The organism is Pseudomonas sp. (assembly GCF_035554175.1).
Classification (GTDB): domain Bacteria; phylum Pseudomonadota; class Gammaproteobacteria; order Pseudomonadales; family Pseudomonadaceae; genus Aquipseudomonas.
In genome coordinates this window covers 1-52,306 of the sequence record NZ_DATMIV010000040.1, presented here as the reverse complement: position 1 = coordinate 52,306, position 52,306 = coordinate 1, and the positions used below count along the sequence as shown (strand labels likewise).

The window sequence follows — 52,306 nt, the reverse complement described above, 5'->3', positions numbered from 1 at the left end:
CGCCTAAAAAAAGTAAGCAAAAAAACGCTTGCTCCTGCGTTCGGCCCTCGCAGGCTCGGGTTCCTTCGCTGCGCCCGGATCGGTTCCGTAACGAAGGAACCCCGAGCTTTAGCGAGCGGGCCGTACGCCGGAGCAAAGCCTTTTGGGTTACCTTTTCGGCGTTTGGAAAAGGTGACTCGCTGTAAGAGCGAAACCATAAGAAGCCGTTACCGCAGCAACGGATATGCTCAGAATTCTGGAGGGCAAACCAAACAAAAACGGCCTCTATATAAGAGGCCGTTCCTGACACACCACTAACCCATCACAAAAAGAAAAAACCTTATTTGCGATCTTCCAGCTTGGTAATGTCACGCGACTCGTAACCCGTGTACAGCTGGCGCGGACGGCCGATCTTGTATGGGCTCGAAAGCATTTCCTTCCAGTGCGAGATCCAGCCCACAGTACGTGCCAGGGCAAAAATCACAGTGAACATGCTGGTCGGAATGCCGATCGCCTTGAGGATGATCCCCGAGTAGAAGTCGACGTTCGGGTACAGCGAGCGCTCGATGAAGTACGGGTCGGTCAGGGCGATCTCTTCCAGGCGCATGGCCAGTTCGAGTTGCGGATCGTTGTTGATCCCCAGTTCCTTCAGCACTTCGTCGCAGGTCTGCTTCATGACAGTCGCGCGAGGGTCGCGGTTCTTGTAGACGCGGTGACCGAAGCCCATCAGTTTGAACGGATCGTTCTTGTCCTTGGCCTTGGCGATGAACTTGTCGATGTTCGACACATCGCCAATCTCGTCGAGCATGGTCAGCACGGCTTCGTTCGCACCGCCGTGGGCAGGGCCCCACAGTGCGGCGATACCGGCGGCGATACAGGCGAACGGGTTGGCACCCGAAGAGCCGGCCAGACGCACGGTGGAGGTCGAAGCGTTCTGCTCGTGGTCGGCATGGAGGATGAAGATCCGGTCCATGGCCTTGGCGAGTACCGGGCTGATCGGTTTGATCTCGCACGGGGTGTTGAACATCATGTGCAGGAAGTTTTCCGCGTACGTCAGGTCGTTGCGCGGGTACATCATGGGCTGGCCCATGGAGTACTTGTAAACCATCGCTGCCAGGGTCGGCATCTTGGCAACCAGACGGATCGCGGAGATTTCGCGATGCTGCGGGTTATTGATGTCCAGGGAGTCGTGGTAGAAGGCCGAGAGGGCGCCGACTACACCGCACATGACGGCCATCGGGTGGGCGTCACGACGGAAGCCGTTGAAGAAGGTTTTCAGCTGCTCGTGAACCATGGTGTGGTTTTTCACGGTGCTGACGAACTGGGCCTTCTGTTCTGCAGTCGGCAATTCGCCGTTGAGCAGCAGGTAGCAGGTTTCCAGGTAGTCCGACTTTTCAGCCAGCTGTTCGATCGGGTAGCCGCGGTGCAACAGAATGCCGTTGTCGCCGTCGATATAGGTAATTTTCGATTCGCACGAAGCGGTCGACATGAAACCCGGGTCGAAAGTGAAGCGGCCCGTGGCCGTCAGGCCCCTGACATCGATTACATCGGGACCAACGGTGCCGGTTAAAATGGGCAGCTCGACGGGGGCTGCGCCCTCGATGATCAACTGCGCTTTTTTGTCAGCCATGTGGCCTCCTATTTATGCTTGAACCATCAGACAGACCCCCCACGCAGGGCCCGCACCACTATAGTGAGATAAATTCGAATGTCAATTTGCCTAAAGTCTTGCTCCAGAAGGCTTTAAGCCGACTTTTTCCTCGAAATTGCCTGCCATTTACGCCTTTTATGCAACTTGTGCAATCCGCTATTGGGGGTAGGTGAACGCGTTGTCATTAGTAGCCTAACTGTCTATACTCGGCCACCGACCGCCAAGGGCTTTTGGGCTTGCTTTCATTGGGGGTCGCATCCCTGGGTGGTGGTTACCTGACCAGTGCACTCCCCAACAACTTTGCCCTGATTGTTAGGGGCTCTTCAGTGTGAAAAAAAAGCCGTGAAAAGCCAACGACCTGTAAACCTAGACCTAAGGACCATCAAACTCCCAGTCACTGCTTACACGTCCATTCTTCACCGTATCTCCGGTGTCATCCTCTTTGTGTGCCTTGCCGTGATGCTCTATGCATTGGACAAGTCGCTGAGCTCCGAGGAAGGCTTCGGTCAGGTGAAAGCGTGTCTGACCAGTCCGCTAGCCAAGCTAGTGATTTGGGGCATCCTGTCCGCTCTGCTGTATCACCTGGTAGCCGGTGTGCGCCACTTGATCATGGACATGGGCATCGGTGAGACGCTGGAAGGCGGCAAGCTGGGCTCGAAAATCGTTATCGCCGTTTCCGTGGTGGTAATCGTTCTGGCAGGAGTCTGGATATGGTAACTAACGTCACTAACCTGTCGCGTTCGGGCCTCTATGACTGGATGGCACAGCGTGTGTCTGCGGTCGTTCTCGCGGCTTACTTCATCTTTCTGATCGGATACATCGTCGCCAACCCTGGCCTCGAGTATGCCCAGTGGCATGAACTGTTCGCTCATAACGGAATGCGTATTTTCAGCCTGCTGGCCCTTGTTGCTCTGGGCGCTCACGCCTGGGTCGGCATGTGGACCATCGCGACCGACTACCTGACGCCGATGGCGTTCGGCAAGTCCGCAACGGCGATACGTTTCCTTTTCCAGGCAGTATGCGGCGTTGCAATGTTCGCTTACTTCGTCTGGGGTGTGCAGATTCTCTGGGGTATCTGATTCATGGCTAACATTCCAACGATTTCTTTCGACGCCATCATCATTGGTGGTGGCGGTGCCGGCATGCGCGCTGCGCTGCAGCTGGCACAGGGCGGCCACAAGACTGCGGTGATCACCAAGGTTTTCCCGACCCGTTCGCACACTGTATCCGCACAGGGTGGCATCACCTGCGCAATCGCCTCTGCCGACCCGAACGATGACTGGCGCTGGCACATGTACGATACCGTCAAGGGCTCCGACTACATCGGTGACCAGGACGCTATCGAATACATGTGTCAGGAAGGCCCGGCTGCCGTGTTCGAGCTGGACCACATGGGTCTGCCATTCTCGCGTACCGAGCAAGGCCGTATCTATCAGCGTCCGTTCGGTGGCCAGTCCAAGGACTACGGCAAGGGCGGTCAGGCTGCACGTACCTGCGCCGCTTCCGACCGTACCGGTCACGCGCTTCTGCACACTCTTTACCAGGGCAACCTGAAAGCCGGCACCACGTTCCTCAACGAGTACTATGCTGTCGATCTGGTAAAAAACCAGGAAGGCGAATTCGTTGGTGTGATCGCGATCTGCATCGAAACCGGCGAAACCTCCTACATCCGCGCCAAGGCGACTGTTCTGGCAACTGGCGGTGCAGGCCGTATCTACGCGTCCACCACCAATGCCCTGATCAACACCGGTGACGGCGTGGGCATGGCGCTGCGTGCCGGTGTACCGGTGCAGGATATCGAGATGTGGCAGTTCCACCCGACCGGCATCGCCGGCGCCGGTGTACTGGTCACAGAAGGTTGCCGTGGTGAAGGTGGTTACCTGATCAACAAGCACGGCGAGCGTTTCATGGAGCGTTATGCTCCGAACGCGAAAGACCTTGCCGGTCGTGACGTAGTTGCCCGTTCGATGGTCAAGGAAATCATCGCCGGCAACGGTTGCGGTCCGAACGGCGACCACGTAATGCTCAAACTCGACCACCTGGGCGAGGAAGTGCTGCACAGCCGTCTGCCAGGCATCTGCGAACTGTCCAAGACTTTCGCCCACGTTGACCCGGTAGTTGCTCCGGTTCCGGTTGTGCCGACCTGCCACTACATGATGGGCGGCGTTGCCACCAACATTCATGGTCAGGCGATCACCCAGAACGCTGAAGGTCAGGACCAGATCATTCCTGGTCTGTTCGCCGTAGGCGAAGTGGCTTGCGTATCGGTGCACGGTGCCAACCGTCTGGGCGGCAACTCGCTGCTCGACCTGGTGGTATTCGGTCGCGCTGCCGGCCTGCACCTGGAAAAGGCGTTGACCGACGGCATCGAATACGACGACGCTACCGAGTCCGACATCGAAGCTGCACTGTCGCGTCTGAACGCGCTGAACAACCGTACCGACGGTGAAGACGTTGCCACCCTGCGTCGCGAGCTGCAAAGCTGCATGCAGAACTACTTCGGTGTATTCCGTACCGGCGAATACATGCAGAAGGGCATCGCTCAGCTGGCCGATCTGCGCAAGCGTATCGCCAACGTGAAGATCAACGATAAGTCGCAGGCGTTCAACACTGCACGTATCGAAGCGCTGGAACTGCAAAACCTGCTGGAAGTGGCTGAAGCTACCGCCATCGCGGCCGAAGTACGTAAAGAGTCCCGCGGCGCTCACGCCCGTGAAGACTTCGAAGACCGTGATGACGAAAACTGGCTGTGCCACACCCTGTACTTCCCGGGTGACAAGCGCGTCACCAAGCGTGCCGTGAACTTCTCGCCGAAGACTGTTCCGACTTTCGAACCTAAAGTCCGGACTTATTAAGGGTGACCGCCATGTTGCAAGTCAGTGTTTATCGCTACAACCCTGATCAGGACGCTGCGCCGTTCATGCAGGATTTCCAGGTCGATACCGGTGGTAAGGACCTGATGGTGCTGGACGTGCTGGCCCTGATCAAAGAGCAGGACGAAGGGTTCTCCTATCGTCGCTCCTGCCGTGAAGGCGTCTGCGGTTCCGACGGCATGAACATCAACGGCAAGAACGGTCTGGCATGCATTACGCCGCTGTCTGCCGTTGTAAAAGGTAACAAGTTGATCGTTCGTCCACTGCCAGGTTTGCCGGTTATCCGTGACCTGGTCGTCGACATGAGCATCTTCTACAAGCAATACGAGAAGGTGAAGCCTTACCTGCAGAACGATACGCCGGCTCCGGCCATCGAGCGTCTGCAGTCGCCAGAAGAGCGCGAAAAGCTCGACGGTCTGTACGAGTGCATCCTGTGCGCCTGCTGCTCGACCTCCTGCCCGTCCTTCTGGTGGAACCCGGACAAGTTCCTGGGTCCAGCTGCGCTGCTGCAAGCCTACCGCTTCCTGGCAGACAGCCGCGATACCAAGACCAGCGAGCGTCTGGCTTCACTCGACGACCCGTTCAGCGTTTTCCGCTGCCGGGGCATCATGAACTGCGTCAACGTATGTCCGAAAGGCCTGAACCCGACTAAGGCCATCGGTCACATCCGTAACATGCTGCTTTCGAGCGGCGTGTGATTCAGCTGCTGTAACCGTTGCACCGTAGAGGCTGTGGCGCGGGCTTCAACCCGCGTCATGGCTATAACCAGAGCCGTAGCCAAAAGCTGCAGCTCTTCTTTTGAAGAAATGAGACAAGCAGGGGCATCCGGGCTGGTACCCGGACTATCAGTGTGATCCTAGGTGGCTTGTTTTAGTCGCTGCATTCGGACTTCTGCAAGTTTGCTCGGTGTCGACACCGATGGTGTTCCCCTAACCGAGGGTGACCAAGCATGCAAGAAAGCGTGATGCAGCGCATGTGGAACAGCGCCTACCTTTCAGGTGGAAACGCTGCCTATGTGGAAGAGCTTTATGAGCTCTACCTGCACGACCCTAACGCTGTGCCAGAAGAGTGGCGCACCTACTTTCAGAAGTTGCCGGCCGACGGCAACTCTGCCACTGATGTTTCGCACTCGACGATTCGCGATCATTTCGTGCTGCTGGCAAAGAACCAGCGCCGCGCCCAACCGGTTTCCGCCGGCAGCGTGAGCAGTGAGCACGAGAAGAAGCAAGTTGAAGTGCTGCGATTGATCCAGGCCTACCGTATGCGTGGCCACCAGGCAGCCCAGCTTGACCCGCTGGGGCTGTGGCAGCGTCCTGCACCTGCAGACCTGTCGATCAATCATTACGGCTTGACCAATGCCGATCTTGATACGACCTTCCGTGCCGGCGACCTGTTCATCGGCAAAGAGGAAGCGAGCCTACGCGAAATTCACGAAGCGTTGCAGCAGACATATTGCCGCACCATCGGCGCTGAATTCACGCACATTACCGATTCCGAGCAGCGCCAGTGGTTCCAGCAGCGTCTGGAAAGCGTGCGTGGTCGTCCAACGTACTCCGCCGACATCAAGAGCCACCTGCTCGAGCGCGTGACTGCCGGTGAAGGTCTGGAAAAATACCTGGGCACCAAATACCCGGGCACCAAGCGTTTCGGCCTGGAAGGCGGCGAAAGCCTGATCCCGATGCTCGACGAACTGATCCAGCGTTCCGGCTCGTACGGCACCAAGGAAGTCGTCATCGGCATGGCTCACCGTGGCCGTCTGAACGTACTGGTCAACACCTTCGGCAAGAACCCGCGCGAGCTGTTCGACGAGTTCGAAGGCAAGAAGAAGGTCGAGCTCGGTTCCGGTGACGTCAAATATCACCAGGGCTTCTCGTCCAACGTGATGACCACCGGCGGTGAAGTTCACCTGGCCATGGCGTTCAACCCGTCCCACCTGGAGATCGTTTCCCCGGTGGTCGAAGGTTCGGTGCGCGCCCGTCAGGACCGTCGCAACGACCTGACCGGTGAGAAAGTCCTGCCGATCTCCATCCACGGTGACGCGGCATTCGCCGGTCAGGGCGTGGTCATGGAAACCTTCCAGATGTCGCAGACCCGCGGTTTCAAGACCGGCGGTACCGTGCACATCGTGATCAACAACCAGGTCGGTTTCACCATCAGCAACCCGCTGGACTCGCGTTCCACCGAGTACGCCACCGACGTTGCCAAGATGATCCAGGCGCCGATCCTCCATGTGAATGGTGACGATCCGGAAGCCGTGCTGTTCGTGACCCAACTGGCCATCGACTACCGCATGCAGTTCAAGCGTGACGTGGTGATCGATCTGGTCTGCTACCGTCGTCGCGGCCACAACGAGGCCGACGAGCCAAGCGGCACCCAGCCACTGATGTATCAGCAGATCACCAAACAGCGCACCACCCGTGAGCTGTACGCTGATCGCCTGACCCAGGCCGGCGTGCTCGACGCTGAACGTGTTCAGGCCAAGGTCGACGAATATCGCAACGCGCTGGACAACGGCCTGCACGTAGTGAAATCGCTGGTCAAAGAGCCGAACAAAGAGCTGTTCGTCGACTGGCGTCCGTACCTGGGCCACGCCTGGACTGCGCGTCACGACACTCGTTTCGACCTGAAGACCCTGCAAGAGCTGTCCGCCAAGCTGCTGGAAATTCCGGAAGGCTTCGTGGTTCAGCGTCAGGTCGCGAAGATCTACGAAGACCGTCAGAAGATGCAAGCCGGCGGCCTGCCGATCAACTGGGGTTACGCCGAAACCATGGCGTACGCGACCCTGGCGTTTGAAGGTCACCCGATCCGCATGACCGGTCAGGACATCGGCCGTGGTACGTTCTCGCACCGTCACGCTGTGCTGCACAACCAGAAAGACGCGGGCACCTACATTCCGCTGCAGAACCTGTACGACGGTCAGCCACGTTTCGACCTGTACGACTCGTTCCTCTCGGAAGAAGCGGTACTGGCGTTCGAATACGGGTACTCGACCACCACGCCAAACGCACTGGTGATCTGGGAAGCCCAGTTCGGCGACTTCGCCAACGGTGCACAGGTCGTGATCGACCAGTTCATCACCAGCGGCGAGCACAAGTGGGGCCGTCTCTGCGGTCTGACGATGTTGCTGCCACACGGTTACGAAGGTCAGGGCCCTGAGCACAGCTCAGCACGTCTTGAGCGTTACCTGCAACTGTGCGCCGAGCACAACATTCAGGTGTGCATGCCGACCACTCCGGCACAGATCTACCACTTGCTGCGTCGCCAGGTGATTCGTCCGCTGCGCAAGCCACTGGTCGTGCTGACGCCGAAGTCGCTGCTGCGCCACAAGCTGGCCGTGTCGACCCTGGAAGATCTGGCCGAAGGTTCGTTCCAGACCGTGATCCCGGAAATCGACGCACTGGACCCGAAAAAGGTCGAGCGCGTGGTTCTGTGCAGCGGCAAGGTCTACTACGACCTGCTGGAAAAACGCCGTGCCGAAGGCCGCGAAGATATCGCCATCGTGCGTATCGAGCAGCTGTATCCGTTCCCTGAGGACGACTTGAAGGAAGTCCTGGCTCCGTACACCAACGCCAGACATGCCGTCTGGTGTCAGGAAGAGCCGATGAACCAGGGTGCCTGGTACTGCAGCCAGCATCACTTGCGTCGCAGCATCGCCAACCTCGACAAGACTCTCGTACTTGAGTACGCGGGCCGTGAGGCTTCGGCTGCGCCAGCTTGTGGTTACGCATCGATGCACGCCGAGCAGCAGGAAAAACTGCTGCAAGATGCTTTCACTGTTTAACGCCTTCGCGCTGACTGAAACCGAATTTTAAGGACCCACAGATAATGGCTATCGAAATCAAAGCCCCGTCATTCCCGGAATCGGTTGCCGATGGCACCGTTGCCACCTGGCACAAGAAACCAGGTGAGGCCGTCAAGCGTGACGACCTGATCGTCGACATCGAAACCGACAAGGTCGTGCTCGAAGTGTTGGCTGAAGCGGACGGCGTGCTGGGCGCAATCGTTGCCGAAGAGGGCGCTACCGTTCTGTCGAACCAGGTCTTGGGCTCGATCGAAGAGGGCGGTGCTGCTGCCGCTGCTCCAGCCGCTGCTGCTCCGGCTGCTACTGCCGCCGCCGCACCGGCTGCTGCCGATGGCGAAGATGACCCGATCGCAGCTCCGGCTGCGCGCAAGCTGGCTGAAGAAAACGGCATCAACATCGCTTCCGTTGCCGGCACCGGCAAGGGCGGTCGTGTGACCAAGGAAGACGTAGTTGCCGCTGTGGCTGCGAAGAAAGCTGCTCCGGCTGCCGCACCTGCCAAGGCTGCCGCTCCTTCGGCTGCTGCGCCTGTGTTCGCCGCTGGCGACCGCATCGAGAAGCGCGTACCGATGACCCGCGTCCGGGCCACCGTGGCCAAGCGTCTGGTCGAAGCCCAGTCGAACATGGCGATGCTGACCACCTTCAACGAAGTCGACATGACCGAAGTCATGGCCCTGCGCTCGAAGTACAAGGACCTGTTCGAGAAGTCCCACAACGGCGTACGTCTGGGCTTCATGTCGTTCTTCGTGAAAGCGGCCACCGAGGCGCTGAAGCGCTTCCCGGCTGTCAACGCGTCGATCGACGGCGGCGACATCGTTTATCACGGCTATGCGGACATCGGCGTTGCCGTTTCCAGCGACCGTGGCCTGGTTGTACCGGTTCTGCGTAACGCCGAGCTGATGAGCCTGGCTGAAATCGAAGGCGGCATCGCCACATTCGGCAAAAAAGCCCGTGACGGCAAACTGTCGATGGACGAGATGACCGGTGGTACCTTCACCATCACTAACGGTGGTACCTTCGGTTCGATGATGTCGACGCCGATCGTCAACCCGCCGCAGGCAGCGATTCTGGGCATGCACAACATCATTCAGCGTCCGATGGCCATCAACGGTCAGGTCGTGATCCGTCCGATGATGTACCTGGCACTGTCCTACGATCACCGTCTGATCGATGGCAAAGAAGCTGTGACCTTCCTGGTGACCATCAAGAACCTGCTGGAAGATCCGGCTCGTCTGTTGCTGGATATCTAAAAAGCAGCTGCAAGCTTTCAGCTACAAGCCTCAAGCTCAAGGCGAGCGGGTGGGCTTGCAGCTTGAAGCTTGCGGCTTGTAGCTTTATTGCTAAAGAGGATTTTTTGAATGTCGCAGAAATTTGACGTAGTAGTGATCGGTGCCGGCCCTGGCGGCTATGTAGCGGCCATCAAGGCTGCTCAGTTGGGCCTGACCACTGCCTGCATCGAGAAGTACACCGACGCAGAGGGCAAGCAAGCCCTGGGCGGTACCTGCCTGAACGTAGGTTGCATTCCTTCCAAGGCGCTGCTGGACAGCTCGTGGAAATACAAGGAAGCCAAAGAGAGCTTCAACGTTCACGGGATCTCGACCGGCGAAGTCAAAATGGACGTCGCTGCGATGGTTGGCCGCAAGGCTGGCATCGTCAAGAACCTGACCGGCGGCGTTGCCACCCTGTTCAAGGCCAACGGCGTTACTTCGATCCAGGGCCACGGCAAGCTGCTGGCCGGCAAGAAAGTCGAAGTCACCAAGCCGGACGGCTCGGTTGAAGTCATCGAAGCGGAAAACGTCATCCTCGCGCCAGGTTCGCGTCCGATCGACATTCCACCGGCTCCGGTTGACCAGAAAGTCATCGTCGATTCGACTGGCGCTCTGGAATTCCAGACCGTTCCTAAACGTCTGGGCGTGATCGGCGCTGGCGTGATCGGTCTTGAACTGGGTTCGGTGTGGTCGCGTCTGGGTTCCGAAGTGGTTGTTCTGGAAGCGCTGGACACGTTCCTGATGGCAGCCGACACCGCTGTTTCCAAGGAAGCGCTGAAGACCCTGACCAAGCAGGGTCTGGACATCAAGCTGGGCGCTCGCGTTACCGGTTCGAAAGTCAACGGTGAAGAAGTTGTCGTCAACTACACCGATGCCAACGGCGAACAGACCATCACTTTCGACAAGCTGATCGTAGCCGTTGGTCGCCGCCCGGTGACCACTGATCTGCTGGCTGCCGACAGCGGTGTGACCCTCGACGAGCGCGGTTTCGTGCACGTTGACGATCACTGCGCGACCACCGTACCGGGCGTTTACGCAATCGGTGACGTGGTTCGCGGCATGATGCTGGCGCACAAGGCTTCGGAAGAAGGCATCATGGTCGTCGAGCGCATCAAGGGCCACAAGGCTCAGATGAACTATGATTTGATCCCTTCGGTTATTTATACTCACCCGGAAATCGCGTGGGTTGGTAAAACCGAACAGGCTCTGAAGGCCGAAGGCGTTGAAGTCAACGTTGGCACCTTCCCGTTCGCCGCTTCCGGCCGTGCCATGGCAGCCAACGATACCGGTGGTTTCGTCAAGGTCATCGCCGATGCCAAGACCGACCGCGTATTGGGCGTGCACGTGATTGGCCCGAGCGCTGCAGAACTGGTTCAGCAGGGCGCGATCGGTATGGAATTCGGCACCAGCGCTGAAGACCTGGGCATGATGGTTTTCTCCCATCCGACCCTGTCCGAAGCCTTGCACGAAGCTGCTCTGGCAGTGAATGGCGGCGCCATCCACATTGCCAACCGCAAGAAGCGTTAAGACACACAATAAGAAACCACGGCGGTAGCGGCCCGTCGTGAGCCTTGCGAGCAAGACTCACCGCGGAATGTCCGCCGGACGCAGTCTTGCGTAGCTCAGCTACGCAAGCAGCAGTCACAGGTGGCGCGGCACTCAAACGAGCGCAGCGCCGAATGCGCAGTACCTAACGAAGACGGTAAAAAGCATGAATCTTCACGAGTATCAGGGTAAGCAGCTGTTCGCTGAATACGGCCTGCCAGTTTCCACTGGTTACGCAGTAGACACCCCGGAAGCAGCAGCAGAAGCTTGCGACAAGATCGGCGGCAACGAGTGGGTCGTCAAAGCCCAGGTTCACGCCGGTGGTCGCGGTAAAGCGGGCGGTGTAAAACTGGTTCGCAACAAAGAAGACGCCAAGGCCTTCGCACAGCAGTGGCTGGGCAAGCGTCTGGTGACTTACCAGACTGACGCCAATGGCCAGCCAGTCACCAAGATCCTGGTTGAATCGTGCACTGATATCGCTAAAGAGCTGTACCTGGGCGCTGTCGTTGACCGTTCGAGCCGTCGCATCGTGTTCATGGCTTCCACCGAAGGTGGCGTGGACATCGAGAAAATCGCTCACGACACTCCAGAAAAAATTCTCAAGGCCACTATCGATCCACTGGTTGGCGCTCAGCCATCCCAGGGTCGCGAGCTGGCATTCCAGCTGGGTCTGGAAGGCAAGCAGGTCACTCAGTTCGCCAAGATCTTCGTCGGTCTGGCCAAGCTGTTCAAAGACCACGACCTGGCTCTGCTGGAAGTGAACCCGCTGGTGATCAAGGCTGACGGCGATCTGCACTGCCTCGATGCGAAGATCAACATCGACGCCAACGCCATGTACCGTCAGCCCAAGCTGAAGGCTTTCCACGATCCGTCGCAGGACGATCCGCGCGAAGCGCACGCTGCCAAGTTCGAACTGAACTACGTGGCCCTGGAGGGCAACATCGGCTGCATGGTCAACGGCGCCGGTCTGGCCATGGGTACCATGGACATCGTCAACCTGCACGGCGGCAAGCCTGCCAACTTCCTCGACGTAGGCGGTGGTGCTACCAAAGAGCGCGTGACCGAAGCTTTCAAAATCATTCTGTCCGACAGCAATGTCGCTGCAGTACTGGTTAACATCTTCGGCGGCATCGTTCGTTGCGACATGATTGCCGAAGGCATCATCGGTGCAGTGAAAGAAGTCGGCGTGAAAATCCCGGTTGTTGTTCGTCTTGAAGGCAACAACGCTGAACTGGGCGCTAAAGTACTGGCAGAAAGCGGTTTGAACATCATCGCTGCTACCAGCCTGACCGACGCTGCTCAACAAGTCGTTAAAGCTGCGGAGGGCAAGTAATGAGCGTCCTGATCAATAAAGACACCAAAGTCATCTGCCAGGGCTTCACCGGCGCGCAGGGTACTTTCCACTCCGAACAAGCCATTGCCTACGGCACCAAAATGGTCGGCGGCGTGACTCCAGGCAAGGGTGGTACCACTCACCTGAACCTGCCAGTGTTCAACACTGTGAAAGAAGCCGTAGCAGCCACCGGCGCCACCGCCAGCGTGATCTACGTTCCGGCTCCTTTCTGCAAGGACTCGATCCTGGAAGCGGCCTTCGGCGGCATCAAGCTGATCGTCTGCATCACCGAAGGCATTCCTACCCTGGACATGCTGGACGCCAAGGTCAAATGCGACGAGCTGGGCGTGGTCCTGATCGGCCCTAACTGCCCAGGCGTGATCACCCCAGGCGAATGCAAGATCGGCATCATGCCAGGTCACATTCACTTGCCAGGCAAGGTCGGTATCGTTTCGCGTTCCGGCACCCTGACCTACGAAGCTGTGAAGCAGACCACTGACGCCGGTTTCGGTCAGTCCACTTGCGTGGGCATCGGCGGTGACCCGATCCCGGGTTCGAACTTCATCGACATCCTGAAGCTGTTCCAGGAAGACCCGCAGACCGAAGCGATCGTGATGATCGGCGAGATCGGCGGTTCGGCTGAAGAAGAAGCGGCTGCCTACATCAAGGCCAATGTGACCAAGCCGGTTGTTTCCTACATCGCTGGTGTGACTGCTCCTCCGGGCAAGCGCATGGGCCATGCTGGCGCAATCATCTCTGGCGGCAAAGGCACTGCAGACGAGAAATTCGCTGCGCTGCAGGACGCAGGCGTAAAAACCGTGCGTTCGCTGGCAGACATCGGCAAGGCCCTGGCCGAGCTGACTGGCTGGGAAGTGAAGAAGTAAGCTTCGGCTGACTTTCAGCTCCAGCAACAAAGGCTACCTTCGGGTAGCCTTTGTCGTTTCAGAGCAGCGGCAAGCTTCAAGCAGCTAGCTGCAAGATAGAAGCTTGCAGCTTGAAACTTGTAGCTTGCGGCTGCTTTTCTTATGTAAACGCGACACCGAAACGTCGCGTATCGGATAGTTCGCCCTCTAACAGTGCGTTTGTCAGCCAAATTCGTTAGGCTGGCAGCCATTTTTGCGTCCGCCGCCCACAAGGTAGCCACGCGCTTTAAAGGTCAGTCCCATACGGATCGACAGCATTTCCCTAATCCCACAGGGCAATCCCCCTCTAAATTCCGATTTCAGTAGTGTGGTATTACCTTAATGAAAGTTTTGAAAGGTCAGGACATCCTGGCACTTGGTTTTATGACGTTTGCCCTGTTTGTCGGGGCCGGTAACATCATTTTCCCGCCGATCGTTGGCCTGCAGGCCGGACCTCATGTCTGGATGGCCGCGCTGGGCTTTTTGATCACCGCCGTAGGCTTGCCGGTGGTCACTGTGGTGGCGCTGGCCAAGGTCGGCGGCGCCATGGACGCGTTGAGCAGCCCCATCGGCAAGATCGCTGGCGGTATTCTCGCAGCCGCTTGCTATCTGGCGGTGGGCCCGCTGTTCGCCACCCCGCGTACGGCAACCGTATCGTTTGAAGTGGGCCTGGCGCCATTGACCGGCGAAAGCCCGTTGGCGCTGTTGCTTTACAGCTCGGTGTATTTCCTGCTGGTGTTCTTCATTTCGCTCTACCCCGGGCGTCTGCTGGATACGGTCGGCCGCTTCCTCGCACCGCTGAAGATCATCGCGCTGGCAGTGCTGGGTATCGCTGCATTCGCCTTGCCGGCGGGTGATATCGGTAACGGCACGCCGGAATACGTCGCCGCACCGTTCTCCCAGGGCTTCATCAATGGTTACTTGACCATGGATACCCTCGGTGCGCTGGTATTCGGCATTGTGATCGTCAACGCGATCCGCTCCCGTGGTGTCGAGTCGCCGAAGTTGATCACCCGTTACGCAATCATCGCCGGACTGATTGCCGGCGTCGGACTTGCGCTGGTGTACGTCAGCCTGTTCCGTCTCGGCTCCGGCAGCCATGAAGTCGCGGTCGGCGCCACCAACGGCGCAGCGGTCTTGCATGCCTATGTGCAACATACCTTCGGCTTGTTGGGCAGCGGTTTCCTCGCGGTGCTGATCTCGCTGGCGTGTCTGGTTACGGCGGTGGGCCTGACCTGTGCCTGTGCTGAATACTTCAGCCGTGTGCTGCCGTTGTCCTACAAGACGTTGGTCATTATTCTCGCGGCGTTTTCGCTGCTGGTATCCAACCTCGGTCTGACCAAGTTGATTGCCTTCTCGATTCCGGTGCTGACGGCGATCTACCCGCCGTGCATCGTTCTGGTCGCGCTGAGCTTCTGCAAGGATTTCTGGCATGAACATGCGCGGATCCTCGGACCGGTGATGCTGGTGTCGTTTGTGTTCGGCACCATCGATGCGTTGAAAGGCGCCGGTCTGGCCGACTGGATGCCAACCCGGCTCACCCACCTCCCGCTGAGCGAGCAGGGGCTGGCGTGGCTGGTGCCTTGCGTGATGACCCTGGTGGTCGCAGTGGTGTGTGATCGCCTGCTGGGCAAGCGCAGCGAAGCGGTTGCCTGACGTGTTCTGATCCGCCACAAGCGGGTTCAGCACGGTTAAACAGAAATGCCCCGTATCAATCGATACGGGGCATTTTTTATTCGCGGGAGGCAGTGTCTTTTTGACTGAACTAACGTCGAAAGAGTTGCCTGGTCTCCATGTGGGAGCGAGCTTGCTCGCGAAAGCGTATTGGCAGTCACCCTCAATGCCAACAGATACACCGCTTTCGCGAGCAAGCTCGCTCCCACAGGTTTCTGATGTACCGCGTCTCATCACAAGGAATTGCATGTCGTTCATCCAAGCCAATCTGATCCACCTGCTCGCCGCCGTCTGGTTCGTCGTCTGCTGGGGCGGTTACACCCGTTATGCCACCTGGAAGGCCCGCGATACCGCGTGTCTGGCCAGCGTGTTGCACCTGTACCGCGAAGACTGGATGCGCCGCATGTTGTTGCGTGACAACCGTATCGCCGATGCCAGCGTGATCGGTAATCTGGAGCGCAACGCCTCGTTCTTCGCCTCCAGCACATTGATCATTCTCGCCGGTATTCTCACCGTGCTCGGTGCGTCCGAGCGCGCGGTGTCGTTGTTGGCGGATATTCCGATGGTGCAGCAGGCGTCGCAGGGCATGTCGGAGATCAAGTTGCTGTGTCTGGCGCTGGTGTTCGTCTATGCGTTCTTTACGTTCAGCTGGTGCATGCGCCAATACAACTTCGCGGCGATTCTGGTCGGTTCGGCACCGATGATCGGCGAGCGCCAGGTCACCGAGCAGGAGCGTAAGGCCTTCGCCTCACGAGCGGCTCGGGTGATTTCGATGGCAGCCAACCAGTTCAACTTCGGTCTGCGCTCTTACTACTTCGGCATGAGCATGCTGGCCTGGTTTGTCAGCCCGTGGCTGTTCATGATCATGAGCGCCGGTGTGGTGGTGGTGTTGTATCGCCGTGAGTTTCATTCCGACGTTCTCGATGTCATGGTCTATACCCCTACAGAAGCGCCCGTCCCTGAGGCGAACAAAGAGGCTGTGCAATGAGTATTCCGTTCTGGTGTGTGTTTATCAGTGCTTTATTGATCTATGTGGCGCGCATGCCGGTGGCCAAGGCCATGAAAGAGCAGGGCGGATACGACAATCATCTGCCGCGCCAGCAACAGGCGCAGTTGACCGGGTTTGGTGCCAGGGCGCTGGCGGCCCATCAAAACAGTATCGAGGCGTTTGTATTGTTTGCGGTTGCTGTGCTGATGGCGCACACCACGCAGACGACGGGCTGGCTGATCGATACGCTGGCGATCCTCTTCGTGATCTCGCGGATTTTCTATCTGTGGTTCTACCTGGCCGATTTGCCCAAGTTGCGCAGCCTGATCTGGTTAGTTGGCCTCATATGTTCGTTGTTGCTGATGATTAGTCCGACTTTTAGAACGGTGTTGCTCTAGGCTGGTAAATTGCGGGCAAAAGAAAACCCGCACTTGGCGGGTTTTCCTTTCACACCGAAAAGCTTATTGCTTTTTGGCGGCTTCTTCTTGAGCAGCGGCGTTCGATTCAGCCTGAGCTTTGGCAGCTTCGGCGTTTTCTTTTGCTGCGTCGTTCACTTTATCCTGAGCTTTGTTCATGTCTTGCTGAGCTTGCTCAGCATGTTGGTTGGCATCTTGAGCTTTGTCCTCGGATTTTTTATCGCAGGCAGCGAGACCGAGGGAAGCGGTCAACATCAAGGCAATAGCTAAAGTCTTACGCATGGGGTGTTTCTCCTTATGGAAAATAACTACTGGCCTTAAGAGCTTGCCGCTACAGGTTAAGTTCCTCATTTGTTTCAGATATATAAGTTTGTTTTATCACGGAACTTTTGCCGCATTTCTCAATACTGGCACAAGGCCCAAACGCGAGTAATTATCAGATGGCCGAAAACCCCGTTTTTGAGCGTGCGACGCGCTTTTTGTCGGCGCTTCGTCACTGCCAGGTGCTGGGTCTGCGAGTGCACAGTGCCTCCTGTGACGGGCTGACAGTAATCCTGCCTTATAGCGAAATAATTGTCGGCAATCCCGAAACCGGAGTGATCCATGGCGGCGCCATCACCTCGTTGATGGACACGGCGTGCGGCATGTCGACCTTATGTGTGCTGCCGCAGTTCGAGGTCTGCCCGACCCTCGATCTGCGCATCGACTACATGCACGCCGCTGAACCAAACAAAGATGTGTATGGCTTTGCCCAGTGCTATCGCGTCACTACGGATGTGATCTTCGCGCGTGGCTTTGCCTACCAGGACGATCCTGACCAGCCAATCGCCCATGTCGTCGGCACATTCATGCGCATGGGCATCGGCTTGAAGGGCAGCAAAGGTTTCGCGGGCGCTAGCAAGGAAGCCGGTCAATGAGCAACGATCTCAGGGAACAGCTGCAGCAGGCCCACGCACAGGGCGATTATGCATCGCTGCTGGCGCTGATCCCTTATGCCGGGCTGATCGGCATCGAATGCTCACGGATGGGCGATGAGTTGCTGTTCAAGCTGCCGGCGAACAAAGACAACATTGGTAACCCTTTATTGCCGGCGATCCACGGCGGGGTAATTGCCGGGTTCATGGAGCTGGCGGCGGCCCTGCATCTGCTGATTTTTACCGGCACCCCCGGTGTGCCGAAGATCATCGACTTTTCCCTCGATTTCCTGCGGGCCGGGCAGTTTCGCGACACCTGGGCCAGGTGTCAGGTCTGCCGCCAGGGCCGTCGCGTGGCCAACGTCGCGATCACTGCGTGGCAGAGTACCGAGGGCGAGCCAATCGCCACGGCCCGCGCGCACTTCAAAATTGATGAGCCCTTGAAATCCTGAACAGCGCCCCCAACTCAGATGACAACCCGCCGCAGACCATTCGGGTCGCGGCCAATGCCATCTGATTGGAGTTTGATGACCATGAGTGTGGAAACTCAAAAGGAAACCCTGGGCTTCCAGACCGAGGTAAAGCAGCTGCTGCACCTCATGATCCATTCGCTGTATTCGAATAAGGAAATTTTCCTTCGCGAATTGATCTCGAACGCCTCTGACGCTGTCGACAAGCTGCGCTTCGAAGCCCTGGCCAAGCCTGAGTTGCTCGAAGGTGGCGCTGACCTGAAAATCCGTGTGAGCTTCGACAAGGACGCCAAGACCGTCACCCTCGAAGACAACGGTATCGGCATGAACCGTGACGATGTGATCACCCATCTGGGAACCATCGCCAAATCCGGCACTGCCGACTTCATGAAAAATCTTTCCGGCGATCAGAAGAAAGATTCGCACCTGATCGGCCAGTTCGGCGTGGGCTTCTACTCGGCCTTCATCGTTGCCGACAAAGTCGATGTCTACAGCCGTCGCGCCGGCACTGCCGCCAGCGAAGGCGTGCACTGGTCGTCGAAGGGCGAGGGCGAGTTTGAAGTCGCCACCATCGACAAGCCAGAACGCGGTACCCGCATCGTCCTGCACCTGAAATCCGGTGAAGACGAGTTCGCCGATGGCTGGCGTCTGCGCAACATTATCAAGAAGTATTCCGACCACATCGCTTTGCCGATCGAACTGCCGAAGGAAGTCACTCCGGCCGAAGGCGAAGAGGCACCGGCCGTTGAATGGGAAACCGTCAACCGCGCCAGCGCCCTGTGGACCCGTCCGCGCACTGAAGTCAAAGACGAGGAATACCAGGAGTTCTACAAACACATCGCTCACGACTTCGAGAATCCGCTGTCGTGGAGCCACAACAAGGTTGAAGGCAAGCTCGAGTACAGCTCGCTGCTGTACGTGCCGGCCCGCGCGCCGTTCGACCTGTACCAGCGTGAAGCGCCGAAGGGCCTGAAGCTGTACGTGCAGCGTGTGTTTGTAATGGATCAGGCCGAGTCGTTCCTGCCGCTGTACCTGCGCTTCATCAAAGGCGTAGTCGATTCCAACGACCTGTCGCTGAACGTGTCGCGTGAAATCCTGCAGAAAGACCCGATCATCGATTCGATGAAAACCGCGCTGACCAAGCGTGTGCTCGACATGCTGGAAAAACTGGCGAAGAACGAACCTGAGCAATACAAGGGCTTCTGGAAAAACTTCGGTCAGGTCATGAAAGAAGGCCCGGCAGAAGATTTCGCCAACAAAGAGAAAATTGCCGGTCTGCTGCGTTTCGCATCGACCCAAGGCGACGACGGCGAGCAGGTTGTCGGTCTGGCCGACTACCTGGCCCGCGCCAAGGAAGGTCAGGACAAGATCTACTACCTTACCGGCGAAACCTACGCGCAGGTCAAGAACAGCCCGCACCTTGAAGTCTTCCGCAAGAAAGGCATCGAAGTGCTGCTGCTGACCGATCGCATCGACGAGTGGCTGATGAGCTACCTCAGTGAATTCGACGGCAAGACCTTTGTCGACGTCGCACGCGGTGACCTCGATCTGGGCAACCTGGACTCGGAAGAGGACAAGAAAGCTGCAGAAGAAGTCGCCAAGTCCAAAGAAGGTCTGGTCGAGCGTCTGAAAACCGCGCTGGGCGATTCTGTAGCTGAGGTGCGTGTGTCGCATCGCCTGACCGATTCGCCGGCCATTCTGGCCATCGGCGAGCAGGACCTGGGCCTGCAAATGCGCCAGATCCTCGAAGCCAGCGGGCAGAAAGTCCCGGATTCGAAGCCGATCTTCGAATTCAACCCAAGCCACCCGCTGATCGAGAAACTCGATGGCGAGCAGAGCGAAGAGCGTTTTGGCGACCTGTCGCACATCCTCTTCGATCAGGCCGCCCTCGCGGCGGGCGACAGCTTGAAGGATCCGGCCGCTTATGTACGCCGTCTGAACAAGCTGCTGGTTGAACTGTCGGTTTGACCACGTTGTAGGAAAAACCCGCTTCGGCGGGTTTTTTCGTTCTGGTGTTTAAACAATCAGGAGTCAGAAATGAGCCAAGTCACTGTACATTCCGTGGTCTATCAGATTGACGGCCAGCCTTACGAGGGGCGTCTGGCGTTTGACGCCGAGCACAAGGGCGCGCGCCCGGGGTTGCTGATGGCGCCGAACTGGATGGGTGTCAGCGCCGGCGCTGAAGACATCGCCAAAGCGGTGGCCGCCAAGGGTTACGTGGTGTTGATTGCTGACGTCTATGGTCAGGCCGTGCGCCCGCAGAATGCTGATCAGGCGCTGGCGGCGATGACGCCACTCAAGGACGACCGCGCGCTGCTGCGCAAACGTCTGCAAGCAGCGTTCGAGCAATTGCAAAGCCAGGGTGAGGCGGCGGTCGATACCTCGAAACTGGCGGTGTTTGGCTTCTGCTTCGGCGGCTGCTGCGCCCTGGACCTGGCCCGCACTGGCGCGCCGGTGAAAGCAGCGGTGTCGTTCCACGGCACCCTGGATTCGCCGAACCCGGCGGATGCGCAGAACATCAAGGGCTCGGTGCTGGTGCTGCATGGCGCGTCCGATCCGTTGGTGCCGAAGGAGCAACTGCCAGCGTTCGAGGATGAGATGAACGCTGCGAAGGTTGACTGGCAGCTGCTGAGCTATGGCGGCGCGGTGCACTCGTTTACCGATCCGCATGCCAACGTCCCGGGCAAAATGATGTACGACGAAAAGACCGCAAAGCGCGCGTTCAAGTCGATGCATGATTTGCTCGATGAAGTGTTCAAGGGCTGATTGCCCTCAGATCAAAAGATCGCAGCCTTCGGCAGCTCCTACATGAATCCGGTGTAGGAGCTGCCGAAGGCTGCGATCTTTTGCTTTTAACGGCTTGCCGGTAGTTCGATCCGCTCGACTTCCCCTGGCACCGTTGGCCAATCACCTGCCGCCCACTTGCGCCGCGCCTCATCAATCGCCGCCGGATCACTGGCGACGAAGTTCCAGTTGATCCGTCTCGGCCCGTCCAGCGCCGCGCCGCCGAACACCACTGCATGCACACCGCTTTCGGCAAACAGGCTCATTTCTTCGCCCGTCGGCAGCACTACCAGCGCATGCGGTTCGATCGCCTCGCCATTCAACTGCGCATCGCCGCTCAATACATACACCGCGCGTTCTGCATGCTCGGTCGGAATCAGCAGAGTGGTCGCAGTCTGCATCTTCACTTCGGCGTACAGCGTAGGAGAAAGCACCGGCACCGGCGATTCCAGGCAAAAGCCTGACCCGGCAATCATGCGAATCTGCACGCCCAGGTTATCGCTGACCGGCAAGGTCGCCGCCGGATGGTGGCTGTAATGCCCGGGACCTTGCTCGTGCTCTTTGGGCGAGGCCAGCCAGACTTGCAAGCCGTGCAATGCAAAGGTCTCGGCGAGTAGCGGTGCAGGCGTGCGCTCGACGTGGGCAATCGCGCTGCCGGCGGTCATCCAGCTGACATCGCCAGCATTGACCAACTGATCGGAGCCCAGACTGTCCTTGTGCTGCAGTTGCCCTTCGAACAAATAGGTGAGCGTTGACAGACCGATGTGCGGATGCTGTCGGATATCCATGCCTTTGCCTGTCGGATAAACCGTCTCGAGCATGTGGTCGAAAAACACGAAAGGCCCGACATTGCGGCATTTGGCTGACGGCAGCGAGCGCAGAATCGGCTGGCCTTCGACGTCTTCAGCGCGCGGGCGGATGATCAGGGGTGGCGTGTCCATGGTGCATTCCAGGCTGGGCGGGTGATGCCAGAAGCATAACCCGCCGCTGGCATCGGGAGGATTATTGGCTGTCGAAGCCTTGAGGTGCGTGGGTCTCGATGGTCACCTCGCTGGTGGTCATCAACTTGTGAATCGGGCAGCGATCAGCGACGCGCAGCAGTTCTTCACGCTGGGCGTCGGTCAGTACGCCTTTGAGGGTGAGGGTGACATGCAGGGCGTATTTGCCTTTCTGCTCCTCGCTGTTGTCACGTTTGACTTCAACACCGACGCCGGTCAGCGGGATGTCTTTTTTCTTCGCGTACATCTTCAGGGTCAACGCTTTGCAGGCGCCCAGCGCAGCGTCGAAATAATCGTGTGGTTCAGGGGCGGTGCCTTCACCACCGGCAGTCTTTGGCACGTCGGCAAACAATTCGTGATCATCGATCTGGACGGTGTGACGAAAACCTTCGGCGGAGACGGTATTGACGGTGACAGTCATGGAAACCTCACAGGCGGCAGGAAAAATCGTTCGATCAAAACAGACCTTGCAGTTATAGAGCATTCCCGCAGGTTCGCGTTCCACCTTCCGGCGGATGAACCCTTGTCGTCCGGGCGCGGTCTAGGCTATGCCCATCTGCCGGAGATTACTTGTGCCCTTGTCTCGTTTGAGTCTCGCCTGCCTGCTGCTGTTTGCCGGTAGCGTCAGCGCCCGTGAATACACCTACAGCGATGCGCACCTGCATTACGTGGATTTTTTCCAGGAAACCGCGGGCATGCAGAAATTGCTTACGGCCATGCGAGAAAACTCCATCGAGCACGTGATGATATCCGGCATTCCTGTGGCGAAGAAATGGCACGAAGACGAGCCCAAGCGTCCGCGCTATTACGCTGGTGATGATGCCGATGCCTACTGGTACAGCGCCACCGATGTGATCATTGCCGATGCGGTGCAGAAACTCTCCCCGCAGCAGCGTCAGCACTTTCATCCGTTCCTGTCCGGTTTCAATCCCAACGACAAGAATTCCGCCGCACACATCCAGCGCATGCTCGATCTGTATCCCGGGCTCTGGCAGGGCATCGGCGAGGTATTTACCCGGCACGATGATCTGACGGCGCTCACTTCAGGTGACACGCCTCGGGCCAACAACGAGGCCATGACCAGGATCTATCACCTCGCAGCGGAAAACGATCTGCCGGTGATGCTGCACTCCAACATCACCTCCAAGCGTGAGAAAAATCCGCTGTACCTGAAGGAAGTCGAAGAACCGCTGCGCAATCATCCGCACACGAGATTCATCTGGGCGCATGCGGGCACCAGCGCCGAGATTCATCGGCATCAGACCCAGTTGCCATTTCTGCTGCCAACCTTGACGCGCATGCTTGAAGCCTATCCGAACCTGTTCATTGATTTGTCGTGGAGCATGCTCACCCCGTATCTGCTGGACGAGCAGGGCAAGCCGCGGGCGGAGTGGCTGGCATTGGTGGAGAAATACCCCGATCGGTTCATGCTCGGCTCCGACGTGGTAGGGCGGTTCAACAAGCTCGGTCAGGAACTGCACAGCTATCAGCCGTTTCTGGATGGGTTGCCGGAAGCAGTGGCGCGCAAGGTCGCACGGGATAATTTTCTGGCGATATTGCCGCGTGGCGCAGCCAAATCCGCGGCTCAGCGCTGAGGCTCAAAAGGGTTCGAAGTAGAACCGTCCCGTTGATATCGCTTTTTGGTCTTACGCAAATTCCGCGCAAGGCCGATACCTTCTAAAGCAACCTGCTGCAGGCTGATGCAGCGTTTTTGGAAGGAGCCAGAGTGATGAATATCCGTAGTCTCAATATTGCCCCCCGCGCCGGTATGGGGTTCGGCCTGCTGGCCTTGATGGTGTTTGCCCTCGGCGCATTCGCCTTGTTGCAGATGTCGAACATGCGCGCGCAATCCGATGAGGTCGACAACAACTGGCTGCCGAGTGTGATGGCGGTCGGTGAGTTGAGTCAGGACATGCTGCGCCTGCGCGCGTTGACCATGCGCCTGTTGCTCAACCGTGATCCCAAGGCACTGGAGCAGAACGTCGCCAAGCTCAACGAACTGCGCAGTGGCTTGACTGAAGCGCAGCAGCGTTATGACCGACTCATCGCGTTACCTGAGGAACGTGTGCTGTTCGAGCGCTTCAAGGGCGCCGAGCACAGATACCTTGAGCTGCAGGCACAGGTCCTGCAGCTGTCGGCGCAAAATCGGGTCGCCGACGCGTCAGCGATTCTCAATGATCAGATGAGTCCGCTGGCCGACGAGATCGCTGCCACTCTGCGCGATCTGGTGGAGATGAATAAACACAATGCCAATCTGGCCACCGAGACGGCGCGACTGGTGTTCAATCAATCGCGGTTGTGGGTCGGGGTAATGATTGCAATGGCCGCGCTGATTACCATCGGCCTGGCGTTGCTGCTGACTCGCAGCATTGTTGTGCCATTGACGCAGTCGCTCAGCGTGGCCGAAGTTGTGGCGGGCGGGGATTTGACGGGTGACATTCACATCGCCGGCAGAGACGAACCGGCGCGCCTGCTGCAAGCGCTGAAGCGCATGCAACACAACCTGCGCGATACGATCCGGCGTATCTCCGAGTCATCCACTCAATTGGCCTCGGCCGCTGAAGAGCTGAGCAGCGTCACCGAAGACGCCACGCGCGGCCTGCACCAGCAGAGCCAGGAAATCGAACAGGCGGCCACGGCGGTCAATCAGATGACAGCGGCAGTGGAAGAGGTGGCGAACAACGCCGTGGCCACGTCCGAAGCTTCCCGCGAGTCCGACCGTATCGCCCGGCAAGGGCGTGAGCAGGTGCAGCAGACGGTGACGTCGATCGAGTTTCTGGCTGGCGACGTCACCAATAATGCGGCGCAGGTCGAGGCGCTGGCGCAAAAGGTTCATGGCATCAGCAAAGTGCTGGATGTGATTCGCTCGATTGCCGAACAGACCAATCTGCTCGCACTCAACGCCGCGATTGAAGCCGCGCGCGCCGGAGATGCAGGGCGTGGTTTTGCGGTAGTGGCAGATGAAGTACGGGCGCTGGCCCATCGTACCCAGCAGTCGACTCAGGAAATCGAGCAAATGATCGGCGGGATTCAGCAGGGTACCGATTCGGCGGTCAGTTCGATGCAGCAGAGCAACGCAAGGGCGCGCTCGACTCTGGAACTGGCCAAGAGCGCAGGCTCGGCGTTGGAGGAGATTGCCTCGGCGTTTACCTTGATCAACGAGCGCAATCTGGTCATTGCCAGTGCTTCCGAAGAGCAGGCGGCGGTGGCGCGGGAGGTGGATCGCAATCTGATGAACATTCGTGATCTGGCGATGCAATCGTCGGCAGGGGCGAATCAGACCAGCGCGGCGAGCCAGGAGTTGTCAAGGTTGGCGGTGGATCTGAATGGGATGGTGGCGCGGTTCTCCGTCTGAGTGAACAGGCGACGAGACCCATGTAGGAGCTGCGGCACGCTGCGATCTTTTGATGTTGATTCAAGGTCAGGATCAAAGGATCGCAGCCTCGTTTCACTCGTCAGCTCCTACAGGAGATGGTGTGTTTGCGAAAACTGTGGGCAAATAAAAAGCCCCGCATTCGCGGGGCTCTTTCGTTGCAGCAGCGGGATCAGCTGCCTTTGACGGGTTTACCGTTGACCGTGCCGTCCTGGAGCATGATGTTGTACTCCTTGCCGTCAGTCTCGACCTGCTGCAGGCGCACCAGCAAGTAATCCCAGTCCTTGGCGAACCACAGCACGGTGATGCGCTTGCTTTGCGTCGGGTCGCGGACGCGCTCGACCTTGATTGCATCGATCTGGCCGGCCTTGGTGTCGACCTTTTCCGAACCCAGCACGCGGAAGTCGTAGGTATCGACTTCGCCATCATCAACCACCTGATAGCTCATGCTTTTCTTGCCGGCGGCGACGTCATGCTGCAGCGCCAGTTGATAGGTCGACTTGTCGACCATGCCACGGTTCAGGGGGATCTTCACCGCGTCGCCACGGTCGGTACCGGTCACCAGTTTGTTGGCCCAGTCGAAATCCAGGTCAGCCTTTTTCGCTTTGCCCAGACCACCACGTTCGAAGTGGTAGGACTGTGGCAGCAAGGTGTCCTTGTCCAGCTTCAGAGTGCTTTCTTCGATCAGGCTGGCGATCATCATCGACGCCTTGAAGCTGAGTTTCCAGACGCCATTGGCTTCCTTGGTCAGGCTGCGTTCGGCAGTGCCGCTCATGGGCAACTGCTTCCAGTCGGCGGTGTAGCTGGCGGAGAACGGTTGAAGGTCTGCTGCCTGTGCGAAGGGCAGGGTAAGCAGAGCGCAAGCGAAGAGCAGGGCGCGACGCATAATATCTCCTAGTTTCGAATCAAGTGACCGCTGGCGGCGAGTAACTGGCCGTCGAGTAAGGCACCGTGTTCCCCGAGCGTCAGTCTGCCTTCGGCAAACCAGCGTACTGCCATCGGATAGATCAGGTGTTCCTGAACGTGGACTCGCTGCGCCAGACTCTGCGGCGTGTCGTGCAACTCTACCGGTAATACTGCCTGTACGACCAGTGGCCCGCCATCGAGTTCCTCGGTGACGAAGTGCACCGAGCAGCCATGTTCCGTGTCGCCGGCCTCCAGCGCGCGCTGATGAGTGTGTAACCCTTTGTATTTGGGTAGCAGCGACGGATGAATGTTGAGCAGGCGACCCTGGTAGTGGCGCACGAAATCAGCGCTGAGAATGCGCATGAAGCCGGCCAGCACCACGAGTTGGGGATTGAATTTGTCGATCAGTTCGATCAGCGCGGCATCGAAGGCTTCGCGGCCTTCGAATGCCTTGTGATCCAGCGAGCGGGTGGCGATGCCCGCGTCGCGGGCGCGTTGCAGGCCGTAGGCGTCGGCGCGGTTGGAAATCACCGCAGCGACGCGGACCGGGCTGTCGCCGGTTCGCGTGCTGTCGATCAGAGCCTGCAAGTTACTGCCGGTGCCGGACAGCAGCACCACGACATTACAGGGCTTTGGCATCAGTGAGCCTTGAGGTTCTTCAGCTCGACCTGCGCAGCGCCTTCGGCGGCAACGGCGATCTGACCGATGACCCAAGGCTGCTCGCCGGCGTCACGCAGGGTGTTCAGAGCAACTTCAACGTGCTCCTGAGCCACGCAGATGACCATGCCGACGCCGCAGTTGAGCACGCGGTGCATCTCGGTTTCGTCAACGTTGCCCTGCTCTTGCAGCCAGTCGAACACGGCCGGGCGAGTCCAGCTGGCCACGTCAACCACGGCCTGAGCGCCTTTCGGCAGAACGCGCGGGATGTTGTCGAGCAGGCCGCCACCGGTAATGTGGGCCATGGCCTTGACCGCGCCGGTGTCCTTGATCAGCTTGAGCAGTGGCTTGACGTAGATGCGGGTCGGGGCCATCAGCAGGTCGGTCAGCGGTTTGCCGTCGAGCTGGGTGCTCTCGATGTCGGCGCCGGAGACTTCGATGATCTTGCGAATCAGCGAGTAGCCGTTGGAATGCGGGCCGGAGGATGGCAGGGCGATCAACGCGTCACCGGTGGCGACTTTCGAGCCGTCGATGATTTCGGCTTTTTCCACGACGCCGACGCAGAAGCCGGCCAGGTCGTAGTCTTCGCCTTCGTACATGCCTGGCATTTCAGCGGTTTCGCCGCCGACCAGCGAGCAACCCGACAGTTCGCAGCCAGCGCCGATGCCGGTGACAACCTGGGCAGCGGTGTCGACGTTCAGTTTGCCGGTGGCGTAGTAGTCGAGGAAGAACAGCGGCTCGGCGCCGCACACCACCAGATCGTTGACGCACATGGCGACCAGGTCGATGCCGATGCTGTCGTGCTTGTTCAGGTTCAGCGCCAGACGCAGCTTGGTGCCGACGCCGTCGGTGCCGGAGACCAGCACCGGCTGCTTGTAGCCGGCCGGGATTTCGCAGAGGGCGCCGAAACCGCCCAGGCCGCCCATGACTTCCGGGCGCGCAGTGCGCTTGGCGACGCTCTTGATGCGTTCGACCAATGCTTCACCGGCGTCGATGTCTACACCGGCGTCCTTGTAGCTCAGGGAGGGTTGCTTGCTCATGATCCAGGCCTTTAGGGGAGGGGATTCAGGGGGTAACGACCGAGTTCAGCGGGAACATCGAACTCGATGGGCGATCGCCTCACGCGAGTTTCGAGGGGCCCGGCTGTTGCCGGTCTGCGAAGGCGCGCGATTTTATCAGGCTTGAGGGGCAGCGGCCATCCTCGCACCGACGGGCAGGGCCATATCGGCGGAAATTTTTTGCAATCGCAACGTATGACTGGCTGTATAAGGTGTGGCGATTAACCGTCTATCGTTAGCACTGTGCAAAAACTTAGCGCTGCGGCGTGAATGTTTTGCGCGCGGTGAGGGTCAGAGCCTTGCTCAAACGGTTCACGCGGCGTGTTCCAGCCGCTCCTGTCGACGGGAATTTTCCATGCGTTTCTGTAAATTATTATTTGTAGGCTGCCTGACACTGGTCAGCCTGGCGAGCCATGCCGAAAACCTCAAAGGTCTGTATCAGGTCCGACAGCCGGTCAACGGCCAGGCTGCGCAAGAGCGCGATCGTGCCACGCAGGCCGCGCTCGATACTCTGGTGCTGCGCCTGACCGGTGACCCGAAAGCCGCACAGAACCCGGGGCTGGCGCCAATTCGCAAGGACCCGCAACAGATCATCAGCCAGTTCGGTTTCGATGCCGGGCCCCCGGAAGTGCTGAAAGTCGATTTCGATCCGGCGACCACCGAGCAGGCCTTGCGCCGGGCCGGGTTGCCGGTGTGGGGCGCCAGTCGGCCGTCGATCCTCAGCTGGTGGCTGAACGATTCAACTGAAGGTGCGAGTCTGGTCGGTGACGGTCAAGCCGCAGCCACAGCGTTGCGCACGGCCGCGCAACATCGCGGTTTGCCACTGCGTTTGCCGCTGGCGGATCTCAGCGAGCAACTGGTGGCCACCGCGCCGGCGCTGGAAAGCGCTGACCCCGCGCCGTTGCGCAGTGCTTCGGAACGCTACAACGCCGACGCCTTGTTGACGGTACATGCTCGCGAAGAAGGCGGGCAGTGGCAGGCGAAATGGCGGTTGTGGCTTGGTGATCAGAAAGAGGCCGGCAGCGTGCAGGGCGCCGATCAGGCCGCCGTCGCCGACGCGGTCATGCTGGCGGTGGCCGAGCGCCTGGCACCGCGGTTTGTCGCCAGGCCGGGGGCGTCGGGTCAGCAGACGCTGGAAGTGCAAGGCATGAATCTGGATCATTACGCGGCGCTGCTGCGGTTACTCGAACCGTTCGGCGTGCGTCTGCAAAGCGTGCAGGGCGATCGCATCGTCTACCGGGTCAATGGCAGTGCCGATCAGCTGCGTGCGCAGTTGGCACTGGCAAAGTTGCAGGAGCTGCCCGCCGAAGCGCCGGCTCCCGTGGCGCCGGTGCAGCCTGCCGTTGAGGGTGCGCCAGCGGTTGCGCCGCCAACCCCGACAGCGGCGGCACCGTCCTTGCGGTTTCGCTGGTAAGTCTTTCCTTATATAGAAGCATCAGGAGTGGTAAATGGCCGATACGCGGCGTTGGTTCTGGCTCGGTGGGGTTGTCCTGCTTTGCGCGTTTGTATGGTTGCTGCACCCGATCCTCACGCCGTTTCTGGTCGCGCTGTTGCTGGCTTATCTGTTCGATCCGCTGGTGGATCGACTGGAGCGTCTGGGCTTGTCGCGCACCTGGGGCGTGATAGCCGTGTTCGCGTTGTTCACGCTCATCGTCACCGCATTGATGCTGGTATTGGTGCCGATGCTCGCCAAGCAGTTGCTGCGCTTGTATGAGCTGGCGCCGCAGATGCTCGACTGGTTGCAGCACACCGCTGTGCCGTGGGCGCAGGCGAAACTGGGGTTGTCGGACGGCTTCTGGAAGTTCGACAAAGTCAAAGCGGCCATCAGCGAGCACATGGGCCAGACCACCGACATCGTCGGTGTGGTGCTGAGCCAGGCAACAGCGTCGAGCCTGGCGCTGATCGGCTGGCTGGCGAACCTGGTGCTGATCCCGGTGGTGAGCTTCTACCTGCTGCGCGACTGGGACGTGATGATGGGCAAGATTCGCAGCCTGTTGCCGCGTGATCGCGAAGAGCGTGTGGTTTCGCTGGCCGAAGAGTGCCATGAAGTGCTCGGCGCGTTCGTGCGCGGTCAGTTGCTGGTGATGGTCGCGCTGGGGGTGATTTACGCCGCTGGCCTGATGATCGTCGGTCTGGAACTGGGGCTGTTGATCGGCCTGATTGCCGGTCTGGCCGCCATCGTTCCGTACATGGGCTTTGTCATCGGCATCGGCGCGGCGTTGATCGCTGGGTTGTTCCAGTTCGGTGGCGATCTGTATCCGATGGTCGGGATCGTCGCGGTGTTCATGGTCGGTCAGGCGCTGGAGGGTATGGTGCTGACGCCGTTGCTGGTCGGTGACCGCATCGGTCTGCACCCGGTGGCGGTGATTTTCGCGATTCTGGCGGGGGGTGAGTTGTTCGGCTTCACCGGCGTGCTGCTGGCACTGCCGGTGGCGGCGGTGATCATGGTGCTGGTGCGCCATGTCCACGATCTGTACAAGGATTCCGGGATCTACAGCGGCGTCGACGAACCTGAGCTGTAACGTCGCGGCTGGCCCGGCGGTTGGCCGGGCTGGCCGGTGTCGTGCAGGCGAGGGCGCCAGATAATCTGCCATGAAACCAGTGGGTTAACGCAAACCTTTGATTTTGCTTGGAGTCTGTCGCATTGTGCGCTCAGCCTCACGGGTATAAACTTCGGCAACTTTACACAGAGGCCACTAACGGTTCCTTTGAGAACTGTTCAGTCAGCATGAAACCGATTCAGCTGCCCCTAGGTGTGCGTCTGCGTGACGATGCCACCTTCATCAACTACTACCCAGGCGCCAATGCCGCTGCACTCGGCTATGTCGAGCGTCTTTGCGAAGCCGACGCCGGGTGGACGGAGAGCCTGATCTACCTGTGGGGCAAGCACGGCGTCGGGCGCACGCATCTGTTGCAGGCGGCGTGCCTGCGTTTCGAACAGATGGGCGAGCCGGCGGTGTATCTGCCGCTGGCCGAGTTGATGGATCGCGGTGTGGAAATCCTCGATAACCTCGAACAGTATGAGCTGGTTTGCTTGGATGACTTGCAGGTGATCGCCGGCAAGGCTGACTGGGAAGAGGCGATGTTTCATCTGTTCAACCGCCTGCGTGACAGTGGCCGACGCCTGCTGATCGCCGCGTCCACCTCACCGCGTGAACTGCCGATCAAACTGGCCGACCTGAAGTCACGTCTGACCCTGGCGTTGATTTTCCAGATGCGGCCGCTTTCCGATGAAGACAAACTGCGGGCACTGCAATTGCGCGCCTCGCGTCGCGGTCTGCACCTGACCGATGAGGTGGGGCACTTCATTCTGACCCGCGGTACTCGCAGCATGAGTGCGCTGTTCGATCTGCTCGAACAGCTTGATCAGGCCTCTTTACAGGCGCAGCGCAAGCTGACCATTCCCTTCCTCAAGGAAACCCTGGGCTGGTGAAAGTACGCTTTTGCCAGCTTTCAGGCGCCAGAAAATCCGCCTGCACAGAGTGATTCGCCCGCCGGGCGGGTTACGCGCTTAGATGTAAACGCGAAACCGGGAAGTCACATAAAGTTCGATTGAATTTGCAAATGAGGACGATAGCGGGCATAGTCTCGGCTTCTTTACAACTATCAGCCACGGTCGTGCCCATGCTAAAGCGCTTCGCACCCCTCGTGCCTCTCGCACTCGTTACCCTGTTATTCGGTTGTGCTGCTCATTCTCCGGTTCAAGAGCCGCCGCAACAGGTCAAGAATTCCGCTACTGCCCAGACTTCCGTTATCTACCAGGAAGAACTGGACACCGAAAAAGAACTCAACCAGTTCAACGGCAGCAAGCCTTATCAGCTTCCGGTGCTGGCCGACAGCATCCTCGAACGCGGCATGTCACTGATCGGTACCCGTTACCGTTTCGGCGGGACCTCTGAAGCCGGTTTCGATTGCAGCGGCTTCATCGGTTACCTGTTCCGCGAAGAGGCCGGCATGAACCTGCCGCGCTCCACCCGTGAAATGATCAACGTCGATGCGCCGCTGGTTTCGCGCAGCAACCTTGAGCCGGGTGACCTGCTGTTCTTCGCCACCAATGGTCGCCGCGGTCGTGTCAGCCACGCCGGGATCTATCTGGGCGACAACCAGTTCATCCACTCCAGCAGTCGTCGCAGCGGCGGTGTTCGCATCGACAGCCTGGGTGACAGCTACTGGAGCAAGACCTTCATCGAAGCCAAGCGCGCACTGGCGATGGCGCCGACCGTGGTCACCGCACGCAAGTAACCCCTTGTCGCCGCGTTCGCGGCGGCAAAAAGGCCGGGCAAGGGAGTAGACGTAAACTTTACAAGGTGAAGTTAAAGTCTTACTTGAAGTTTGCCGCGTAGCCGCTAGAATCCTGAATCTATATTGATGGCAAACCGCCTGCGTGATGACGCAGGCGGTTTTGTTTCTGTCCATTCGGCAGAGAAAGCCGCAGCCAGATCAGGATGTTCTGCTTATGACGATGTCGGCCCGCCTCACCTTGATCCTTTGCGCCGCGCTGCTCAGCGCCTGCGCCAGCCGCCCACCGCCGCCAGCCCCCGTGGTTCGCGCGCCGATCGTGTTCGGTCCCTCCCAGGCTTTCTCTCCCGTTGCTGAGGACGTGCTGTTCCGCGCACTCGGTCTGGTCGGCACGCCTTATCGCTGGGGCGGCAACACGCCGGATTCGGGTTTTGATTGCAGTGGCCTGATCGGGTTTGTCTACCGCGACGCAGCAGGTATTTCGCTGCCGCGCTCAACCCGCGAAATGATCGTCATGCAGGCGCCGAATGTCGGCAAGGAAGGCTTGCAGACGGGCGACCTGATTTTCTTCGCCACCAACGGCGGCTCCCAGGTCAGTCATGCGGGGATTTACGTCGGCGAAGGGCGCTTCGTGCATGCACCGGCGACGGGCGGCACGGTCAAGCTCGACAGCCTGTCGAAGGCTTACTGGCAGAAAGCTTATCTGAGCGCCAAGCGGGTATTGCAGCCGGGGCAGTTGGCGCATAACCCCTAGTCAAGACAAAGCAAAACCCAATGTGGGAGCGAGCTTGCTCGCGAAGACGGTGTGTCATTCAATTCAATATTGACTGATCCAACGCTTTCGCGAGCAAGCTCGCTCCCACATTTGTTATGTGTCAGGCGGTAAGTTATTTGGCAGACGACACGCGCCACACCTTGTTCCCCACATCATCCGCCACCAGCAATCCACCTTGCTGGTCGATCACCACGCCCACCGGGCGGCCCAATGCATTCTCATCCTTGTCGAGGAATCCGGTCAGCACATCGACCGGTTGGCCAGTCGGCTTGCCGGCGCTGAACGGCACGAAAATCACCTTATAGCCACTGTGCGGTTTGCGATTCCACGAGCCGTGTTGGCCAATGAATGCGCCTTCCTTGAACTGCGCCGGCAAGCGGTTGCCCTCGGCGAAGGTCAGGCCCAGCGAAGCCGTGTGCGGACCGACCGCGTAATCCGGAGCGATGGCCTTGGCCACCAGATCAGGATTCTGCGGCTTGACCCGCACATCGACGTGCTGGCCGTAGTAGCTGAACGGCCAGCCATAGAAGCCGCCGTCCTTGACCGAGGTGATGTAGTCCGGCACCAGATCGCTGCCGATTTCGTCACGCTCGTTGACCGCCGTCCACAGCGCACCGCTGGTGGGTTCCCAGGCGAGGCCGTTGGGGTTGCGGATCCCCGAAGCAAAGATTCGATGGTTACCGGTCGCGCGATCGACTTCCCAGATCGCGGCCCGGCCTTCTTCCTGATCCAGACCATTTTCGCCGACGTTGCTGTTCGAGCCGACCGTGACGTACAGCTTGCTGCCGTCCTTGCTGGCGATCACATTTTTGGTCCAGTGATGGTTCAGCGTGCCGCCCGGCAGGTCAACGACCTTGATCGGCTGGGTCTTGATTTCGGTAGCGCCCGGCTCGTAGTTGAAACGCAGCAGGCGATCGGTGTCGGCCACGTACAAATCGTTGCCAACCAGGGTCATGCCGAACGGCGAGTTGAGGTTCTGCAGAAACACCGTGCGGGTTTCTGCAACACCATCGTGGTCGGCGTCGCGCAGCAGAGTGATGCGGTTCGGGCTCGGCACGCCGGCGCCGGCCTTGCCCATGACTTTTTTCATCACCCAGCCACGAATGCCTTTGCTGTCATCCGGTTTGGGTGGCGCGTTGGTTTCCGCCACCAGCACATCGCCGTTGGGCAGCACATACAGCCAGCGTGGATGATCGAGGCCTTCGGCAAACGCGGCGACCTGTGTGCCGGCTACCGCTGTCGGTTTGGCGCCGTCTGGCCAGCCCACTGCCGGAGCGATATTCACCGTCGGGATCAGGGTCTTGTTCGGTTCGGGCAGTTTCGGCGACGGACCGGTGCCGTCGGAGACTTGCAGGCTGGAGGTTTCACCGCAGGCGGCGAGCCCTCCGGCGAGGGCGATGACGAAAACGAGTTGGGCCTTGCGCATTGCTGATCTTCCCTATGAATGCATTCCTAATCATAGAGGAGGGCGCAGGCCCGATGGTTCAACTGCTCAGCCGCGAGCTTCCTTGAACAGCACGGCGATGCCCGGATGATAGTTGCCCGCTTCGCTGCGCAATTTGCGATAGGCGTAGGGGAAATACCAGGCCACGGCGCAGGTGTGCTCTTTTTGCAGATCATCGACCATGTCCTGCAACTCTTCGGGACTGGCGCTGTGTTGGGCTTTTTGCGGGGCGACGAACAGGCAGCCGAGCTTGAGATCGCTGGCGTAGCTGATGCGCTTGGCGTCAACGGTGATGTCGAGCAGCGCCTGGGTCAGATTGAGGTTGTTGACTCGTGGCCAGCGTTGCGTGGCCTGAATGAACGCACGGTCTTCGGCCCCGGCAATGAGCAGATCGGCGCGGGCATTGCGCTCGCCTTCTTCGTTCTGTTTGCGCGTGGTCGTTTCGTTCAGCGTGACCAGTTCGGCCATCCACGCTGCCGCCGAGAGCAGGCCGAGATTGGCTTTTTCGTCGTGCCAGTAGGGCGTGTCGTTGTCGCCGCGCACGCTGTTGTAGCGATCGATACAGTCAAACCAGCGTTCCAGCACCGGGCGCAGAAATTCCAGGCGCGGGTTGCTGATGATCATGCCTTGCATCGTCATCATCCTTATTGTTGTAGTGAGCTTTTCGGAAAAAGCATGGCTCTTTGATATCACTTGTTACAGTCTGGCACAAGATTGCCGCTGGATAATTGCCCGGCGGCAGTTATTCATCCTCAGGGCGCCTCTTTAATTGACGCTCCACCCCCAACCCTCTAACCTTCGCCGCTTGTTTCAGGTGCTCTGTGGCCTCGCGTCGACAGAGTGAAACAGGGAAGCCGGTGAGGGTGGTCTTCAAGCGAAGCCACGACGATCCCGGCGCTGCCCCCGCAACGGTAAATGAGTGAAAACTGCGTTCAATGCCACTGCTCAACAGCGGGAAGGCGCGCAGTCAGGCCAACGCCGCTCATGAGCCCGGAGACCGGCCTGATCCATCCAGCGGCATCACGGTGGGCGATGCCAGGCTTTTTGCCGTCTATTGCTGTGCCTGCCCGCCGTTATCCAGCCTCAACGGAGAGCTCCCCATGACTGATTCCCCCGAGCGTGACGAACGCCATCTGGCGCGCATGCAGCGCAAGAAGGCCGTGATCGACGAACGCATCGCCAACTCGCCCGACGAGTGCGGTCTGGTGCTGGTGCTGACCGGCAATGGCAAAGGCAAAAGCAGCTCGGCATTCGGCATGCTCGCCCGCGCCATGGGCCACGGCATGCAGTGCGGCGTGGTGCAGTTCATCAAGGGCCGCAACAGCACCGGCGAGGAATTGTTCTTCCGGCGCTTTCCCGAGCAGGTGCGTTTCCACGTCATGGGCGAAGGTTTCACTTGGGAAACCCAGGATCGTCAGCGCGACATCGCCGCTGCGACCGCCGCCTGGGAAGTCTCCCGCGAATTGTTGCGCGACCCGTCGATCGGTCTGGTGGTGCTCGATGAACTGAATATCGCACTCAAGCATGGCTACCTCGATCTGGATCAGGTGCTCAGCGATTTGCAGGCGCGTCCGCCGATGCAGCACGTGGTTGTCACCGGTCGCGGCGCCAAGCCGCAAATGATTGAAATGGGCGACACGGTTACCGAAATGGGCATGCTCAAACACGCCTTCCAGTCCGGCATCAAAGCGCAGAAAGGCGTCGAACTTTGAAGCAACCACGTCACTGCCCGGCGGTGTTGATCGCCGCGCCGGCTTCCGGTCACGGCAAGACCACCGTCACCGCCGCACTCGCCCGTTTGCATCGCAATCAGGGGCGCAAGGTGCGCGTGTTCAAATGCGGGCCGGACTTTCTCGACCCGATGATTCTCGAGCGCGCCAGCGGTGCCCCGGTGTATCAACTGGACATGTGGATGGTCGGCGAGCAGGAAAGTCGGCGCCTGTTGTGGGAAGCCGCCGCTGATGCGGATCTGATTCTGATCGAGGGGGTAATGGGCCTGTTCGACGGCACGCCATCCAGCGCCGATCTGGCACGACACTTCGGCGTGCCGGTGCTTGGCGTGATCGACGGCACCGCCATGGCGCAGACCTTTGGCGCTTTGGCGCTGGGTTTGGCGCGCTATCAGCCGGACTTGCCGTTTGCCGGCGTGCTGGCTAATCGCGTCGGCACCTTGCGTCACGCGCAATTGCTCGAAGGCAGCCTGACCGAAGGCTTGCGCTGGTACGGTGCGTTGTCCCGCGAGACCGGCATCGAATTGCCGAGCCGCCATCTAGGCCTGGTGCAGGCCAGCGAATTGAATGACCTGGACTTGCGCCTCGACGCGGCTGCCGATGCCTTGGCCAGCAGTTGCGAAGTCGCGCTGCCGCCGGCCGTGGAATTCGCCGCGCCTGACGTCATCGCCGCCGAGCCTTTATTAAAAGGTGTGCGGATTGCCGTCGCCCGCGATGAGGCTTTCGCCTTCACCTACGGCGCCAGCCTCGATCTGCTGCGGGCGATGGGCGCCGAGTTGCACTTTTTCTCGCCGATCCGCGACACGCAATTGCCCGACGCGGACAGCCTGTATCTGCCGGGCGGTTACCCGGAATTGCATCACGTGGCGCTGTCGCAAAACATGCCGATGCTTGCAGCGATCCGCGCGCACCATGCCGCTGGGAAACCGTTGCTCGCCGAGTGTGGCGGCATGTTGTATTTGCTCGAGTCCTTGACTGACGTGGAGGGCACCCGCGCGGAACTGGTCGGGTTGCTCAAGGGCGATGCGGTGATGCAGAAGCGTCTCGCGGCACTGGCGCTGCAAGCGGTTGAGCTGCCGGAAGGTCCGTTGCGTGGGCACACTTATCATCACTCCCTGACGACGACTGAATTGACGCCGATTGCTCGGGGCCTGAGCCCGAATGGCGGGCGTGGGGCCGAGGCGGTTTATCGGCAAGGGCGGATGACGGCTTCTTATGTGCATTTTTACTTTCCGTCGAATCCTGCGGCTGTCGCTGCACTGTTTGCGCCCGAGCCTGAAGCCGCTTTCGCGAGCAGGCTCGCTCCCACAGTGAGTAAAGCAGTGTCTGAACAAACCGGATCCCCTGTGGGAGCGAGCCTGCTCGCGAAAGGGCCATGACCGACAACTCATTCTCCGAAGCCGAGCGCGCTGCGGTCTACAAAGCCATCGCCGAACGCCGCGACATGCGCCACTTCACTGGCGGCACGGTTGAGCCCGAGCTGCTGCGCCGTTTGCTGGAAGCCGCGCACCAGGCGCCGAGTGTCGGCCTGATGCAGCCGTGGCGCTTCATCCGCATCAGCGACCGAGCCTTGCGCGGGCAGATCCGCGATCTGGTCGAAGAAGAACGCGTCCGCACAGCTATTGCCCTCGGCGAGCGCAGCGATGAGTTCATGCAACTCAAGGTCGAAGGCATCAACGACTGCGCCGAAGTGCTGGTCGCGGCGCTGATGGACGATCGCGAAAAACACATCTTCGGGCGGCGCACGTTGCCGGAAATGGACATGGCCTCGCTGTCCTGCGCGATCCAGAATCTGTGGCTGGCGTCCCGTGCCGAAGGCCTGGGCATGGGCTGGGTCTCGCTGTTCGAACCGCAGGCACTGGCGGATGTGCTCAAGTTGCCGGCCGGGGCCAAGCCGTTGGCTGTGTTGTGTCTGGGGCCGGTCAAGGAATTTTATCCAGCACCGATGCTGGTACTTGAAGGCTGGGCGCAGGCGCGACCGCTCAATGAGTTGCTGTACGAAAATTATTGGGGAGTGAGTCAATGAGTGTGGCGTTGTTGAGTGTCGCCGCAGTGGCGCTGGATGCGCTGCTCGGTGAACCGAAACGCTGGCATCCGCTGGTGGCGTTCGGCAATTTCGCCGGGCGCATCGAGCAGCGCTTCAACGCCGGCGGGCGGGGCTGGCGCAGCCATGGCGTGACCGCGTGGGTGCTCGCGGTGCTGCCGCTGACCTTGCTCGCCACTGCATTTTCCTGGGCGCCTTACGTTGGCTGGATCGTCGAGATTCTCGCGCTGTATTGCGCACTGGGCATGCGCAGCCTCGGCGAGCATGTCGCCCCGGTCGCCGCTGCATTGCGCGCCGATGACCTGGATGAGGCGCGCACGCGTGTCGGCTATCTGGTCAGTCGCCAGACCGATGAACTCGACAGCAGCGCCGTCGCCCGCGCCGCCACCGAGTCGGTGCTGGAGAACGGCAGCGATGCGGTGTTCGCTGCCTTGTTCTGGTTTGTCGTCGCCGGCGCGCCGGGCGTGGTGCTCTATCGCTTGAGCAATACCCTTGATGCGATGTGGGGATATCGCAACGAACGCTTCGAACGCTTTGGCTGGGCCGCGGCGAAAATCGACGACGTGTTGAACTACATTCCTGCGCGCCTGGTGGCGTTGACCTACGCGCTGCTGGGCAAAACCCGACTCGCCTTGAAGTGCTGGCGCACCCAGGCGCCGCAGTGGGACAGCCCCAACGCCGGCCCGGTGATGGCGGCCGGCGCCGGTGCCCTCGCTGTCGAGTTGGGCGGCCCGGCGATTTATCACGGCGAACTGCATGAGCGCGCGCAACTGGGCGAAGGCGCGCCGGCCGATGCCGATTCCATCGACCGTGGCTGGCAATTGGTCCAGCGCGGGGTATGGTTGTGGCTGCTGATCCTATGCGTGGGGGCGGAATTTTATGCTTGAACACGGTGGCCGACTACGCCAGGCGGCACGCGATTACGGGATTGCCGAGGCCGACTGGCTCGACCTGTCGAGCGGACTGGCGCCGTGGCCGTTCCCGATCCCGGAGATCCCGCTGCGCGCCTGGGCGCGTCTGCCGGAAACCGACGACGGTCTGGAGCAGGCAGCGTGCGATTACTACGGCGCCGCACAGGTGCTGCCGGTCGCCGGTTCGCAGATGGCCATCCAACTGCTGCCGCGCCTGCGCCGTGCCGGCAAGGTTGGCGTGTTGTCGCCGTGTTATGCCGAACATGCCGAAGCCTGGCGTCGCAGTGGCTACATCGTGCGTGAAGTGCTGGAGCAGGAAGTCGAATTCTTCCTCGACAGCCTCGATGTGCTGGTGGTGGTCAACCCGAACAACCCGACCGGGCTGAGCCTGAGCCCGGCGCGCCTGCTCGACTGGCATGCGCGGCTGGCGCAACGCGGCGGCTGGCTGGTGGTCGACGAAGCTTTTATGGACAACACCCCGCAACTGAGTCTGGCGCCGTATGCGCATCAGGTCGGGCTGGTGGTGTTGCGCTCCTTCGGCAAGTTTTTCGGTCTGGCCGGGGTGCGCCTCGGCTTCGTTCTGGCTGAGCGCAAGTTGCTCAAACTGCTCGCCGAACAGGTCGGGCCGTGGGCGGTGAGCGGGCCGACGCGAGTGCTTGGGGCGGCGTGTCTGCAAGACACCGATGGCCATACCCGGCAGCGGATTCGCAGCGACGAAGCGAGCGAGCGGCTGGCGGCGTTGCTGACCCGTTGCGGTTTTGCACCGCAGGGTGGCTGCGCGCTGTTTCAGTGGCTGATCACCGAGCATGCCGAAGCGCTGCACGAGTTCATGGCCCGGCGCGGCATTCTTCTGCGCCTGTTCAGCCACCACAGCAGTGTGCGTTTCGGCCTGCCCGCCGATGCCGGGCAGGAGCTGCGTCTCGAACAGGCTTTGCAAGCCTTCGCCAAGGACATCTCATGACCACGCTGATGGTGCAGGGCACCACTTCCGATGCTGGCAAAAGTACCCTGGTGACGGCCCTGTGCCGCTGGGCTACCCGCCAGGGTGTCGCGGTGGTGCCGTTCAAACCGCAGAACATGGCGCTCAACAGCGCGGTGACCGCTGACGGCGGCGAGATCGGCCGGGCCCAGGCGGTGCAGGCGCAGGCGGCGCATCTTCAGCCGCACACCGACATGAATCCGGTGCTGCTCAAACCCAACAGCGACACCGGCGCCCAAGTGATCATTCATGGCCGCGCGGTCACGACGATGAACGCCGTCGCCTATCACGATTACAAGGCCATCGCGATGCAATCGGTGCTCGCCTCCCATGCGCGACTCAGCGCGGCGTATCCGCTGGTGATGGTCGAAGGCGCCGGTTCGCCGGCCGAGATCAATCTGCGCGCCGGCGACATCGCCAACATGGGTTTTGCCGAAGCGGTGGATTGCCCGGTGCTGCTGATTGCCGACATCAATCGCGGCGGCGTGTTTGCGCATCTGGTGGGTACTCTTGAGTTGCTTTCGCCGAGCGAACAGGCGCGGGTCAAAGGCTTCATCATCAACCGTTTTCGCGGCGATATCGCCTTGCTGCAACCGGGTCTCGACTGGCTCGAACAGCGCACCGGCAAACCGGTGATCGGCGTGTTGCCGTACGTGATGGACCTGCATCTGGAGGCCGAGGACGGCATCGATCAGCGCCAGACCGACAAGGTCGAGCAGGTGTTGAAAGTGGTAGTGCCGGTGCTGCCGCGCATCAGCAACCACACCGACTTCGATCCACTGCGTTTGCATCCGCAGGTGGATCTGCAATTCGTCGGCCCGGGGCAGGCGATTCCGCCCGCCGATCTGATCATCCTGCCAGGCTCGAAAAGCGTGCGCGGTGATCTGGCTTATCTGCGCGCCAACGGTTGGGACGCGGCGATCAATCGGCACCTGCGTTACGGCGGCAAGCTGCTGGGGATTTGTGGCGGTCTGCAGATGCTCGGTGAACACGTGCATGACCCGCTCGGGCTCGAAGGCGCAGCCGGCTCCAGCGTTGGCCTGGGCTTGCTGGCGTTCGAGACGCAATTGGAAGCCGAGAAACAATTGCGCAATGTACGCGGGCGGCTGGCGCTGGAAAACGCCGAAGTCATTGGGTACGAAATTCATGCTGGCGTGACCACCGGACCGGCGCTGGAGAACGCGGCGGTGCATTTGGACGACGGTCGTTGCGATGGCGCGCAGAGTACCGATGGCCAAGTGTTCGGCACTTATCTGCATGGCTTGTTCGAATCCCCGCAGGCGAGTGCGGCGTTGCTGCGCTGGGCCGGCTTGAGTGACGTGCAAGATGTTGATTACCACGGCTTGCGCGAGCGCGATATCGAGCGGTTGGCGGATCTGGTGGAGACGCATCTGGATACCGGGCTGTTGCGTCAGCTCTGTGGGATTTGAGTTATTTGTGCTGGCTCTTTCGCGAGCAGGCTCGCTCCCACAGGGGAATGCGGTTACTTGTGGGAGCGAGCCTGCTCGCGAAGGGGCCGGTTGTCTCACCACACATTTTGGGATGAACCCATGCTCCAACTGATCCTCGGCGGCGCCCGCTCCGGCAAAAGTCGTCTGGCTGAAAAACTCGCCAGCGAAAGCAATCTCGCGGTGACCTATATCGCCACCAGCCAAGCGCTTGACGGCGAGATGAGCGAGCGCGTCGCCCATCACCGCGCACGCCGCCCAGCCGCATGGGCGTTGATCGAAGAGCCGCTGCAACTGGCGCGGGTATTGCGCGAATCGGCCCGCGCCGAGCATTGCCTGCTGGTTGATTGCCTGACCCTGTGGCTGACCAACCTGCTGATGCTCGACGATGCCGAACGCCTCGCCGTCGAACGCGAAGCGCTGCTCGACTGCCTGGAGTCATTGCCGGGCGAGATCATTTTTGTCAGCAACGAAACCGGAATGGGCGTCGTGCCGCTGGGAGAATTGACTCGTCGCTACGTCGATGAAGCCGGTTGGCTGCATCAAGCTTTGGCCGAGCGCTGTCAGCGTGTTGTCCTGACCGTCGCCGGCCTGCCCCTGACTTTGAAAGGATCTGCGTTATGAACCCGACCTGGTGGCTGAACCCGTGCAAAACCGTGCATGCCGAGATCAAAGCGCAAGCGACTGAGCGGCAGCAGCAATTGACCAAACCGGCCGGCTCGCTGGGGCGCCTTGAGTCGGTGGCGGTGCAACTGGCCGGTTTGCAAGGCCAAGTCAAACCGACGCTCACGCAGATATGGATTGCGATTTTCGCAGGCGACCACGGTGTGGTGGCGGAGGGCGTTTCGGCCTATCCGCAGGAAGTCACCGGGCAGATGCTGCTCAATTTCGTCAGCGGCGGCGCGGCGATCAGCGTGCTGGCGCGTCAGCTCGGCGCGCAACTGGAAGTGGTCGATCTGGGCACGGTGAACCCGGCGCTTAGCCTGCCCGGCGTGCGCCACTTGAACCTCGGCGCCGGCACGGCGAATTTCGTCGAGGGCCCTGCGATGACGCCGGTCCAGGGCGAACTGGCCCTGCAGGCTGGCCGCGACAGCGTGTTGCGGGCGAAAGCCGCCGGCACGCAGTTGTTCATTGGCGGTGAAATGGGCATCGGCAACACCACGGCGGCCAGTGCGCTGGCCTGCGCGTTGCTCGATTGTCCGGTGGCGCACCTGACCGGCCCGGGCACAGGGCTGAATGCCGCCGGCGTCAGCCACAAAGCGCAAGTGATCGAGCGCGCACTGGTGCTGCATGCCGCTCAGCGCGGTGACGTCTTGCAGACGCTGTTCAACCTCGGTGGTTTTGAGATTGCCGCGTTGGTCGGCGCTTACCTGGCGTGTGCGCAGGAGGGCGTCGCGGTGCTGGTCGACGGTTTCATCTGCTCGGTCGCGGCGCTGATTGCGGTGCGTTTGAATCCGGCCTGTCGCGAGTGGCTATTGTTCGGCCATCGCGGTGCCGAGCCGGGCCATCGTCACGTGCTGGAAACCCTGGGCGCCGAGCCGTTGCTGGACCTCGACCTGCGCCTGGGCGAGGGCAGTGGCGCTGCGCTGGCGCTGCCGTTGTTGCGCCTGGCCTGCGACCTGCACGGGCAGATGGCGACCTTCGCCGAAGCAGCCGTGGCGGATCGCCCGGCATGACGTTGCGTGTGGATCTGCTGCGCCACGGCGAGACGGAGCTGGGCGGCGGTTTGCGTGGCAGCCTCGACGATGCGCTCACCGAAAATGGCTGGACGCAGATGCGCGCGGCGGTAGCCCAAGGCGGGCCGTGGGATCGCATTGTCAGCTCGCCGTTGCAACGTTGCGCGCGGTTCGCCGCTGAGCTCGGTGAGCAACTGCAGCTGTCGGTGCATCTGGACAAGGACGTGCAGGAGCTGCACTTCGGCGCGTGGGAAGGGCAGAGCGCGGCGGACTTGATGGAGACGGATGCCGAGGCGCTGGGGCTGTTCTGGGCTGACCCTTATGTGTTCACCCCACCGCAAGGCGAGCCGGTCAGCGCGTTTGCCGCGCGAGTGCTGGCGGCGGTCGCACGGCTGCACGCGGCCTATACCGGTGAACGGATTCTGCTGGTCAGCCACGGCGGCGTAATGCGCTTGTTGCTGGCGCAGGCACGGGGGCTTCCACGCGAACAATTGCTCACTGTCGAGGTCGGCCACGGCGCGATGTTTGCGCTGAGCGTTAAAGCCGACGGCACGCTGAAGGAAGGCCATTGATATGTTGCCGCTGTGGATCGCCTTGCAGTTTCTCAGCAGTCTGCCGATTCGCCTGCCGGGCATGCCCGAGCCGCAACAGCTCGGCCGCTCGTTGCTGTTTTATCCGCTGGTGGGACTGCTGTTCGGGCTGCTTCTTTGGGCATTGAATCTGCTGTTGGCCGGCGCGCCGTTGTTGCTGCATGCGGCGCTGTTGCTCAGCGTGTGGGTGTTGCTCAGCGGCGCGCTGCATCTTGATGGCCTGGCCGACAGCGCCGATGCCTGGCTCGGCGGATTCGGCGATCGCGAGCGCACGCTGACGATCATGAAAGATCCGCGCAGCGGGCCGATCGCGGTGGTCACGCTGGTGCTGGTGCTGTTGCTGAAATTTGCCGCGTTGCTGGCGTTGATTGAACAAGGCAAGGCAGTCGCGCTGATCATCGTGCCGGCGCTCGGGCGGGCGGCATTGCTGGGGTTGTTTCTGACCACGCCGTATGTGCGTGCAGGTGGATTGGGCCAGGCGCTGGCTGATCATCTGCCGCGTAAGGCGGGGTGGTGGGTACTGGGGTTGAGTGCGCTGGGCTGCCTGTTGATCGCTGGGTACTGTGCGGTCGTGGCACTGCTGATTTCGCTGGGGGTGTTTGTCTGGTTGCGGCGGGTGATGATGCGGCGGTTGGGCGGCACTACCGGGGATACGGCGGGGGCGATGCTGGAATTGCTGGAGATGGGGGTGTTGGTTGGCCTCGCTTTGGTCTGAAGGATTTGCGTTGATAATGCCGACCCCTTCGCGAGCAGGCTCGCTCCCACAGGGGAATGCAATCCTATTGTGGGAGCGAGCCTGCTCGCGAAGGCGCTCTCAAAGACATCATTAATGTTATGGAAAACGCCTCTGTAACTTGATTTAACACATTAGCGGGTATATACACGCATCATGCTTCCTTCTCAGTGTTTGTGCACCAACCTGCGTCGCGCCGCGCGTGGCGTCAGCAGGCATTACGACGGCGCTCTCGACGGCTTCGGGATCAACGTTGCCCAGTATTCTCTGCTGTGCAATCTGCAGCGGCTGGAGCAACCGAGCATTTCCGAACTGGCCGAAGCCATGGGTCTGGATCGCAGTACCCTCGGGCGCAATCTGCGCGTGCTGGAAGGTGAAGGGCTGGTGGCGATGGCCGAAGGCGAGGACATGCGCAATCGCATCGTCCGGCTCACCGAAACCGGTGTGCAGCGCCTGGCAGCGGCGTTGCCGGCGTGGGAAGCGGCGCAACAGCGGTTGATCGAACGTCTCGGTGCCGAGAAGCGCGAAACCTTGCTCAAATTGCTCGACGAACTGGCCTGATGGCGGTTTATTCGAGTTCAAGCGGGTATATACCCGCGACTGGAGAATAACAATGACATCGATGTGGCGTACGTGCGGTTGGGTGTTGCTGGGGAGTGCGCTGATCCTGGCTTTGTCATTGGGTGTACGCCACGGGTTCGGTCTGTTCCTGTCGCCGATGAGCGCGCAATTCGGCTGGGGCCGCGAAGTGTTTGCCTTCGCCATCGCCCTGCAAAACCTGATCTGGGGTCTGGCGCAACCGTTCACCGGTGCACTCGCTGACCGTTTCGGTGCGGCGAAAGTGGTGCTGGTTGGCGGTGTTCTTTACGCGCTGGGCCTGGTGTTCATGGGCTTGTCGGACTCGGCAGTGACGTTGTCGCTGAGTGCCGGCCTGTTGATCGGTATCGGTCTGTCCGGCACTTCGTTCTCGGTGATTCTCGGCGTGGTCGGCCGCGCCGTGCCGGCGGACAAGCGCAGCATGGGCATGGGCATTGCCAGCGCCGCCGGTTCATTCGGTCAGTTCGCCATGTTGCCAGGCACCCTCGGCCTGATCGGCTGGCTCGGCTGGTCTGCTGCGCTGTTGGTGCTAGGCTTGCTGGTGGCGATGATCGTACCGTTGGTGAGCATGCTCAAGGACAAGCCGTTACCGACTTTCGGTCATGAACAAACGTTGTCCGAAGCCCTGCGCGAGGCTTGTTCGCATTCCGGTTTCTGGTTGCTGGCATTCGGTTTCTTCGTTTGCGGCTTTCAGGTGGTGTTCATTGGCGTGCACCTGCCAGCGTATCTGGTCGATCAGCATCTGCCGGCGACGGTCGGCACCACGGTGCTGGCGTTGATCGGGCTGTTCAATATTTTCGGTACTTACACTGCCGGCTGGCTCGGCGGGCGCATGTCCAAACCGCGCCTGCTGACGGCGCTGTATCTGCTGCGCGCGGTAGTGATCGTGCTGTTCCTGTGGCTGCCGGTGACCACCACGTCGGCGTATCTGTTCGGCATGGCGATGGGCTTTTTGTGGCTGTCGACGGTGCCGTTGACCAACGGTACGGTGGCGACCTTGTTCGGCGTGCGCAATTTGTCCATGCTCGGTGGCATCGTCTTTCTGTTCCATCAGCTCGGCTCGTTCCTCGGCGGCTGGCTGGGCGGGGTGGTGTATGACCGAACCGGGAGTTACGACTTGATCTGGCAAGTGGCGATTCTCTTGAGCCTGTTGGCGGCAGCGTTGAACTGGCCGGTGCGCGAGCGTCCGGTGGCCCGCCTGCAAGCCGGTGCGAGCGCGGTATGAGCCGACACTGGACGCGACTGGCCATCAGCGCGCTGGCAGTCGCGCTGCTGGCGCTGGTGTGGTGGGGCTGGCAGCGCGGCGGTCTGGCATTGATGCAGTTGGGCATGAGCATTTGCTAGATGACAGCGGCGCGAGTAACGTCGAAGCCTGATGACTGCCCAAGGAAGTTCGACATGTTGATGCGCTGGTGTGCTGTTCCCGCGTTGCTGATGGCGTTGACTGGCCTGGCTCAGGCCGCCGACTGCCCGGACCTGTTGCAAGGCTCGCTGCCGAAGCTGCGTGCCAAGGAATCCATCGATCTGTGCAAGCAGTACGCCGACAAGCCGCTGGTGGTGGTCAATACCGCCAGCTTCTGTGGTTTCGCGCCGCAGTTCGAAGGTCTTGAGGCGCTTAATAAACGCTACAAGGCGCAGGGCCTGGAAATGCTCGGTGTGCCTTCCAATGACTTCAAGCAAGAATCCAGGGACAGCGCCGAAACCGCCAAGGTTTGCTACGCCAATTACGGCGTAACGTTCAACATGACCGAGCCGCAGAAGGTTCGCGGCGACGACGCCACGCATCTGTTCAAAGTGCTGGCCGCACAGAGCAATGCGCCGAAGTGGAATTTCTATAAGTACGTGGTCGATCGGCAGGGCAAAGTCGTGGCGAGTTTTTCCAGTTTGACCAAACCGGATGATCCCGAGTTTATCGCCGCGATCGAAAAAGCCATTGCCTCCAAACCACTGACTCACTGACTCATGCTTTTCCCTGTGGGAGCGAGCCTGCTCGCGAAGCGGTGTGTCCGCCAGCACATCAACATCTGACATACCGCCTTCGCGAGCAGGCTCGCTCCCACAATGGAAATTTGTCGTTTCAGTGAAAAGACGCAGACATGAAAAAGCCCCGCCTCTGCAAAGAGAGCGGGGCTTTTTGTGGGCGAGGGGTTAGCCTCGCCACCGAGCATCAGAAGCGGTAAGTCGCGCCAACACCGAAACCGTTTGCCGAGTTTTCATACTTGGCATCGTAGCTCTGGCCACGATTGTTTTCGTTGCGGATCTTGACCGACTCTTCTTTCAGGTAAGAGTAAGCGACATCGATGGTCAGATCGTCGGTCGGGCTCCAGCCGGCACCGATACTGAAGATGGTGCGGTCGCCTGTCGGGATGCGTGGCGAGCGGTCTTCGTTATTGGTCGGCGACTGGTCGAAGGTCAGGCCGGTGCGCAGCACCCATTCCTTGTTCAACTGATACGAGGTACCCACGGCATAAGCCCAGGAGTCATGCCAGTTCTGGTCTTCGTTGATCGAGCCGAACTGGCCGGCCAGCAGCGGCTGCACACCGGAGTTCTTGACGGTGATCTTGTCCAGCTGGCTCCAGCGGGTCCAGGTGGTACCGGCGTAGACGTTCCAGCGATCGTTGATCGCCTGGGTGACCGAGAAGTCGACCGACTCAGGCGTGGTGATCTTCAGCGAGGCGTCGTACTTCTGGTTGGCGCCCAGGCCTACGAGTGCCAGCGCGCCGTAGTTGACCTTGGTGTTGCCTTCGAGCTTGTAGTCGACCTTGGAGTGGTAGGTCAGGCCCAGGCGGGTGGTGTCAGTTGCTTGTACCAGCAAACCGATGTTGTAACCCAGCGCGGTGTCGTCACCTTTGATCTTGACCTTGCCGTCCGGCAGCGCCTGGGTAATCGACAGGTTGGATTCCAGCGAGCCGTCGATGCGGTTGATGGTCGGGCCGAAACCGATCGACACCTTGTCGTTGAAGGCGTAGCTGACAGTTGGCTGGAAAGTGATGACTTGCACTTCGGACTTGCTGCCGAAGTAACGGCCGGCGAAGCCATTTTCGTAATCCGTGATCAGACCGAACGGCACATACACGCCGAGACCGAATGCCCAGTGATCATCAATCGGTTTTACATAGAAGCCCATAGGTACAGCGGTGAAGGGCACCATGTCGCCTTTGTTGCTGCCGCCGTTGGGGCTGGAGCTGGCGTTGCTGATATCGGTGTGTGCATCGACAACGGCTACGCCGCCGGTGACTTGTTCGCGCTTGATGCGCGCCATGCCGGCCGGGTTGCCATAAACAGTGCTTGCGTCGTCGGCAGAAGAAGATCGCCCGGCAAAACCAGTCCCCATCCCACTGATGCTTTGTTCGTTGAGGGCAAAACCTGCCGCGAAAATTTGCGAGGAGGCAAGAGTAACGGCGAGGCTAAGGGTGGTTTTGAGCATGACTTTTTTCATTATTAGAACTCCTGGTGATCACCGGGGCGAAAATTACCAACATTTTCGTCCCAGCGCTATAGTCCGTATGCCTTGAGTTAGAGCGGTTTTGTAGGACAATCCGACCAAAATGGCGACCTGTTACTGCAACTTGTGCAATCGCCCGGTCAGCAAGCGACCTGGTTCAGCGGTGAAACACAGGTTTGCCAGGCATAGGTGAAGTCGCGCAGACGGCCTTGGGGCTGGAAGGTCTGACGCCAGATGCGCGCCATACCGAGCAGGTCGGTCGGAGCGGGGAGGGTGGGGTTGCGTTCTTCTACCAGCAGCCAGGCAATGGCAGTGGCATAGCGCAGGTTGACGGTCAGTTCCAGGTGTGGGGCGCCGAGAAAAGCGTGCTGGCTGGCGAGGCCGCGCACCAGGCTGGCGCGTTCCGGATCAAGCGCCAGGTAATCGTCCCATAGTGCCTGATGGCGTTGCTCGGCAATTCGATACAGGCCGTGGCCACGGCGGTCATGCAGGGCAGACCCGAGGGCGGATTGGCTGGCGGCGATACCCAGCAGCAGGGATTCGGCGGTTGCGCAGTGGCGCCCCAGGTAAATCAATGTGGGACGGATCACGTAGCGGCACAGTTCGCTGGCAGCGATACCCATAACACCCTCGGTTCTTGTTATTGAGGGCGAGTCCTGAAGGGCTTTGGCAGCAGTGGTTCGACTCAGGCTCGCCGCAAGCGACTCATGCCGCTTGAGTTGAAGTGTAGTGTCATATTCAGCGTGTAAAGGCCTGTTTTTAAAATATTTACCGCTGGGGCTCGCAAGCTTTAGATCGGAACATGCTTAGAAGAGCGGCGCTAAAAGTGAAATGTCAGGCAAGAAAAAGCCCCGCTTTTCAGCAGGGCTTTGCTTTTGCAGCCTGTTCGGCTTTCAGGCAACCAGTGCCTGACGGGTACGCTCGATCACGGCCTGCAGCGGTTCGGCGCTGGAGTATTGATCGGGGTACAAACGCTCGCTGTGGCGAGCGATTCCGTGTTCATTGACCACGGTGAAGCTGAAGCAGCCTTTGCGAGCGGCCATGATCAGGCAGTTCATTGGAGCAAAAGCGTTGGTGAGGGTGCGAATGGCATCCTGAGTCTGGATTTGAGTAGACATAGTTATTAGGTGTTCCTACAAATGACACGGATAAGAACCGTGCAACGTTAAAACGTTCCAGTAACGTTGATCACCATTGATCGAACGAAGAACCCGACTGGAACAAAGCAGCCAGTTTGAAGCGCTGATAAATGAGCGCGCTTGGGCTGGCAGGTAGGTACTTAGGAGGACAGGCATCACAGCGAGGGCAAAGGTTCTGGGCCCGGGGTGAAGATCCTGATCAATTTGCAGGTTGGTTCGGTCAGAGTAAGTGTTCTTCGCAACGCCCTTTGCTTTCATTCAAAGGCAGCGTTCGCGCAAGATTTACCTGGAAACCATCGAGGGGTCGTTCCGCTTTTCTCGGCAATGGCTTCCGTTTGGAAGGTTGACCGTGGGGAGATGTTCGACCGGAATTGACTTTCAGCTTGGTACTAACGCCGCGGATAGTAACGGATCCTTTCGGGCGAAGCAAACCTCTTGGCCGAAAAAGATCCAGAACAGGCTCGCACTTGACCATCCGTCGGCGTGCACACTTTTTCACAGCCTCTATTGACCTGGGACGCCTTCGCAAAACGACCCGAAAAAGCGCATGCATATAACCGTGACGCAGGTACTTGTGCACATTAGTTGCGCAGAGCGTAACGCAACTGTCACATCGTCCCTGACTCCGGTCGCTGCCTGTATCAAAAGTTTAAGTCAATGAAAAATATCGTCTTTTTTTGTTGGTGAAAAAATCGTCAGTTTGACTGCGAGCCCCATTCCATAAGGCTTTGCGAGGATCGCAGGGCGGTTGTCCACTGACTTATCCACAGCTTCTGTGGATTGTCCCTAGCGCTTGCTCTAGGACGGGCGTGCCGGGTTCTTTTCGACTTTACCTGTAAGAAAAAGAGAGTAAAGTGGCGCGCCTTCCGATCTGTCCCGCAGTGCTTTATGAAGTTTCGCTCAGTATCAGACTCTGTTACCTCAACCTCGACTCCTGTTACCACGCCCAAGCGCTTTTCCGTGCGTCTGGCCGAGTGGCTGCTCGATGAACCACGCCTGAGCGCCAGCCACAGCGCCAAACACCTCGCCGGCCGCCTGCTCAAACAACCGGCCCGTGAAGGTGTGGTCGCTGCGCAAAGCCGCCTCGGCCAATTGATCTGTCGTGAATGCGGCAACGCCCGCGACCGGCGCATCGGTCAGGAGCTGCTGCGTCAGGCCGCCCGCGCCGGCGACCGTCGCGCGCAGCGGGAACTCGGTCTGATCGAAGACTGAGCTGTCCAAGCCCTGACACCTTGGTTAACCTTCAGGCTTTATCCGATTGGCAGGAGTCGCTATGGCTATGGACTTGACCAGCATATTGCTTGGTCTCGCGGCAGCAGGGGTGCCGCTGCTGGCGCTGGCCTGGCAACTGCAGCGCCGCGCCAGCAACGCTCAGGCAGACCTGGCTTTGCTCGAAGAGCGCCTGGCCATGGCGCAAATGGCTCACGACGGGCTCAATGCTCAGCTTGAAGCCAGCCGCGATGAAATCGCTGATCTCGGCCAGGCCAATGCCGCCAAACAGGCCGACCTTGCCGCTTTGCGCCGTGAAGTCGAGCTGCTGCAGATCGAGCGCGATGACGCCCGCGACGCTTCCCATGCCTGGAACCTCGAACGCGCCAACAAGGACGCCGAACTGCGCCGCCTTGACGCCCACGCTGCTGCGCTGAGCGCCGAGTTGCGCGAGCAACAGGAAAGCCATCAACAACGTCTCAACGATCTGCAAGGCTCGCGTGATGAACTGCGTGCGCAGTTCGCTGAGCTGGCCGGCAAGATCTTCGATGAGCGCGAGCAGCGCTTCGCCGAGACCAGCCAGCAACGTCTTGGGCAGTTGCTCGATCCGTTGAAAGAGCGCATCCAGTCTTTCGAAAAGCGCGTGGAAGAAAGCTATCAGGCAGAAGCCCGGGAGCGTTTCTCGCTGGCCAAGGAACTGGAACGTCTGCAGGCGCTGAATTTGCGTCTGAGCGATGAAGCAACCAACTTGACCCGCGCGCTCAAGGGCCAGAAAACCCAGGGCAATTGGGGCGAGCTGATTCTCGAGCGCGTTCTGGAACACGCAGGTCTGGAGAAGGGCCGCGAGTACCAGACTCAGGTCAATCTCAAAGGCCCGGACGGCGAGCGTTTTCAGCCCGACGTGATCATTTACCTGCCCGGCGACAAACAGGTGGTGGTCGATTCCAAAGTCAGCCTCACGGCCTATCAACAATATGTTGCGGCCGATGACGATACCCACGGGCAGATCGCGATCAAACAGCACGTGCTGTCGCTGCGCAATCACGTCAAAGGCCTGGCCGGCAAGGATTACAAGCGCCTGGAAGGCCTGCACAGCCTTGATTTCGTCTTGCTCTTCGTACCGATCGAAGCGGCGTTTTCCGCTGCATTACAAGCTGAGCCGGCACTGTTTCAGGAAGCCTTCGACCGCAACATCGTGATTGTCAGTCCGACCACGCTGCTGGCCACGCTGCGGGTAATCGACAGCCTGTGGAAACAGGAACGGCAAAGCCAGAACGCCCGGGAAATCGCCGAGCGCGCCGGCTGGCTGTACGACAAGTTCGTGTTGTTTATCCAGGACCTGGACGAAGTTGGCAATCGCCTGCAGCAACTGGACAAGGCCTACAGCTCGGCGCGTAACAAGCTGACAGAAGGGCGCGGCAATCTGGTCAGTCGCAGCGAGCAATTGAAGTTGCTCGGTGCGCGGGCGAGCAAGAGCTTGCCGGCGGATTTGCTCGAGCGGGCGATGACGGATGTTGACGGGTTGGTTGAGTTGCCTGAGTAAAGGCTTTTTTTTGGCTGATTGGGGGCATATCCGTTGCTGCGGTCGTGGCGGCTGGCGGTTTCGCCCTTACGGCGAGTCACCTTTTTCAAACGCCAAAAAGGTAACCCAAAAGGCTTGCTCCTGCGTTCGGCCCTCGCAGGCTCGGGTTCCTTCGCTGCGGGATCGATCCGGGCGCAGCGGCTCCGGTTTGCTTCGCTGCACCTACACTCGCTGTGT

Annotated in this window: 51 protein-coding genes and 1 riboswitch; of the genes, 39 read left to right on the top strand and 12 right to left on the bottom strand. The window is 59.9% G+C overall.

Features of this window, described 5'->3' with window-relative positions; all coding sequences use genetic code 11:
* Nucleotides 1-319: 319 nt before the first annotated feature.
* Complete coding sequence (gene gltA, locus VNV36_RS18265) at nucleotides 320-1,609, bottom strand: citrate synthase (RefSeq protein ID WP_003222994.1); 1,290 nt, start codon at nucleotides 1,607-1,609, stop codon at nucleotides 320-322.
* Nucleotides 1,610-1,972: 363 nt separating this feature from the next.
* Between gltA and sdhC the strand changes: the two genes are divergently transcribed.
* The 12 genes from sdhC to VNV36_RS18205 all read left to right on the top strand — a co-directional run bounded on the left by sdhC (nucleotide 1,973) and on the right by VNV36_RS18205 (nucleotide 16,410).
* Nucleotides 1,973-2,347, top strand: coding sequence for a succinate dehydrogenase, cytochrome b556 subunit (gene sdhC, locus VNV36_RS18260; RefSeq protein WP_325719133.1), 375 nt, complete (start codon nucleotides 1,973-1,975; stop codon nucleotides 2,345-2,347).
* Entirely contained in the window at nucleotides 2,341-2,709 is a 369-nt protein-coding gene (gene sdhD / locus VNV36_RS18255; RefSeq protein ID WP_008049683.1) for a succinate dehydrogenase, hydrophobic membrane anchor protein, read from the top strand. Before sdhC ends, sdhD begins: the two co-directional genes overlap by 7 nt.
* Nucleotides 2,710-2,712: 3 nt before the next feature.
* A complete protein-coding gene (sdhA, locus tag VNV36_RS18250) occupies nucleotides 2,713-4,485 on the top strand; it encodes a succinate dehydrogenase flavoprotein subunit (protein ID WP_024012149.1) in 1,773 nt (590 codons plus the stop codon).
* Nucleotides 4,486-4,496: 11 nt separating this feature from the next.
* On the top strand, nucleotides 4,497-5,201 hold the full coding sequence (locus VNV36_RS18245; RefSeq protein WP_016773675.1) for a succinate dehydrogenase iron-sulfur subunit: 705 nt from the start codon (nucleotides 4,497-4,499) through the stop codon (nucleotides 5,199-5,201).
* Nucleotides 5,202-5,452: 251 nt separating this feature from the next.
* Nucleotides 5,453-8,284, top strand: a complete 2,832-nt coding sequence (locus VNV36_RS18240) for a 2-oxoglutarate dehydrogenase E1 component (protein WP_325719129.1) — start codon at nucleotides 5,453-5,455, stop codon at nucleotides 8,282-8,284.
* 44 nt (nucleotides 8,285-8,328) lie between these two features.
* Entirely contained in the window at nucleotides 8,329-9,552 is a 1,224-nt protein-coding gene (gene odhB / locus VNV36_RS18235; RefSeq protein ID WP_325719127.1) for a 2-oxoglutarate dehydrogenase complex dihydrolipoyllysine-residue succinyltransferase, read from the top strand.
* Nucleotides 9,553-9,660: 108 nt separating this feature from the next.
* Nucleotides 9,661-11,097, top strand: a complete 1,437-nt coding sequence (gene lpdA / locus VNV36_RS18230) for a dihydrolipoyl dehydrogenase (RefSeq protein WP_325719125.1) — start codon at nucleotides 9,661-9,663, stop codon at nucleotides 11,095-11,097.
* Between the two features lie 184 nt (nucleotides 11,098-11,281).
* Nucleotides 11,282-12,448, top strand: coding sequence for an ADP-forming succinate--CoA ligase subunit beta (sucC, locus tag VNV36_RS18225; protein WP_325719123.1), 1,167 nt, complete (start codon nucleotides 11,282-11,284; stop codon nucleotides 12,446-12,448).
* Nucleotides 12,448-13,332 carry a succinate--CoA ligase subunit alpha gene (sucD, locus tag VNV36_RS18220; RefSeq protein ID WP_253500475.1) on the top strand — a complete coding sequence of 295 codons (885 nt, stop codon included), beginning with the start codon at nucleotides 12,448-12,450 and terminating at the stop codon, nucleotides 13,330-13,332. Before sucC ends, sucD begins: the two co-directional genes overlap by 1 nt.
* 360 nt (nucleotides 13,333-13,692) lie before the next feature.
* Nucleotides 13,693-15,006, top strand: coding sequence for a branched-chain amino acid transport system II carrier protein (gene brnQ, locus VNV36_RS18215; protein ID WP_325719120.1), 1,314 nt, complete (start codon nucleotides 13,693-13,695; stop codon nucleotides 15,004-15,006).
* 265 nt (nucleotides 15,007-15,271) lie between these two features.
* Nucleotides 15,272-16,012 (top strand): DUF599 domain-containing protein, encoded by a 741-nt coding sequence (locus VNV36_RS18210; RefSeq protein ID WP_325719118.1) that lies wholly within the window; start codon nucleotides 15,272-15,274, stop codon nucleotides 16,010-16,012.
* Nucleotides 16,009-16,410: an MAPEG family protein gene (locus tag VNV36_RS18205; protein ID WP_325719113.1), complete on the top strand. Its 402-nt coding sequence runs from the start codon at nucleotides 16,009-16,011 to the stop codon at nucleotides 16,408-16,410. The genes VNV36_RS18210 and VNV36_RS18205 overlap by 4 nt, the downstream gene beginning before the upstream one ends.
* Before the next feature lie 63 nt (nucleotides 16,411-16,473).
* Here VNV36_RS18205 and VNV36_RS18200 read toward each other — a convergent pair whose 3' ends face one another.
* Nucleotides 16,474-16,710, bottom strand: coding sequence for a hypothetical protein (locus VNV36_RS18200; protein WP_007959016.1), 237 nt, complete (start codon nucleotides 16,708-16,710; stop codon nucleotides 16,474-16,476).
* Between the two features lie 158 nt (nucleotides 16,711-16,868).
* Between VNV36_RS18200 and VNV36_RS18195 the strand changes: the two genes are divergently transcribed.
* The 4 genes from VNV36_RS18195 to VNV36_RS18180 all read left to right on the top strand — a co-directional run bounded on the left by VNV36_RS18195 (nucleotide 16,869) and on the right by VNV36_RS18180 (nucleotide 20,578).
* Entirely contained in the window at nucleotides 16,869-17,345 is a 477-nt protein-coding gene (locus VNV36_RS18195; RefSeq protein ID WP_325719109.1) for a PaaI family thioesterase, read from the top strand.
* Nucleotides 17,342-17,794, top strand: a complete 453-nt coding sequence (locus VNV36_RS18190; protein ID WP_325719107.1) for a PaaI family thioesterase — start codon at nucleotides 17,342-17,344, stop codon at nucleotides 17,792-17,794. Before VNV36_RS18195 ends, VNV36_RS18190 begins: the two co-directional genes overlap by 4 nt.
* 81 nt (nucleotides 17,795-17,875) lie before the next feature.
* Nucleotides 17,876-19,780, top strand: coding sequence for a molecular chaperone HtpG (gene htpG / locus VNV36_RS18185; protein ID WP_071171478.1), 1,905 nt, complete (start codon nucleotides 17,876-17,878; stop codon nucleotides 19,778-19,780).
* A 69-nt stretch (nucleotides 19,781-19,849) separates the two neighbouring features.
* Nucleotides 19,850-20,578, top strand: a complete 729-nt coding sequence (locus tag VNV36_RS18180; RefSeq protein ID WP_325719102.1) for a dienelactone hydrolase family protein — start codon at nucleotides 19,850-19,852, stop codon at nucleotides 20,576-20,578.
* An 86-nt stretch (nucleotides 20,579-20,664) separates the two neighbouring features.
* Here the strand turns inward: VNV36_RS18180 and VNV36_RS18175 are convergent, their stop codons facing one another.
* Nucleotides 20,665-21,537, bottom strand: a complete 873-nt coding sequence (locus tag VNV36_RS18175; RefSeq protein WP_325719099.1) for a pirin family protein — start codon at nucleotides 21,535-21,537, stop codon at nucleotides 20,665-20,667.
* A gap of 61 nt (nucleotides 21,538-21,598) precedes the next feature.
* Complete coding sequence (locus VNV36_RS18170; RefSeq protein ID WP_186551036.1) at nucleotides 21,599-22,015, bottom strand: OsmC family protein; 417 nt, start codon at nucleotides 22,013-22,015, stop codon at nucleotides 21,599-21,601.
* Between the two features lie 127 nt (nucleotides 22,016-22,142).
* Here VNV36_RS18170 and VNV36_RS18165 point away from each other — a divergent pair, with 127 nt between their 5' ends.
* Both VNV36_RS18165 and VNV36_RS18160 read left to right on the top strand, forming a co-directional pair.
* Nucleotides 22,143-23,189 (top strand): amidohydrolase family protein, encoded by a 1,047-nt coding sequence (locus VNV36_RS18165; RefSeq protein ID WP_414705527.1) that lies wholly within the window; start codon nucleotides 22,143-22,145, stop codon nucleotides 23,187-23,189.
* A 134-nt stretch (nucleotides 23,190-23,323) separates the two neighbouring features.
* Nucleotides 23,324-24,949 carry a methyl-accepting chemotaxis protein gene (locus VNV36_RS18160; RefSeq protein WP_325719094.1) on the top strand — a complete coding sequence of 542 codons (1,626 nt, stop codon included), beginning with the start codon at nucleotides 23,324-23,326 and terminating at the stop codon, nucleotides 24,947-24,949.
* 190 nt (nucleotides 24,950-25,139) lie between these two features.
* On the opposite strand, the gene VNV36_RS18155 is transcribed toward VNV36_RS18160, so the two are convergent.
* The 3 genes from VNV36_RS18155 to purM are packed head-to-tail and all read right to left on the bottom strand — an operon-like array spanning nucleotide 25,140 to nucleotide 27,570.
* Nucleotides 25,140-25,853 carry a DUF3108 domain-containing protein gene (locus tag VNV36_RS18155; protein WP_325719092.1) on the bottom strand — a complete coding sequence of 238 codons (714 nt, stop codon included), beginning with the start codon at nucleotides 25,851-25,853 and terminating at the stop codon, nucleotides 25,140-25,142.
* A gap of 8 nt (nucleotides 25,854-25,861) precedes the next feature.
* Nucleotides 25,862-26,512 carry a phosphoribosylglycinamide formyltransferase gene (gene purN, locus VNV36_RS18150; RefSeq protein ID WP_325719090.1) on the bottom strand — a complete coding sequence of 217 codons (651 nt, stop codon included), beginning with the start codon at nucleotides 26,510-26,512 and terminating at the stop codon, nucleotides 25,862-25,864.
* A complete protein-coding gene (gene purM / locus VNV36_RS18145) occupies nucleotides 26,512-27,570 on the bottom strand; it encodes a phosphoribosylformylglycinamidine cyclo-ligase (RefSeq protein ID WP_325719088.1) in 1,059 nt (352 codons plus the stop codon). The genes purN and purM overlap by 1 nt, the downstream gene beginning before the upstream one ends.
* 373 nt (nucleotides 27,571-27,943) lie before the next feature.
* Here purM and VNV36_RS18140 point away from each other — a divergent pair, with 373 nt between their 5' ends.
* The 5 genes from VNV36_RS18140 to VNV36_RS18120 all read left to right on the top strand — a co-directional run bounded on the left by VNV36_RS18140 (nucleotide 27,944) and on the right by VNV36_RS18120 (nucleotide 32,581).
* Nucleotides 27,944-29,002, top strand: coding sequence for a DUF2066 domain-containing protein (locus VNV36_RS18140; protein WP_325719086.1), 1,059 nt, complete (start codon nucleotides 27,944-27,946; stop codon nucleotides 29,000-29,002).
* 34 nt (nucleotides 29,003-29,036) lie between these two features.
* On the top strand, nucleotides 29,037-30,110 hold the full coding sequence (locus VNV36_RS18135; RefSeq protein ID WP_325719084.1) for an AI-2E family transporter: 1,074 nt from the start codon (nucleotides 29,037-29,039) through the stop codon (nucleotides 30,108-30,110).
* A 206-nt stretch (nucleotides 30,111-30,316) separates the two neighbouring features.
* A complete protein-coding gene (gene hda / locus VNV36_RS18130) occupies nucleotides 30,317-31,021 on the top strand; it encodes a DnaA regulatory inactivator Hda (protein WP_085682934.1) in 705 nt (234 codons plus the stop codon).
* A 191-nt stretch (nucleotides 31,022-31,212) separates the two neighbouring features.
* A complete protein-coding gene (locus VNV36_RS18125) occupies nucleotides 31,213-31,830 on the top strand; it encodes a C40 family peptidase (RefSeq protein WP_325719080.1) in 618 nt (205 codons plus the stop codon).
* 214 nt (nucleotides 31,831-32,044) lie between these two features.
* On the top strand, nucleotides 32,045-32,581 hold the full coding sequence (locus VNV36_RS18120; RefSeq protein WP_325719078.1) for a C40 family peptidase: 537 nt from the start codon (nucleotides 32,045-32,047) through the stop codon (nucleotides 32,579-32,581).
* A 133-nt stretch (nucleotides 32,582-32,714) separates the two neighbouring features.
* Here VNV36_RS18120 and VNV36_RS18115 read toward each other — a convergent pair whose 3' ends face one another.
* Both VNV36_RS18115 and VNV36_RS18110 read right to left on the bottom strand, forming a co-directional pair.
* The gene (locus VNV36_RS18115) at nucleotides 32,715-34,028 is read right to left on the bottom strand and encodes a PQQ-dependent sugar dehydrogenase (protein ID WP_325719076.1); all 1,314 of its coding nucleotides are present in this window, start codon (nucleotides 34,026-34,028) and stop codon (nucleotides 32,715-32,717) included.
* A gap of 66 nt (nucleotides 34,029-34,094) precedes the next feature.
* Nucleotides 34,095-34,679, bottom strand: coding sequence for a hypothetical protein (locus tag VNV36_RS18110; RefSeq protein WP_325719073.1), 585 nt, complete (start codon nucleotides 34,677-34,679; stop codon nucleotides 34,095-34,097).
* Nucleotides 34,680-34,841: 162 nt separating this feature from the next.
* A riboswitch (cobalamin riboswitch) is annotated at nucleotides 34,842-35,066 on the top strand.
* Between the two features lie 80 nt (nucleotides 35,067-35,146).
* On the opposite strand from VNV36_RS18110, the gene cobO reads away from it, so the two are divergent.
* The 14 genes from cobO (at nucleotide 35,147) to VNV36_RS18040 (ending at nucleotide 46,713) form a co-directional block, all read left to right on the top strand.
* Nucleotides 35,147-35,758: a cob(I)yrinic acid a,c-diamide adenosyltransferase gene (gene cobO, locus VNV36_RS18105; protein WP_325719071.1), complete on the top strand. Its 612-nt coding sequence runs from the start codon at nucleotides 35,147-35,149 to the stop codon at nucleotides 35,756-35,758.
* Nucleotides 35,755-37,155, top strand: a complete 1,401-nt coding sequence (locus tag VNV36_RS18100) for a cobyrinic acid a,c-diamide synthase CobB (protein ID WP_325719069.1) — start codon at nucleotides 35,755-35,757, stop codon at nucleotides 37,153-37,155. The genes cobO and VNV36_RS18100 overlap by 4 nt, the downstream gene beginning before the upstream one ends.
* Entirely contained in the window at nucleotides 37,152-37,802 is a 651-nt protein-coding gene (gene bluB / locus VNV36_RS18095) for a 5,6-dimethylbenzimidazole synthase (protein WP_325719067.1), read from the top strand. Before VNV36_RS18100 ends, bluB begins: the two co-directional genes overlap by 4 nt.
* Nucleotides 37,799-38,707 carry an adenosylcobinamide-phosphate synthase CbiB gene (gene cbiB / locus VNV36_RS18090; protein ID WP_325719065.1) on the top strand — a complete coding sequence of 303 codons (909 nt, stop codon included), beginning with the start codon at nucleotides 37,799-37,801 and terminating at the stop codon, nucleotides 38,705-38,707. Before bluB ends, cbiB begins: the two co-directional genes overlap by 4 nt.
* Nucleotides 38,700-39,692 carry a threonine-phosphate decarboxylase CobD gene (gene cobD / locus VNV36_RS18085; RefSeq protein WP_325719063.1) on the top strand — a complete coding sequence of 331 codons (993 nt, stop codon included), beginning with the start codon at nucleotides 38,700-38,702 and terminating at the stop codon, nucleotides 39,690-39,692. The genes cbiB and cobD overlap by 8 nt, the downstream gene beginning before the upstream one ends.
* Nucleotides 39,689-41,140 carry a cobyric acid synthase gene (locus tag VNV36_RS18080; protein ID WP_325719061.1) on the top strand — a complete coding sequence of 484 codons (1,452 nt, stop codon included), beginning with the start codon at nucleotides 39,689-39,691 and terminating at the stop codon, nucleotides 41,138-41,140. Before cobD ends, VNV36_RS18080 begins: the two co-directional genes overlap by 4 nt.
* A gap of 120 nt (nucleotides 41,141-41,260) precedes the next feature.
* Entirely contained in the window at nucleotides 41,261-41,782 is a 522-nt protein-coding gene (gene cobU / locus VNV36_RS18075; protein WP_325719059.1) for a bifunctional adenosylcobinamide kinase/adenosylcobinamide-phosphate guanylyltransferase, read from the top strand.
* Nucleotides 41,779-42,834 (top strand): nicotinate-nucleotide--dimethylbenzimidazole phosphoribosyltransferase, encoded by a 1,056-nt coding sequence (gene cobT, locus VNV36_RS18070; RefSeq protein ID WP_325719057.1) that lies wholly within the window; start codon nucleotides 41,779-41,781, stop codon nucleotides 42,832-42,834. Before cobU ends, cobT begins: the two co-directional genes overlap by 4 nt.
* The gene (gene cobC, locus VNV36_RS18065) at nucleotides 42,831-43,406 is read left to right on the top strand and encodes an alpha-ribazole phosphatase family protein (protein ID WP_325719055.1); all 576 of its coding nucleotides are present in this window, start codon (nucleotides 42,831-42,833) and stop codon (nucleotides 43,404-43,406) included. The genes cobT and cobC overlap by 4 nt, the downstream gene beginning before the upstream one ends.
* 1 nt (nucleotide 43,407) lies before the next feature.
* Nucleotides 43,408-44,139 (top strand): adenosylcobinamide-GDP ribazoletransferase, encoded by a 732-nt coding sequence (locus VNV36_RS18060; RefSeq protein WP_325719052.1) that lies wholly within the window; start codon nucleotides 43,408-43,410, stop codon nucleotides 44,137-44,139.
* A gap of 174 nt (nucleotides 44,140-44,313) precedes the next feature.
* Entirely contained in the window at nucleotides 44,314-44,718 is a 405-nt protein-coding gene (locus tag VNV36_RS18055; protein ID WP_325719050.1) for a MarR family winged helix-turn-helix transcriptional regulator, read from the top strand.
* Between the two features lie 52 nt (nucleotides 44,719-44,770).
* Nucleotides 44,771-45,979, top strand: a complete 1,209-nt coding sequence (locus VNV36_RS18050; RefSeq protein WP_325719048.1) for an MFS transporter — start codon at nucleotides 44,771-44,773, stop codon at nucleotides 45,977-45,979.
* Complete coding sequence (locus VNV36_RS18045; RefSeq protein ID WP_325719047.1) at nucleotides 45,976-46,098, top strand: hypothetical protein; 123 nt, start codon at nucleotides 45,976-45,978, stop codon at nucleotides 46,096-46,098. Before VNV36_RS18050 ends, VNV36_RS18045 begins: the two co-directional genes overlap by 4 nt.
* A gap of 54 nt (nucleotides 46,099-46,152) precedes the next feature.
* Complete coding sequence (locus VNV36_RS18040; protein ID WP_325719045.1) at nucleotides 46,153-46,713, top strand: glutathione peroxidase; 561 nt, start codon at nucleotides 46,153-46,155, stop codon at nucleotides 46,711-46,713.
* A gap of 208 nt (nucleotides 46,714-46,921) precedes the next feature.
* Here the strand turns inward: VNV36_RS18040 and VNV36_RS18035 are convergent, their stop codons facing one another.
* From VNV36_RS18035 to VNV36_RS18025, 3 genes are all read right to left on the bottom strand, one after another.
* Nucleotides 46,922-48,193 carry an OmpP1/FadL family transporter gene (locus VNV36_RS18035; protein ID WP_325719043.1) on the bottom strand — a complete coding sequence of 424 codons (1,272 nt, stop codon included), beginning with the start codon at nucleotides 48,191-48,193 and terminating at the stop codon, nucleotides 46,922-46,924.
* Nucleotides 48,194-48,339: 146 nt separating this feature from the next.
* A complete protein-coding gene (locus VNV36_RS18030; RefSeq protein WP_325719041.1) occupies nucleotides 48,340-48,822 on the bottom strand; it encodes a hypothetical protein in 483 nt (160 codons plus the stop codon).
* 270 nt (nucleotides 48,823-49,092) lie between these two features.
* Nucleotides 49,093-49,317 carry a hypothetical protein gene (locus tag VNV36_RS18025; RefSeq protein WP_016773719.1) on the bottom strand — a complete coding sequence of 75 codons (225 nt, stop codon included), beginning with the start codon at nucleotides 49,315-49,317 and terminating at the stop codon, nucleotides 49,093-49,095.
* Nucleotides 49,318-50,226: 909 nt separating this feature from the next.
* Here VNV36_RS18025 and VNV36_RS18020 point away from each other — a divergent pair.
* The gene (locus VNV36_RS18020) at nucleotides 50,227-50,550 is read left to right on the top strand and encodes an SEL1-like repeat protein (RefSeq protein ID WP_325719039.1); all 324 of its coding nucleotides are present in this window, start codon (nucleotides 50,227-50,229) and stop codon (nucleotides 50,548-50,550) included.
* Between the two features lie 175 nt (nucleotides 50,551-50,725).
* Nucleotides 50,726-52,090, top strand: coding sequence for a DNA recombination protein RmuC (locus VNV36_RS18015; protein WP_325719135.1), 1,365 nt, complete (start codon nucleotides 50,726-50,728; stop codon nucleotides 52,088-52,090).
* Nucleotides 52,091-52,306 lie beyond the last annotated feature (216 nt).

What these genes read in the sequence shown, in the direction of transcription:
- cobU (WP_325719059.1), top strand. Translation starts at nt 41,261, where the DNA reads ATGCTCCAACTGATCCTCGGCGGCGCCCGCTCCGGCAAAAGTCGTCTG.
- VNV36_RS18180 (WP_325719102.1), top strand. Translation starts at nt 19,850, where the DNA reads ATGAGCCAAGTCACTGTACATTCCGTGGTCTATCAGATTGACGGCCAG.
- VNV36_RS18040 (WP_325719045.1), top strand. Translation starts at nt 46,153, where the DNA reads ATGTTGATGCGCTGGTGTGCTGTTCCCGCGTTGCTGATGGCGTTGACT.
- VNV36_RS18155 (WP_325719092.1), bottom strand. Translation starts at nt 25,853, where the DNA reads ATGCGTCGCGCCCTGCTCTTCGCTTGCGCTCTGCTTACCCTGCCCTTC.
- purN (WP_325719090.1), bottom strand. Translation starts at nt 26,512, where the DNA reads ATGCCAAAGCCCTGTAATGTCGTGGTGCTGCTGTCCGGCACCGGCAGT.
- cobO (WP_325719071.1), top strand. Translation starts at nt 35,147, where the DNA reads ATGACTGATTCCCCCGAGCGTGACGAACGCCATCTGGCGCGCATGCAG.
- sdhA (WP_024012149.1), top strand. Translation starts at nt 2,713, where the DNA reads ATGGCTAACATTCCAACGATTTCTTTCGACGCCATCATCATTGGTGGT.
- VNV36_RS18115 (WP_325719076.1), bottom strand. Translation starts at nt 34,028, where the DNA reads ATGCGCAAGGCCCAACTCGTTTTCGTCATCGCCCTCGCCGGAGGGCTC.
- lpdA (WP_325719125.1), top strand. Translation starts at nt 9,661, where the DNA reads ATGTCGCAGAAATTTGACGTAGTAGTGATCGGTGCCGGCCCTGGCGGC.
- purM (WP_325719088.1), bottom strand. Translation starts at nt 27,570, where the DNA reads ATGAGCAAGCAACCCTCCCTGAGCTACAAGGACGCCGGTGTAGACATC.
- gltA (WP_003222994.1), bottom strand. Translation starts at nt 1,609, where the DNA reads ATGGCTGACAAAAAAGCGCAGTTGATCATCGAGGGCGCAGCCCCCGTC.
- VNV36_RS18030 (WP_325719041.1), bottom strand. Translation starts at nt 48,822, where the DNA reads ATGGGTATCGCTGCCAGCGAACTGTGCCGCTACGTGATCCGTCCCACA.
- sdhD (WP_008049683.1), top strand. Translation starts at nt 2,341, where the DNA reads ATGGTAACTAACGTCACTAACCTGTCGCGTTCGGGCCTCTATGACTGG.
- VNV36_RS18240 (WP_325719129.1), top strand. Translation starts at nt 5,453, where the DNA reads ATGCAAGAAAGCGTGATGCAGCGCATGTGGAACAGCGCCTACCTTTCA.
- VNV36_RS18245 (WP_016773675.1), top strand. Translation starts at nt 4,497, where the DNA reads ATGTTGCAAGTCAGTGTTTATCGCTACAACCCTGATCAGGACGCTGCG.
- cobD (WP_325719063.1), top strand. Translation starts at nt 38,700, where the DNA reads ATGCTTGAACACGGTGGCCGACTACGCCAGGCGGCACGCGATTACGGG.
- VNV36_RS18140 (WP_325719086.1), top strand. Translation starts at nt 27,944, where the DNA reads ATGCGTTTCTGTAAATTATTATTTGTAGGCTGCCTGACACTGGTCAGC.
- VNV36_RS18020 (WP_325719039.1), top strand. Translation starts at nt 50,227, where the DNA reads ATGAAGTTTCGCTCAGTATCAGACTCTGTTACCTCAACCTCGACTCCT.
- VNV36_RS18035 (WP_325719043.1), bottom strand. Translation starts at nt 48,193, where the DNA reads ATGAAAAAAGTCATGCTCAAAACCACCCTTAGCCTCGCCGTTACTCTT.
- VNV36_RS18175 (WP_325719099.1), bottom strand. Translation starts at nt 21,537, where the DNA reads ATGGACACGCCACCCCTGATCATCCGCCCGCGCGCTGAAGACGTCGAA.
- brnQ (WP_325719120.1), top strand. Translation starts at nt 13,693, where the DNA reads ATGAAAGTTTTGAAAGGTCAGGACATCCTGGCACTTGGTTTTATGACG.
- VNV36_RS18125 (WP_325719080.1), top strand. Translation starts at nt 31,213, where the DNA reads ATGCTAAAGCGCTTCGCACCCCTCGTGCCTCTCGCACTCGTTACCCTG.
- VNV36_RS18055 (WP_325719050.1), top strand. Translation starts at nt 44,314, where the DNA reads ATGCTTCCTTCTCAGTGTTTGTGCACCAACCTGCGTCGCGCCGCGCGT.
- VNV36_RS18170 (WP_186551036.1), bottom strand. Translation starts at nt 22,015, where the DNA reads ATGACTGTCACCGTCAATACCGTCTCCGCCGAAGGTTTTCGTCACACC.
- cbiB (WP_325719065.1), top strand. Translation starts at nt 37,799, where the DNA reads ATGAGTGTGGCGTTGTTGAGTGTCGCCGCAGTGGCGCTGGATGCGCTG.
- htpG (WP_071171478.1), top strand. Translation starts at nt 17,876, where the DNA reads ATGAGTGTGGAAACTCAAAAGGAAACCCTGGGCTTCCAGACCGAGGTA.
- cobC (WP_325719055.1), top strand. Translation starts at nt 42,831, where the DNA reads ATGACGTTGCGTGTGGATCTGCTGCGCCACGGCGAGACGGAGCTGGGC.
- odhB (WP_325719127.1), top strand. Translation starts at nt 8,329, where the DNA reads ATGGCTATCGAAATCAAAGCCCCGTCATTCCCGGAATCGGTTGCCGAT.
- sucC (WP_325719123.1), top strand. Translation starts at nt 11,282, where the DNA reads ATGAATCTTCACGAGTATCAGGGTAAGCAGCTGTTCGCTGAATACGGC.
- VNV36_RS18135 (WP_325719084.1), top strand. Translation starts at nt 29,037, where the DNA reads ATGGCCGATACGCGGCGTTGGTTCTGGCTCGGTGGGGTTGTCCTGCTT.
- VNV36_RS18120 (WP_325719078.1), top strand. Translation starts at nt 32,045, where the DNA reads ATGACGATGTCGGCCCGCCTCACCTTGATCCTTTGCGCCGCGCTGCTC.
- VNV36_RS18045 (WP_325719047.1), top strand. Translation starts at nt 45,976, where the DNA reads ATGAGCCGACACTGGACGCGACTGGCCATCAGCGCGCTGGCAGTCGCG.
- VNV36_RS18110 (WP_325719073.1), bottom strand. Translation starts at nt 34,679, where the DNA reads ATGCAAGGCATGATCATCAGCAACCCGCGCCTGGAATTTCTGCGCCCG.
- VNV36_RS18060 (WP_325719052.1), top strand. Translation starts at nt 43,408, where the DNA reads ATGTTGCCGCTGTGGATCGCCTTGCAGTTTCTCAGCAGTCTGCCGATT.
- VNV36_RS18050 (WP_325719048.1), top strand. Translation starts at nt 44,771, where the DNA reads ATGACATCGATGTGGCGTACGTGCGGTTGGGTGTTGCTGGGGAGTGCG.
- bluB (WP_325719067.1), top strand. Translation starts at nt 37,152, where the DNA reads ATGACCGACAACTCATTCTCCGAAGCCGAGCGCGCTGCGGTCTACAAA.
- sucD (WP_253500475.1), top strand. Translation starts at nt 12,448, where the DNA reads ATGAGCGTCCTGATCAATAAAGACACCAAAGTCATCTGCCAGGGCTTC.
- VNV36_RS18080 (WP_325719061.1), top strand. Translation starts at nt 39,689, where the DNA reads ATGACCACGCTGATGGTGCAGGGCACCACTTCCGATGCTGGCAAAAGT.
- VNV36_RS18160 (WP_325719094.1), top strand. Translation starts at nt 23,324, where the DNA reads ATGAATATCCGTAGTCTCAATATTGCCCCCCGCGCCGGTATGGGGTTC.
- VNV36_RS18195 (WP_325719109.1), top strand. Translation starts at nt 16,869, where the DNA reads ATGGCCGAAAACCCCGTTTTTGAGCGTGCGACGCGCTTTTTGTCGGCG.
- VNV36_RS18205 (WP_325719113.1), top strand. Translation starts at nt 16,009, where the DNA reads ATGAGTATTCCGTTCTGGTGTGTGTTTATCAGTGCTTTATTGATCTAT.
- VNV36_RS18165 (WP_414705527.1), top strand. Translation starts at nt 22,143, where the DNA reads ATGCCCATCTGCCGGAGATTACTTGTGCCCTTGTCTCGTTTGAGTCTC.
- VNV36_RS18200 (WP_007959016.1), bottom strand. Translation starts at nt 16,710, where the DNA reads ATGCGTAAGACTTTAGCTATTGCCTTGATGTTGACCGCTTCCCTCGGT.
- VNV36_RS18190 (WP_325719107.1), top strand. Translation starts at nt 17,342, where the DNA reads ATGAGCAACGATCTCAGGGAACAGCTGCAGCAGGCCCACGCACAGGGC.
- hda (WP_085682934.1), top strand. Translation starts at nt 30,317, where the DNA reads ATGAAACCGATTCAGCTGCCCCTAGGTGTGCGTCTGCGTGACGATGCC.
- VNV36_RS18025 (WP_016773719.1), bottom strand. Translation starts at nt 49,317, where the DNA reads ATGTCTACTCAAATCCAGACTCAGGATGCCATTCGCACCCTCACCAAC.
- VNV36_RS18210 (WP_325719118.1), top strand. Translation starts at nt 15,272, where the DNA reads ATGTCGTTCATCCAAGCCAATCTGATCCACCTGCTCGCCGCCGTCTGG.
- cobT (WP_325719057.1), top strand. Translation starts at nt 41,779, where the DNA reads ATGAACCCGACCTGGTGGCTGAACCCGTGCAAAACCGTGCATGCCGAG.